The sequence below is a fragment of the Neobacillus sp. GCM10027624 genome (genome assembly GCF_042675345.1).
In the GTDB taxonomy this organism is placed as follows: domain Bacteria; phylum Bacillota; class Bacilli; order Bacillales; family Cytobacillaceae; genus Neobacillus; species Neobacillus cucumis_D.
The window spans coordinates 1-57,671 of record NZ_JBHTHD010000008.1 but is presented as its reverse complement, the minus strand read 5'-3'; the positions used below and the strand labels follow the sequence as shown (position 1 = coordinate 57,671).

46 protein-coding genes and 1 pseudogene are annotated in these 57,671 nt (G+C 39.9%); 35 read left to right on the top strand and 12 right to left on the bottom strand.

The annotated features are described in order from the left end of the window. Positions 1 to 85: 85 nt before the first annotated feature. The 7 genes from ACFQZ9_RS11595 (at position 86) to ACFQZ9_RS11565 (ending at position 8,504) form a co-directional block, all read left to right on the top strand. Positions 86 to 2,053 (top strand): transporter substrate-binding domain-containing protein, encoded by a 1,968-nt coding sequence (locus ACFQZ9_RS11595; RefSeq protein WP_498943892.1) that lies wholly within the window; start codon positions 86 to 88, stop codon positions 2,051 to 2,053. Continuing rightward, the gene (locus ACFQZ9_RS11590) at positions 2,028 to 3,416 is read left to right on the top strand and encodes a sigma-54-dependent transcriptional regulator (protein ID WP_498943891.1); all 1,389 of its coding nucleotides are present in this window, start codon (positions 2,028 to 2,030) and stop codon (positions 3,414 to 3,416) included. Before ACFQZ9_RS11595 ends, ACFQZ9_RS11590 begins: the two co-directional genes overlap by 26 nt. A 156-nt stretch (positions 3,417 to 3,572) precedes the next feature. Then, entirely contained in the window at positions 3,573 to 4,550 is a 978-nt protein-coding gene (locus ACFQZ9_RS11585; protein ID WP_498943890.1) for a TAXI family TRAP transporter solute-binding subunit, read from the top strand. 36 nt (positions 4,551 to 4,586) lie between these two features. Next, positions 4,587 to 5,681 carry an ABC transporter substrate-binding protein gene (locus ACFQZ9_RS11580; RefSeq protein ID WP_198312543.1) on the top strand — a complete coding sequence of 365 codons (1,095 nt, stop codon included), beginning with the start codon at positions 4,587 to 4,589 and terminating at the stop codon, positions 5,679 to 5,681. A gap of 17 nt (positions 5,682 to 5,698) precedes the next feature. Then, complete coding sequence (locus ACFQZ9_RS11575) at positions 5,699 to 6,796, top strand: ABC transporter ATP-binding protein (protein ID WP_198312544.1); 1,098 nt, start codon at positions 5,699 to 5,701, stop codon at positions 6,794 to 6,796. Next, positions 6,760 to 7,707, top strand: coding sequence for an ABC transporter permease (locus tag ACFQZ9_RS11570; RefSeq protein ID WP_198312545.1), 948 nt, complete (start codon positions 6,760 to 6,762; stop codon positions 7,705 to 7,707). The genes ACFQZ9_RS11575 and ACFQZ9_RS11570 overlap by 37 nt, the downstream gene beginning before the upstream one ends. After that, positions 7,707 to 8,504, top strand: a complete 798-nt coding sequence (locus ACFQZ9_RS11565) for an ABC transporter permease (protein ID WP_198312623.1) — start codon at positions 7,707 to 7,709, stop codon at positions 8,502 to 8,504. Before ACFQZ9_RS11570 ends, ACFQZ9_RS11565 begins: the two co-directional genes overlap by 1 nt. A 66-nt stretch (positions 8,505 to 8,570) precedes the next feature. Here the strand turns inward: ACFQZ9_RS11565 and ACFQZ9_RS11560 are convergent, their stop codons facing one another. Continuing rightward, positions 8,571 to 9,212: a hypothetical protein gene (locus ACFQZ9_RS11560; RefSeq protein ID WP_498943889.1), complete on the bottom strand. Its 642-nt coding sequence runs from the start codon at positions 9,210 to 9,212 to the stop codon at positions 8,571 to 8,573. 102 nt (positions 9,213 to 9,314) lie between these two features. Between ACFQZ9_RS11560 and ACFQZ9_RS11555 the strand changes: the two genes are divergently transcribed. From ACFQZ9_RS11555 to ACFQZ9_RS11545, 3 genes are read left to right on the top strand one after another with little or no spacing between them, the layout of a single operon-like run. Then, entirely contained in the window at positions 9,315 to 10,727 is a 1,413-nt protein-coding gene (locus ACFQZ9_RS11555; RefSeq protein ID WP_498943888.1) for an FAD-binding oxidoreductase, read from the top strand. Continuing rightward, the gene (locus ACFQZ9_RS11550; protein WP_498943887.1) at positions 10,720 to 11,994 is read left to right on the top strand and encodes a (Fe-S)-binding protein; all 1,275 of its coding nucleotides are present in this window, start codon (positions 10,720 to 10,722) and stop codon (positions 11,992 to 11,994) included. Before ACFQZ9_RS11555 ends, ACFQZ9_RS11550 begins: the two co-directional genes overlap by 8 nt. Positions 11,995 to 12,010: 16 nt before the next feature. After that, positions 12,011 to 12,796, top strand: a complete 786-nt coding sequence (locus ACFQZ9_RS11545; protein ID WP_498943886.1) for an SDR family oxidoreductase — start codon at positions 12,011 to 12,013, stop codon at positions 12,794 to 12,796. Between the two features lie 805 nt (positions 12,797 to 13,601). Here ACFQZ9_RS11545 and ACFQZ9_RS11540 read toward each other — a convergent pair. Continuing rightward, positions 13,602 to 14,069, bottom strand: coding sequence for a DUF8821 family protein (locus tag ACFQZ9_RS11540; RefSeq protein WP_498943885.1), 468 nt, complete (start codon positions 14,067 to 14,069; stop codon positions 13,602 to 13,604). A 458-nt stretch (positions 14,070 to 14,527) separates the two neighbouring features. Between ACFQZ9_RS11540 and ACFQZ9_RS11535 the strand changes: the two genes are divergently transcribed. The 4 genes and pseudogenes from ACFQZ9_RS11535 (at position 14,528) to ACFQZ9_RS11520 (ending at position 19,935) form a co-directional block, all read left to right on the top strand. Next, positions 14,528 to 15,601, top strand: coding sequence for a hypothetical protein (locus ACFQZ9_RS11535; protein WP_498943884.1), 1,074 nt, complete (start codon positions 14,528 to 14,530; stop codon positions 15,599 to 15,601). 27 nt (positions 15,602 to 15,628) lie between these two features. Beyond that, complete coding sequence (locus ACFQZ9_RS11530) at positions 15,629 to 16,633, top strand: glycoside hydrolase family 25 domain-containing protein (protein WP_498943883.1); 1,005 nt, start codon at positions 15,629 to 15,631, stop codon at positions 16,631 to 16,633. A 335-nt stretch (positions 16,634 to 16,968) separates the two neighbouring features. Next, entirely contained in the window at positions 16,969 to 17,676 is a 708-nt protein-coding gene (locus tag ACFQZ9_RS11525) for a DNA alkylation repair protein (RefSeq protein WP_498943882.1), read from the top strand. Positions 17,677 to 18,203: 527 nt separating this feature from the next. Then, positions 18,204 to 19,935: pseudogene (locus ACFQZ9_RS11520) on the top strand (multicopper oxidase family protein). Between the two features lie 17 nt (positions 19,936 to 19,952). Here ACFQZ9_RS11520 and ACFQZ9_RS11515 read toward each other — a convergent pair. The 3 genes from ACFQZ9_RS11515 to ACFQZ9_RS11505 form a co-directional block, all read right to left on the bottom strand. Then, entirely contained in the window at positions 19,953 to 20,213 is a 261-nt protein-coding gene (locus ACFQZ9_RS11515; RefSeq protein WP_498943881.1) for a hypothetical protein, read from the bottom strand. Between the two features lie 302 nt (positions 20,214 to 20,515). Then, a complete protein-coding gene (locus tag ACFQZ9_RS11510) occupies positions 20,516 to 21,703 on the bottom strand; it encodes an MFS transporter (RefSeq protein ID WP_498943880.1) in 1,188 nt (395 codons plus the stop codon). A 582-nt stretch (positions 21,704 to 22,285) separates the two neighbouring features. Next, a complete protein-coding gene (locus tag ACFQZ9_RS11505; protein WP_498943879.1) occupies positions 22,286 to 22,543 on the bottom strand; it encodes a hypothetical protein in 258 nt (85 codons plus the stop codon). Between the two features lie 587 nt (positions 22,544 to 23,130). Between ACFQZ9_RS11505 and ACFQZ9_RS11500 the strand changes: the two genes are divergently transcribed. From ACFQZ9_RS11500 to ACFQZ9_RS11485, 4 genes are all read left to right on the top strand, one after another. Next, positions 23,131 to 23,355 (top strand): hypothetical protein, encoded by a 225-nt coding sequence (locus ACFQZ9_RS11500; RefSeq protein ID WP_498943878.1) that lies wholly within the window; start codon positions 23,131 to 23,133, stop codon positions 23,353 to 23,355. 216 nt (positions 23,356 to 23,571) lie between these two features. Further along, positions 23,572 to 23,823, top strand: coding sequence for a spore germination protein (locus tag ACFQZ9_RS11495; RefSeq protein WP_198312569.1), 252 nt, complete (start codon positions 23,572 to 23,574; stop codon positions 23,821 to 23,823). 7 nt (positions 23,824 to 23,830) lie between these two features. After that, the gene (locus ACFQZ9_RS11490; protein WP_498943877.1) at positions 23,831 to 24,073 is read left to right on the top strand and encodes a spore germination protein; all 243 of its coding nucleotides are present in this window, start codon (positions 23,831 to 23,833) and stop codon (positions 24,071 to 24,073) included. Between the two features lie 264 nt (positions 24,074 to 24,337). Continuing rightward, positions 24,338 to 24,694, top strand: a complete 357-nt coding sequence (locus tag ACFQZ9_RS11485; RefSeq protein ID WP_498943876.1) for a hypothetical protein — start codon at positions 24,338 to 24,340, stop codon at positions 24,692 to 24,694. Between the two features lie 418 nt (positions 24,695 to 25,112). On the opposite strand, the gene ACFQZ9_RS11480 is transcribed toward ACFQZ9_RS11485, so the two are convergent. Next, entirely contained in the window at positions 25,113 to 25,268 is a 156-nt protein-coding gene (locus ACFQZ9_RS11480; protein WP_498943875.1) for a hypothetical protein, read from the bottom strand. A 237-nt stretch (positions 25,269 to 25,505) separates the two neighbouring features. On the opposite strand from ACFQZ9_RS11480, the gene ACFQZ9_RS11475 reads away from it, so the two are divergent. Beyond that, positions 25,506 to 26,594: a patatin-like phospholipase family protein gene (locus tag ACFQZ9_RS11475; RefSeq protein ID WP_498943874.1), complete on the top strand. Its 1,089-nt coding sequence runs from the start codon at positions 25,506 to 25,508 to the stop codon at positions 26,592 to 26,594. Between the two features lie 59 nt (positions 26,595 to 26,653). Here ACFQZ9_RS11475 and ACFQZ9_RS11470 read toward each other — a convergent pair whose 3' ends face one another. Next, the gene (locus ACFQZ9_RS11470) at positions 26,654 to 29,818 is read right to left on the bottom strand and encodes an EAL domain-containing protein (protein WP_498943873.1); all 3,165 of its coding nucleotides are present in this window, start codon (positions 29,816 to 29,818) and stop codon (positions 26,654 to 26,656) included. A gap of 858 nt (positions 29,819 to 30,676) precedes the next feature. On the opposite strand from ACFQZ9_RS11470, the gene ACFQZ9_RS11465 reads away from it, so the two are divergent. The 7 genes from ACFQZ9_RS11465 (at position 30,677) to ACFQZ9_RS11435 (ending at position 38,714) form a co-directional block, all read left to right on the top strand. Next, positions 30,677 to 31,303 (top strand): metal-dependent hydrolase, encoded by a 627-nt coding sequence (locus ACFQZ9_RS11465; protein WP_498943872.1) that lies wholly within the window; start codon positions 30,677 to 30,679, stop codon positions 31,301 to 31,303. Between the two features lie 319 nt (positions 31,304 to 31,622). Further along, a complete protein-coding gene (locus tag ACFQZ9_RS11460) occupies positions 31,623 to 32,015 on the top strand; it encodes a hypothetical protein (protein ID WP_498943871.1) in 393 nt (130 codons plus the stop codon). 131 nt (positions 32,016 to 32,146) lie between these two features. Then, a complete protein-coding gene (locus ACFQZ9_RS11455) occupies positions 32,147 to 32,851 on the top strand; it encodes a hypothetical protein (RefSeq protein ID WP_232490203.1) in 705 nt (234 codons plus the stop codon). A 216-nt stretch (positions 32,852 to 33,067) separates the two neighbouring features. Further along, positions 33,068 to 34,189, top strand: a complete 1,122-nt coding sequence (gene solA, locus ACFQZ9_RS11450; RefSeq protein WP_498943870.1) for an N-methyl-L-tryptophan oxidase — start codon at positions 33,068 to 33,070, stop codon at positions 34,187 to 34,189. Between the two features lie 284 nt (positions 34,190 to 34,473). Next, positions 34,474 to 35,847, top strand: a complete 1,374-nt coding sequence (locus ACFQZ9_RS11445) for an MFS transporter (protein WP_498943869.1) — start codon at positions 34,474 to 34,476, stop codon at positions 35,845 to 35,847. A 36-nt stretch (positions 35,848 to 35,883) separates the two neighbouring features. Beyond that, positions 35,884 to 37,443 carry a histidine ammonia-lyase gene (gene hutH / locus ACFQZ9_RS11440; protein WP_498943868.1) on the top strand — a complete coding sequence of 520 codons (1,560 nt, stop codon included), beginning with the start codon at positions 35,884 to 35,886 and terminating at the stop codon, positions 37,441 to 37,443. Between the two features lie 80 nt (positions 37,444 to 37,523). Further along, positions 37,524 to 38,714: a helix-turn-helix domain-containing protein gene (locus ACFQZ9_RS11435; protein ID WP_498943867.1), complete on the top strand. Its 1,191-nt coding sequence runs from the start codon at positions 37,524 to 37,526 to the stop codon at positions 38,712 to 38,714. A gap of 121 nt (positions 38,715 to 38,835) precedes the next feature. Here ACFQZ9_RS11435 and ACFQZ9_RS11430 read toward each other — a convergent pair whose 3' ends face one another. After that, positions 38,836 to 40,878 carry a sigma 54-interacting transcriptional regulator gene (locus ACFQZ9_RS11430; RefSeq protein ID WP_498943866.1) on the bottom strand — a complete coding sequence of 681 codons (2,043 nt, stop codon included), beginning with the start codon at positions 40,876 to 40,878 and terminating at the stop codon, positions 38,836 to 38,838. A gap of 259 nt (positions 40,879 to 41,137) precedes the next feature. On the opposite strand from ACFQZ9_RS11430, the gene ACFQZ9_RS11425 reads away from it, so the two are divergent. The 9 genes from ACFQZ9_RS11425 to ACFQZ9_RS11385 all read left to right on the top strand — a co-directional run bounded on the left by ACFQZ9_RS11425 (position 41,138) and on the right by ACFQZ9_RS11385 (position 51,386). After that, positions 41,138 to 42,559 (top strand): YfcC family protein, encoded by a 1,422-nt coding sequence (locus tag ACFQZ9_RS11425; RefSeq protein ID WP_498943865.1) that lies wholly within the window; start codon positions 41,138 to 41,140, stop codon positions 42,557 to 42,559. Between the two features lie 32 nt (positions 42,560 to 42,591). Next, on the top strand, positions 42,592 to 43,764 hold the full coding sequence (gene iadA / locus ACFQZ9_RS11420) for a beta-aspartyl-peptidase (protein ID WP_498943864.1): 1,173 nt from the start codon (positions 42,592 to 42,594) through the stop codon (positions 43,762 to 43,764). A 354-nt stretch (positions 43,765 to 44,118) separates the two neighbouring features. Beyond that, complete coding sequence (locus tag ACFQZ9_RS11415) at positions 44,119 to 44,262, top strand: YjcZ family sporulation protein (protein ID WP_198312605.1); 144 nt, start codon at positions 44,119 to 44,121, stop codon at positions 44,260 to 44,262. Positions 44,263 to 44,493: 231 nt separating this feature from the next. After that, positions 44,494 to 44,625, top strand: a complete 132-nt coding sequence (locus ACFQZ9_RS11410; protein ID WP_498943863.1) for a hypothetical protein — start codon at positions 44,494 to 44,496, stop codon at positions 44,623 to 44,625. 330 nt (positions 44,626 to 44,955) lie between these two features. After that, positions 44,956 to 46,197 (top strand): ROK family transcriptional regulator, encoded by a 1,242-nt coding sequence (locus tag ACFQZ9_RS11405; protein ID WP_498943862.1) that lies wholly within the window; start codon positions 44,956 to 44,958, stop codon positions 46,195 to 46,197. Between the two features lie 318 nt (positions 46,198 to 46,515). Beyond that, the gene (locus tag ACFQZ9_RS11400; RefSeq protein WP_498943861.1) at positions 46,516 to 47,784 is read left to right on the top strand and encodes an ABC transporter substrate-binding protein; all 1,269 of its coding nucleotides are present in this window, start codon (positions 46,516 to 46,518) and stop codon (positions 47,782 to 47,784) included. A gap of 96 nt (positions 47,785 to 47,880) precedes the next feature. Then, the gene (locus ACFQZ9_RS11395) at positions 47,881 to 48,771 is read left to right on the top strand and encodes a carbohydrate ABC transporter permease (RefSeq protein WP_198312609.1); all 891 of its coding nucleotides are present in this window, start codon (positions 47,881 to 47,883) and stop codon (positions 48,769 to 48,771) included. A 7-nt stretch (positions 48,772 to 48,778) separates the two neighbouring features. Then, positions 48,779 to 49,612: a carbohydrate ABC transporter permease gene (locus tag ACFQZ9_RS11390; RefSeq protein ID WP_198312610.1), complete on the top strand. Its 834-nt coding sequence runs from the start codon at positions 48,779 to 48,781 to the stop codon at positions 49,610 to 49,612. 16 nt (positions 49,613 to 49,628) lie between these two features. Further along, complete coding sequence (locus ACFQZ9_RS11385) at positions 49,629 to 51,386, top strand: glycoside hydrolase family 2 protein (RefSeq protein ID WP_498943860.1); 1,758 nt, start codon at positions 49,629 to 49,631, stop codon at positions 51,384 to 51,386. Positions 51,387 to 51,837: 451 nt separating this feature from the next. Here the strand turns inward: ACFQZ9_RS11385 and ACFQZ9_RS11380 are convergent, their stop codons facing one another. The 4 genes from ACFQZ9_RS11380 to ACFQZ9_RS11365 form a co-directional block, all read right to left on the bottom strand. Beyond that, positions 51,838 to 52,527, bottom strand: coding sequence for a TetR/AcrR family transcriptional regulator (locus ACFQZ9_RS11380; protein ID WP_498943858.1), 690 nt, complete (start codon positions 52,525 to 52,527; stop codon positions 51,838 to 51,840). A gap of 346 nt (positions 52,528 to 52,873) precedes the next feature. Next, on the bottom strand, positions 52,874 to 54,175 hold the full coding sequence (locus tag ACFQZ9_RS11375) for an MFS transporter (protein WP_198312613.1): 1,302 nt from the start codon (positions 54,173 to 54,175) through the stop codon (positions 52,874 to 52,876). Between the two features lie 130 nt (positions 54,176 to 54,305). Beyond that, positions 54,306 to 56,351 carry a CocE/NonD family hydrolase gene (locus ACFQZ9_RS11370; RefSeq protein ID WP_498943856.1) on the bottom strand — a complete coding sequence of 682 codons (2,046 nt, stop codon included), beginning with the start codon at positions 56,349 to 56,351 and terminating at the stop codon, positions 54,306 to 54,308. Between the two features lie 313 nt (positions 56,352 to 56,664). Continuing rightward, positions 56,665 to 57,039 carry a nucleotide excision repair endonuclease gene (locus ACFQZ9_RS11365; RefSeq protein ID WP_198312615.1) on the bottom strand — a complete coding sequence of 125 codons (375 nt, stop codon included), beginning with the start codon at positions 57,037 to 57,039 and terminating at the stop codon, positions 56,665 to 56,667. Positions 57,040 to 57,671: the final 632 nt, after the last annotated feature.

The following is a 57,671-nucleotide window of genomic DNA, read 5'->3' as shown; positions in this document are numbered from 1 at the left end:
GAATTTTGAATCCGTATGCAAAGGAGGTCGTGTTATCCGAGAACTGGCAAGAAGACTTTTTACTATCATTAGTCTCCTTTTATTTATGACATTATCCCAACATATCGTATTTGCTGAAAATAAAACCTATAAAATCGCCGGGGAATGGGATCTTCCTCCTTTTTCTTATAAAGATCAGCAAGGGGCACTGACAGGCATAAATATTGAATTAATGGAAAAAATCGCAAAAGAAAATGGACTTAAATTTGAGTACATCCCAATGGAGATGCATGAAGCGGAACAGGCCTTACGAGATGGTAAAGTAGATGCGATCGCGGGGGTAACCTATACCACCGAAAAGGATAAAGTATTCGATTTTTCTCAATCCTACTTTACGATGTCCGATTCGCTCATTATCCCCAAAAAAAGTAAAGACAAAATTAAGAGTATTGAAGATCTAAGGGACAGGCATATTGTTCTGCAAGATCATACTCCTGTTCTAAGCACATTATTAAACTTAAGAAATACGAATCTTACCTTGGTGTCCAATGAATACTCTGGTCTATTGACGCTTCTAAATGGCCGGGCGGACGTTTTTATTGGGAATGAATTTACCGCTTCCTTCTTTTTAAAAGAGTTTGGTCAAGAAGACAATTTCCTTATTCTTGATGAAGTAATTAATCCGGCTGATTATGCGATTGCCGTAAAGGAGGGGAATGAGGACTTTCTTTCGCTCATTAATCAAACGCTTACAAAATTAAAGGCTAAGGGAGAAGTAAGTAAATTAGTAGATAAATGGGTTAGCCCGGAAACGGAAGCGAAAATTGCCCGTTTGGAAAATTTTATCTTCTATTTATCTATCTTTCTTTTGATTGGTGCCCTGATCCTCATTGTGATCTATGTGTGGAATCAGCGGTTAAAAGCAGCTGTGAATCTTCATACAAAGGACCTCCGACTATTAAATGAGGATTTACAGATGCAAAAGCAGCGAACGGCTGATAGCAATGCATTTAAAGATCAAATTTTAAATAATATCGATACGGGCATCGTCACGTTCGATATCGATTTTAAGATCACAAGCTGTAATAAGCGGGCATTGGAAATTCTTGAACTTCCCACCCATACGAAGTTTAACCTTCAGCATTCACCCATCTTTTTGAAGCTGTTTGAGCATGATCGTTCTGGACAAGCTTTGCAACAAGAGGGGGCTGACTATTATCGCTTTTTAGAAATAAATGAGAACGGAGAACGGAAGGTCATCTATTATTCTCTCAATAAGATGTTTAACTCACTTGAAAACCAGGCGGGCTATTTGCTCTCTATGAACGACGAAACAGAAAAAAAGAAACTCGAGCAAAAGCTGATTACGCAAGAGAAGCTCCATGCGCTTGGCCAGTTAGTAGCGGGTGTGGCTCATGAAATTCGCAACCCGTTAACATCGATTAAAACGTTCATCGACCTGATTCCAAAGAAATACGATCAACCGAAATTTCAAAAGGTCCTGATGGAGCATTTGCCGGAGGAAGTGAACAGACTTAATCGGATTGTAACCGACCTAATTGATTATGCTCGTCCCAGCTTACCGAATATTCAACCCTGCACGGCTCAACAGCTGACATCCTTACTCGCTATCCTAAAAGTGACCATGGATAAAAACAGGATTGAATTTGAACAATGCATAGAACCTGACCTTGTTTTTCATATTGATCCGCAGCAAATTCGTCAGGTCCTTCTGAATCTATTATTAAATGCCGTTCATGCAGTGGAAGAAACAGACGTGAGGAAGATTACCATCTTCATGGAGAAGGAGGATTCTGAGAAGGGGAGGATTAGGATTCGAGATACGGGTAAAGGAATGGAGCAAGGGGTACTCAACCATATCTTTGAACCATTTTTTACGACAAAGGGAAAAGGCGTCGGGTTGGGGTTGACCTTATCTTACAATTTAATCAAAGAAAACCATGGAGATATTCAAGTAAATAGTATTCCTGATAAAGGAACAACATTCACGATTTTATTGCCTTTATACACAAAGGAGGAGATTCGGATTGAAGCCAAGAGTATTGGTTATTGACGATGAACAAGCGATTTGTGCTTCACTTAGCTTTGCTCTTGAGGATGATTATTTTATGATGACCACAACGGATCCGGAGGAAGGCCTACGCATCGTGGAAAAAGAACGGGTAGATATTATTCTGCTGGATCTTCGTATTGGGCGTTACAATGGGATGGATGTTTTGCAAAGAATTAAACAAAAAGACCCGTCCGTGACGGTCATCATGATGACTGCTTATGCTTCAATAGAAACATCCATCGAAGCAATCAAAATGGGTGCCTATTATTATATTGAAAAACCGATTAATATCGAAAACCTATCCTTGCTCTTATTAAGGGCCTCTGAGTTTAAACAAATCTCGAACATGCTAGAAACTCTCCATGAAGAGCTGGAGGAAAAGAAGGGCTTTAAAGACTTCTTAGGAAATAGTAAAGCGATGAAATATGTATTTTCGATGATTGATCGGATTAAGGATATTGATTCTTGCGTGTTAATTACAGGAGAAAGTGGAACGGGGAAAGAACTTGTGGCAAAAAGGATTCATTTTTCAGGGAAACGCAAGGATGGACCATTAGAAATTTTGAATTGCGCGGCCATTCCTGAAACCTTACTTGAATCTGAATTATTCGGCTATGAAAAGGGAGCTTTTACAGGGGCAACACAGTCAAAGGAAGGAAAGTGGGTCGCAGCAAATGGGGGAACTTTATTTCTGGATGAAATTAGTGAGATGCCCCTGCCCCTTCAAGCGAAATTATTGCGGGTCATTCAAGAACGTGAAGTGACACCTCTAGGATCGAATAAGAAAATTTCATTAGATGTTCGGATTTTATGTGCCGCGAATAAAGATATTGCACAGATGGTCCAAGAAGGGAAGTTCCGGGAGGATTTGTATTTCAGACTGAACGTGATTCCGATTAAAACGCCGCCATTACGAGAGCGAAAAGAGGATCTGCCGCTGTTGATTGATTATTTTTTGCAAAAGTATTGTAAAGAAATGAACAGAGAAAAGAGATCTCTTTCTGCTGCTGCCCGCAGACTTTTACTTGACTATCACTATCCGGGAAATGTTCGGGAACTTGGAAATATCATTGAATACGCAGTAGCACTTTCCATTGATACCGTCATTAATGAGGGGGATTTGCCTTATTACATGCTCGAGCAAAAGAATGAGGATGGTGGTATATCGAATGAGGATGAAAATAGTATCGTCATTCCGATCGGTCTATCCATGAAGGAAATTGAGAAAAAGGTCATTTCTGGGACGTTAAAACATTGTGGAAAACACCGGCAACGGACTGCCGAGACCTTACAGATTTCGGAAAGAAGTCTCCGGGATAAAATAAAACTATATGAAATTGAAAAACAGCTAATGAACGAATAAATAGGGTTATCGGCAAATTCTGCCGAAAATAGCGGCAGAATTTGCCGCTTTTCTTTTTAGAAAAGGAACCCTTATTTATGAAAACGCTTTTAAATTCAATAATCTGAAAATTGGCACGGTAATTGCAAGTATTATGGATGTAAAGGAGGACCGTCATTGAAAACAGGGACACTTTTAAAAATCTTAGTCCTTTTACTCTTTCTTTTGATTGGGTGTATAACCATTAGTCGGGAATTATTTTCAACCGGGGTTCAAGCCGTTCCTCCCCCTTCAGAGGAACTCACAGGGAGTCAATCTCCATTGGTGATTGCAACAGGTGATATGTCGGGTGTCTATTTTCCTTTGGGACAAGCGATGGCTGACTTATTTCGAAAGTACAATGGAAAAGCAGCTGGAACACAAGTGACCCACGCTTCGATTCAGAATACAAAGCTAGTGAGTCAGAAACAAGCGGAATTAGGATTTAGTACGGTGGATGCCCTTGCATTGCCAGAAACGAAAAAAAGGAAGATTCTCGCCCTTACTGGACTTTACTCGAATTATATCCAGATTGTCACGACCAAAAGTGATATTCACACGTTAGAGGATTTACGAGGGAAAAGAGTCAGTATTGGAACTGACGGGAGCGGAACCAAGCTGATGGCTGAAAGGATCCTAAAGGCTGCTAATCTAGCAAGCGATGAAATGGATGTATCGACTCTTTCCTTCACACAATCAGCGGATGCATTAAGAAATAGAACGATTGATGTTGCGTTCTTTTCTTCTGGTTTACCGAATCCAGTGATTTCGGAACTTGCTTCAGAGATGAAAATCTCACTTGTTCCGATTCCAAAACAAATGGCTGAAGACCTTCATGAGAAGTATGAATTTTACACACTGGATGAAATTAGCGGTCAAACTTACGCTGGGATCGAGCGTACACCTACATTAGCGGTAAAAAATGTACTTTTTACATACCCGGATTTGCCTAAAAAAGAAGCTTATCAAATGGTCAAAACGTTATATGAACATTTACAGGAAACGCAAAACGCTCGCCCAGAAGCAATGGAAATCCATTTATCTGAAGCAACTGCAGGGATTCCAATCGATTTCCATCCTGGCGCAAAACAATTTTTCAATGAAATCATCCATTAAAATACCACTACAAATAAAAATAGGGGGCAAATGAATATGAAAAAGATCCTTTCCTTAATTTCAATCGCTTTACTAATTGTTTTATCAGCCTGTGGCGCTCCTAATCCACAAAAGGCCGGGGGGACTGCGAAAGCGGGTAAAGATGGAGAAAAATCTATTACCATTGCAGGAAATGGCGGGGTTATTGAAAAAACCATTCGTGACGTGATTGCTCCGAAATTCAAAAAGGAAACAGGTATCACGGTGAACTTTATTCCAGGTCTTTCTGGAGAAATTTTATCGAAGGTAGAATTACAAAAAAATGCTCCACAAATTGATATTGCGATCTTTGTACCGACAGATGTACAGCGCGCAAATGATAAGGGGCTTATCGATAAAATAGATGAATCAAATGCTCCTAATATGAGTCATGTGGATCCGAAGTTTGTAGCCGTTGAGGGTGCAGGCGCTCCAATATTTGGATTAGCCATTGCCCCAGCCTATAATACAAAATCGTTTAAAGAGAAGGGCTTGAAACCAATCGAATCATGGAACGACTTAGCATCTGGCCAATATGAAGGAAAAACAGCGTTTGTGGATATTACAAATGACTGGGGCTTTAACACATTGAACGCACTGGCAATGGCGAACGGCGGCGGTACAGATAATGTTGAACCAGGGATCAAAAAAGCAAAAGAGCTAGCCGGTTACTCCACGACTTTTTATAAAAATTCAACCCAAGTAATGCCAGCACTTCAGCAAGGTGCTGCAGACGTAACCGTAATGGGAAGCTATGCGATTGGTGATTTAGCGGTTCAAGGCGTTCCACTTAAAATGGTTGTACCAAAAGAAGGGGTACCGGTCCAAGCCTTTAGTGGAACCCTTGTGAAAAATACTCCTCACGAGAAGGAAGCACTTGAATTCCTCAACTATGTAGTAAGTGATGAATCACAGGCTTTAATTGCAGAACAAGGATTTTATCCAGTTGTTAAAGGTGTTGAGTTTCCAGAGAAATACCAAGAATCGATTGGGCTAAAGGATACAGACAAAACCTATAAACCTGATTTTGCTGCATTTGCGAAAATCCGGGCTGAATGGTCTGATCGTTGGACGAAAGAAGTAGTTCCAGAAATCGGTAAAAAATTGAAATAAGAATGGAGGGACGTACCATGAATGCCATTACTTACGATGTAGAGATCAGGGGTGCAAGAAAGCAATTCGGATCAAATGTAGTATTGAATGATATTGACTTAGAAGTAAAACAGGGTGAGTTGTTAACACTGCTCGGACCCTCAGGCTGTGGGAAATCGACTACATTGAATTTAATTGCAGGCTTTCTGGAAGCTGATCAGGGTGATGTTTATATTAAAGGGAAAAAGGTCACGAAAGTCCCCCCTTATAAGCGCGATTTAGGTATGGTGTTTCAAACGTATTCCCTGTTTCCACATATGACGGTGCAAGAAAACCTAAGCTTTGGTTTGAACCTAAGAAAAGTGGCTAAATCGGAACAAAAAAAGAAAATCGATCGAGTTCTTGAACTGGTGAAGATGTCTGGGCTTGAACACCGTTATCCACGGGAATTATCGGGAGGTCAAAGGCAGCGTGTCGCAATCGCCAGAGCGCTTGTCGTGGAACCGGAATTACTGCTGCTCGATGAACCACTATCCAATCTGGATGCAAAATTACGGCATGAACTACGCGCAGAAATTAAGCGTTTACAAAAAGAAATAGGGGTAACCACGATTTTTGTTACCCATGATCAAGAGGAAGCTTTATCGATGTCTGACCGGGTAGTGGTGATGAACGCAGGAAAAATTGAACAGATCAGTACACCGACCGCAATCTACAATCATCCTGACACTGAATTTGTCTTTCAATTCATTGGAAAGTCGAATTCGTTTGAAGGAGAGGTTGTGGAAACCGATGGCAGGAAAATTTCGGTGAAGGTAGGTAAGGAGATCATTCATGTCGATTCGGCCAATATGATTGGCGAGAATCGTTCAGTGAGAGCAGGGGATGAGGTGAAACTTTATATCCGCCCTGAGAATGTTCACATTTCCTCGACGAGGGAAACCTCATCAACATTGGAACTTCAGCCTGCTAAAATCATGCAGCTTAATTACCTTGGTACTTCATGGGAAGTGGATGTTTCCCTGCAAGGGAAAACGCTTCAATTATTAACCAGTTCCTATGACTCTACTTGGCAAAATGGGAGTGAGGTGTATGTTGGATGGAACCCATCAGAAATTATGCTGATCAAGAAGTAAGTAAGCAAGGAGAGGTAAAGGCGGAACCGCAAAAAAAGACGAAAGTGAAAAAAAGAAGAAGTTATATTGCCGGGCTTCTTCTTTTAATCCCGATCCTCTTATTCATCTTTGGATTTTTTGTTGTTCCGATGCTGTATATTTTGTATTTAAGTTTTATTTCTACTGAAAATTTGAATGGTGCGGATGCCGTTTTTAGCCTACAAAACTATATCACGTTATTTACCGACAGCTATTACTTATCTTCGATGTGGCTGACAGTGAAAATTAGTTTATATTCTGTGCTTGTTTCCCTTATCCTAGGATATCCAATCGCGTTAACGATGGCGAAAAGCTCCGTTAAGGTTCGGGGATATATTACGTTATTAATTGCTTCCCCACTTTTGGTCAGCATTGTCGTACGTAATTTTGGCTGGTACTTATTATTATTGCCGAACGGTACAATCAACTCACTTTTAATGAATATGGGCCTTATTCATAAGCCGCTCAATCTATTATTCTCTGAAATTGGTGTTGTCATCGGGCTCTCAAACGCCTATTTGCCTTTCATGGTATTAGCGATTGTGACGAGCTTGTATAATATTGACCCTTCATTAGAGAAAGCGGGAGCCATTCTTGGTGCTAGTCCACTACGGAGCTTTTTTTCGATTACTCTTCCGCTTAGCTTGCCTGGGATCGTATCAGGCTGTGTGCTTGTGTTTAGTTTATCGATGAGTGCCTATGTCACTCCTTCTTTAATGGGAGGCGCGAATGTTCCGATGATGCCAGTGGTTGTATACGATCAAATTAACAACCTTCTGAAATGGACGTTTGGTTCAGCATTATCGTACGTACTCCTATTCATTACGCTCCTTTCCGTATTCATCTTTACACGAGCATTTGAAAAAAGTAAGTTTCGGGAGGTGTTCCGTTGATGAAATTACTTGGAAAGTTCCGGGTGATCCTGGCTGCAATCGGGATCATCTATATCTTACTTCCATTAGTTGTGGTCATCCCTGCATCTTTTACAAGTGCAGCGTATCCAAGCTTTCCACCGAAAGGTTTTTCGCTGCAATGGTATACAAAGATTTTAGAACGGACTGAATTCGTCGAAGCCTTCTATAATAGTTTGCTCTTTGCATCCTTAGCCGCCTTTTTTGCGGTTGTATTCGGGACGCTTGGGGCACTTGCGATTGCGAAGTATGATATTCCAGGAAAGCACTATATTACATCCATCTTGACAGCGCCGTTAAGTGTACCCCAACTCGTACTAGGGATTGCTCTGTTGATCTATTTCACGCCGATGATGCTTGCCGGTACATCAACAGGATTTTTGATTGCCCATACGATCATTTGTATCCCGTATGTGATTCGCTTGGTCTTAACGGGGTTAAGCGGATTTGATTACAATTTGGAAAAAGCAGCAGCGATTCTTGGGGCAAATCCATTTATCGTATTTTGGAAGGTGACCCTGCCGCTCATCAGACCGGCTATGATCTCCGGGGGATTATTCGCATTCTTGACCTCTTTTGATAATGTCACCGTCTCATTGTTTATGATTTCGCCAGATATGCGAACACTTCCAATCGAGATTTTCTCAACGATGCAGGATGCGTATAATCCAATTGTCGCTTCTGTTTCAAGTGTGGTTATTTTCATTTCTGTCATCTTAATCGTAATCCTTGAAAAGATTCATGGGGTTGGAAAGTTATTCGGTGGCACCCATCATTAGGAATTATGAGGAAAAAGAAAAGCCGGCCGTTTGCTAGTTATAGTAAAACAGCCGGCTGTTTTAAGTTCAATAAGGATGATTTTTTAAATAGTTTATACATCGATTCACCGTTGCTTGTGGAGCCGTGAGAATCGGAACAGAGGTCTGAACCTGATCGGCAATATGAGCCATACTGTACTGAGAAAGGACGATGACATCCACTCTCCCGTCCATTTGCTGAATCATGTTGCGTACCTTTTCGTCATGTTCATCGATCCTTCCCTGAAAAAGAAGATGGATGATTCCTGGGTCGACTAGAGATTCAATGCTACAATCCGGTTTTTTGTCTCGTAAGTAACTCATTAAGGCAAGAGGTGTTTCTTTAACGGTGGAAATGAGGCCAATCCGTTCATAGGCAAGTGCTTCATCCAACATGGCTTCATCTGACCGAAAGAGTTTAACATCATGCATGGGCTGCAATATGGATGTGATGTTATTAAAGGCGGAACAAGTCAATTGAATGCAATTTGCTTCCGATTCAGCAGCAAGGTTGACCAATGCCGAAAATCTGCGAATGATTTCTGGGGTTAAGCCCCCGGATTTTTCCATCATGGAAAGCAGATGGGTGTCCATAAAATGGAGCAGCTCCATTTCAGGGGCTGCTTTCTGAAAGGCTTTTTCAATCGGCTGTAAGGCTGTGGTCGTTGCATGGATCAAGGCTACTTTCAAAATTTGTCATCCTCTTTCATTCTCATTTTGTTCATTATAACTATATTTCTATTACTATTGAATATTCTGTCTATATATTTTTTAGAAAGGGAGGTTGGGGTTGTGATACATGCAGAAATCGAAAAGGAAATCCGCCAAGTGGTCCAGGACAAACGTCGAGTCCTTACGAATGAAGCGGATCTTGCCAGTTATTCCTATGATGCCTCTTTCGGCGTTTTTCCCCCGGATGTTGTGGTGCAGCCCACTGCTACGAATGAAGTGGTCGGAATTGTTAAAGTAGCCAATAAACATAAAACGCCAATTTATCCAAGGGGAAAGGGAACAAGCTTAAGCGGGGGCCCATTACCGGTTCATGGAGGGATTGTCCTTGATTTTTCTAAATGGACAGATACGTTAATAATCGAACCAGATGATTTAGTTGCCATTGTTTCCCCGGGAGTCATCACGGCAGATATTAATAAAATGGCGAATTCATTTGGTCTGATGTATCCTCCTGATCCGAGCAGTTCCCATGTGTCAACCATTGGCGGGAATTTAGCGGAAAACGCCGGCGGCCCGCGCGGCCTTAAATATGGGGTGACGAAAGACTATGTGCTCGGTCTTGAAGTGGTGACGGCTGACGGTGAAGTCATCCAAACAGGGGGAAGAACGGTAAAAAATGTAACAGGCTATGACTTAACCAAATTAATTGTTGGTTCTGAAGGGACGTTAGCGATTATCACCAAAGCGATACTACAGTTAATCCCTAAACCACAATCTACCGGAACGTTAATGGTCCTTTTTGATGACCTCGTCATTGCCGGAAAAGCGATTTCCAGCATCCTGACAGGCGGGATTTTACCATCAAAATTAGAAATTATGGATCAAGCATCTGTTATTGCAGTAGAACAATTTGAACCATCCGGGTTCCCTGTCGATATCGAAGCGCTTTTATTAATCGAATTGGACGGACATCCTGCTGCCATCGAAGCAGAAGCTAAAAGGGTGAAGGAAATTTGTTTGGAAATTGGCGCGAGAGAAGTGAAAATAGCAGAAACAAAGGAAGAAGAAGCTGAACTTTGGAAGGCGCGAAAACTCGTTTCTCCCGCCATCGTTCGAAAAAAGCCAACGAAGATTTCAGAAGATGCTACCGTTCCGCGCAGTCGGATTCCAGACATGTTTCAGCGATTAAAGGAAATAAGAGAGAAGTATAACATCGATTTAGTTGTATTTGGCCATGCTGGAGATGGGAATTTGCATCCGAATATCATAGCGGATAAACGTGATACCGAAGAAATGAAAACAGTTGAAAAAGCAGTCGAGGAGATTTTTAAAGCTGCCGTGGAAATGGGCGGCACATTATCAGGAGAACATGGGATTGGAACGATGAAGGCCCCGTTTATGGAAATGGAGTTGGGTACATCCGGTTTATCGATGATGAAACGGATGAAAGAAGCCTGGGATCCTCACAATCTCTTAAATCCAGGAAAAATATTTCCTGAGCCTGGACAAAGGTTTGTGTTAACAGATGAGTAGAAGCGGTGTATTAGCCTATGAAGAAACCTTTGCCTGTGTCCAATGTGGTTATTGTTTGCCAAAATGTCCAACCTACGAGACGACCGGTGTGGAAACCCAGTCACCGCGGGGGCGAATCAATTTAGTGAAATTATTAGCAGAAGAAAAAATTTCGATCGAGTCTGCAGCTTCTTCGATTGAATTATGTTTAGGCTGCAGAGCCTGCGAAACCGCATGTCCGACCAATGTTCAATATGGAACCATTTTACAATCCGCGAAGGAATTCATCGCGAACGAGAAGCCTGCTTCCAAAATGGAAATGCTGCTCCTTGAAAAAGGATTACCAAATAAAAAATGGCAAAAGGCTGCTGGAAAAGGGTTAGAATTTGCACAAAAAACAGGAATGGTGTCTTTAGCGAGAAAAGCAGGCATCATGAAGGCATTTCCAGAAAGTATTCAGGCAATGGAATCGATTACCCCCATGATCAAGATGCCGGCAAAGAAGGAAAGAGAATATCGAGTATTACCTCCGATTGGGAAGAAGACCTATAGGGTTGGATTTTTTGTGGGCTGTATTATGGACGTGATGTTTTCAAAAATCAATGATGACAGTATGAAATTGCTGCAGCTTGCTGGCTGTGAAGTAACCTTGATCGAAGAACAAACCTGCTGTGGAGCGCTTTTACATCATAGTGGGAAAAAAGAAGAGACCATCGCCCTTGCTAAAAAAAATATAGAAGCATTTGAACACTATGATTTTGATTTTATTGTCAACAGTATCGGTGGCTGTGGTGCGATGTTAGTGGAGTATCCAGAATTGTTTGAGGCAAACTCTGAATGGCATTCTCGTGGAGAGAAATTTGCCGCACGGTGTAAGGACATTAGCGTTTTATTGGCCGAGAGTTCGCTGCCATTTACTAAAGAAATTCGAAAAGTCGCAGCCTACCAACCTTCGTGTCATTTACAGCATGTTCAAAAAGTGGTGCATGAGCCGCATCAATTAATCAAGAAGATTCCCGGGATTGATTATCGTATGTTTGAAAAACAGGACATGTGCTGCGGATCTGCAGGTATCTATAATGTCGTCCACTACCATGAAGCGATGGAAGTGTTGGATCAAAAGATGAATCATATTGAAAAAGTGGAGCCGGATCTCATCGTCACAAGTAATCCTGGCTGCCATTTACAGATGAAATTAGGTGTTCGGCGCGAAGGGAAAGAAGAAAAAATCAGAGTGGTTCACATTGTTGAACTGCTGGCCGAAGCCTGTGAGATCGATAAAATTTGATATGGGGGAGAAAAAAATGGACTTACATTTAGCAGGAAAGACAGCGATTGTGGTGGCATCTAGCCAAGGATTGGGAAAAGCGATTGCGGCCCAACTCGTCATGGAGGGCGCTAACGTCATGTTAACCAGCCGAAATGAAGAAAAACTGAAGGAAGTTCAAGAAGAGCTTCAGTCGTTGGGAGAAGGAAAAGTCGCCTATTTTCCCGCGGATATTACGAAAGCGGAAGAAATTGAAGCATTAGTCCAGCATACGAGGGAAACCTTGGGGAACATTCAGATTTTAATTAATAACTCTGGAGGACCAAAGGGGGGAGGTTTTGAAGATTTTCAAGATCAAGATTGGTATCAAGCCTTCGAATTGAATCTATTAAGCTATGTGCGATTGGTACGGGAAGTTCTGCCAGATTTAAAGAAGGAAGGCGGCAGAATCATTAATATTGGTTCATCTTCTATTAAACAACCGATACCTGGCTTAATTTTATCGAATACCTTTCGTTTAGGCGTTCTCGGGCTTGGGAAAAGTCTTGCTGAAGAACTGGCTCCGTACAATATTTTAGTCAATACGGTATCACCTGGCAGGATTGCAACAGACCGAGTTGCCTTTTTGGACCAGCTTAAGGCAGATAAGTTAGGAGTTTCTCCCGGTGAGGTGGAGGCGGCTGCCAAAAAGAATATTCCTCTTGGCAGGTATGGTAAACCCGAGGAGTTTGCAAAGGTTGTCACTTTTTTAGCTTCGGATGCGAATACATACGTTACAGGAAGTTCGTTGCTTGTGGACGGTGGGATGGTGAAATCGGTTTAAGAACCCAGTTACATTTCGGGCAGGCTTTGTTTCTATATGAAGCTTGCCCTTTTTATTATGGAGGGTAAATGGCCAGAAGTGGAGGGTATAGAGCTAAAACCGGTGGGTAAACGAAATTAGGTTGAAAAAGAGGCCTGTTCTAGGGTTGGGATTTTACTGAAGATGGTAATTTCCCTCTTAACAAGGTAATTTTTAAAGAAAGATACCTGACTTTCAGAAGCTAAAATGAGAAGTGGAGGGTAAAAGGGGAGAACTGGAATGTAAACGCCCCATAGTGGTGGGTAAAGAGCTAAAACTGGTGGGTAAACGAAATTAGGTTGAAAAAGAGGCCTGTTCTAGGGTTGGGATTTTACTGAAAATGGTAATTCCCCTCTTAACAAGGTAATTTTTAAAGAAAGATACCTGACTTTCAGAAGCTAAAATGAGAAGTGGAGGGTAAAAGGGGAGAACTGGAATGTAAACGCCCCATAGTGGTGGGTAAAGAGCTAAAACCGGTGGGTAAACGAAATTAGGTTGAAAAGGAGACCCGATCCAGGGTTGGGGATTTATTGAAAATGGTAATTTTCCTGTTAAAAAGGTAATTTTTAAAGAAGGATACCTGATCTTCAGAAGCTAGGATGCCTTGTCCGAATGATGCGGTGATTAGGGGAAGCCGGCTAAATTTGTGATAAACGAAATGCTGTTTTTAAGATATCGACACTTTTTTCGCTGGATATCAACACAAAATTAGATTTTATCGACAATTTTGGGGACACAGGGACCGTTCTCATGGACAAAAAAGCAGCGAGAACAGTCCCTATTGAATTTAATATTCTCCTTTAATTACAAAATACGATCCCCGAATGGTTCCAGCTAGTTTAGACTTCTGCCTAGCAAACTTAAACCTCTCTTCTAACTCCTTTGGTACCTCCATCCCCTCAGAAAGCTTAAAACCGACGGCCCGCTTCGGCTTAGGGCCATCAAGCGTATATAGGACGTTAACCGAAAGACCATCCTCATAAAAGACGTAAGTCCAATTGATATTTTCCACTTGAAAACGCGATGTTTCTAAAGGTTTGGCCGCAAACTCAATATCACGTTCTTCTTTCAAAATTCGGTTCACATAATCAAGAGTCTCCCCGCTTTCGCTAGCTGGGACAACCGTAAATTCATGCTTGTATTTGTTCATAAAGTAACGGGCTTCATTCGCACGTAAACCAGCAAGCGCATCTGCTACAGGTGAAGACTCTAAACCAATCGTAGACACATTTTTAAAATCAACGACATAGGACATTTCCATTCCTCCTCTTACATCTAAAGGACAAATCCTTACCTTTCCATTATGGTCAGTTTTTTGAAAATTTAATAGATGTGTCCATAGATTTATTCTATCTTCAAATATAGTACTTCACCGGAAGCTAACCAGCCAGTACAAAAAAGAAGTTCCTCCTTATGAAAAATATCTCACAGCGCTTTCCATTTTCGGCTCTCTCCTTCCATTCTATTAAAAAAGACCGACTTCACGAAGAATCCGGTCTCTTTGTTGCTTAAACAAGCTCATAATCAATTTGCTAAACAAATAGTGTTAGAACTTATGAGTAAAACATCATTTGTTCAAGGAAATTCGACTTATCCCTTTTCGATCCAGCCTAGGTTAAAAGGACTCTTTCTTTGTAAAAAGAACGAACAACCGACAAAAATTTAATGACATTGTCGAATGCTGTCGGTGGAAGTTTGAAAGGAGGTGAAATCATGCAAATCCGGAATTTTATTCTAATAGGGGTAATTTTAGGGGCGGCGGCTTTCTTGCCCAATCATGCATTTGCAGTGGAAAAGGGAGCTGCCGTTCCATCGAAATCTCAAAACACGAAAGTACATACTCTTGTTTCAGAGAACAGCGAAAATCCAATGGCTTCGGAAAAAGAATCTCCTGTAACACCTGAAAATATAAATAAAAGTCAAGGTGGGGCAGTTCAAAAACCAGTGACGAATCCTAATGCCCAGCAGCAAACCACACCAAATAAACCTGTTCCAACGTCACCGAACAAGACCGATAGGAGTATTAAAAAGGTAGTACCTTCTTTAGAAAAGAATAGGAAGGCTAGTGAATCTCCGAAATCGGCTCCTGCAAAGGTGAAAGAAACAGGACAAACAGCAAAACCGGCTGCTGTAAAGGTGAAAGAAACAGGACAAACAGTAAAACCGGCTGCTGTAAAGGTGAAAGAAACAGGACAAACAGCAAAACCAGCTGCTGCAAAGGTGAAGGATACAGGACAAACAGCAAAACCGGCTGCTGCAAAGGTGAAGGATACAGGACAAACAGGACGAGTAAAGCCCAATGCTGTCACGAACAAGCTTCCGGAGGTCCCTAAGTCACCCTCCTCAAATCAAACAAAATCTGAGGCGGAAACGAACAGCCGGCCTCCCAATTTAAAGGCTAAGTCGGAAGCTTTTACATCAGATCCTGAAACCTCCGTATCAATCAAGACGAGTCGTTCTCTGACCTTGGCGGAGAAACCGTTAGTAGAGGAAGACAATAAGACTCCATCTAAAAGTAGGGAGAATCCTGGGGATATTGAGATCATGAATAACCCTCCACAACGAACGCAATCTTTTGGAGGGCAATCAAATGAGCTGTTCAGCCCTGGGGCAGGCTCGATCGGCTTTAGTGCAAATCGGTTTGACTGGGATGAATATTTTGGTTTGAATCTTAGCCACATCTATACTTCTCGTCAGGCTAAGTACTGTCATCAATGGATCAATGCTCCACCATCACCGCCGCCAAAAGCAGCTCCTTTTTTCTTAACGTTATTTAACTACATGTAACGATCATTAAAAAGGAGCAAAATTGGAATGAAAAAATACCGTAACACAGTGAGAATTATAAAATCTTTGGTATTCACTACAGTATTGTCTTTTGGACTTATATCAGAAGCCCATTTGAGTGAAGCAGCTGGACTTGATAAAACAAAAATGGAGCCTGTAAAAGCTGTTCAAGCAAACAGTTCCCAACCTATACATGCCAGCAAAAAGGCAACTCCTGCAAAGCCTAAAGCAAAAATAAAAGTGAAGGTTCAACATAAGAAAAAGAGCAAAATTGTAAAATCACAGGCAAGTTTACATGCCAGCGAAACAGCAAGAATGCATGCTGCACCAAACTCAGCAATCTTTGCCAAAAAAACAACGGCAGAATCGAATGGAACTGAGGCTACACTGGAATATCTATTCGGGTCCGATTCCGCTTCATCAGCAAACCCTGAAGGGGAAGATTTTTACCTTGGGAAGTTAGGTTATGGCAGCACTATGCAATTTGATGCAAGCACGGGCAATGGAATTTATTTTAGTCGTGCAAGAGCAAAGAATGCTAGCTATGTTTATGGTTATTGGTTTTTATCCGGTATACAAAAGGCGCCAACAGGAACTTCTGCAAGCGATTGGGGGAAGAGGCAGGCAAAATTAGCACTAAAAACCTACGAATCTATGAAGAGTGTATATGGTTCGAAAGTTAGACCTGTTATCTTTATTGATGTCGAATCAGCCTCAACTGGTATGAAAGACAATGACTATGCAAATAATCGTTCGATTTATAACGCATTTGTAAGTTATCTTAATCAATATGGACAAGGTGTAAAACCTGGTACCTATTCGTCTACAGGGAACTGGAAACTTACTATGGGGGACTTTTCACCAAGTACACCGGGGGCGTATTGGCTAGCTCATTACCCTGGTGACATTCCTTCAGATCTGACAACAAGCAATTCTTATTGGGGCAATTTCCCTGGAACAAACGAAAAAGCAGAAATTTGGCAGTACTATGGTGGTAGCAATGACTATGATGTAGCTTGGAAACTTCCGTAACGGGTAAGTTAAGAGTTTAATAGATTTTTTATCAGTTCGCTATTTTTCCGCAGTGTCCCGCGTGTTTCAGCAAAATACAGATGGTGTGACACTAGATGAAGTTAAAGAAATTCTTGGAACGAATGCTAAATTGGAATAAGGGAGAAGTGTTACCAGCACTTCTCTTTTTTAGTATATATCCATTTAAAACAAAAAAATTTCATTATAAAAGTAAAAAAACATCGGAAACCTGAAACAAAAGGGTAGCTCCAGAGACCATGGGGACGCTTTTGGTACAAACAAGAAAACCGCCCTATGAAATCTGGGTATAATGATAAAGGAAGGAAGTGTAAACGATGAATTTTGAAACGGTTATGCAAGAACTAGAAGCGCTTAGCAAAGAACGAACGAAAAAGACTTACATAAGCAATGGTGCACACGAGCCCCTTTTTGGCGTGGCTACCGGTGCCATGAAGCCGCTGGCAAAGAAAATCAAGAAAGATCAGCCTTTGGCCGAGGAGCTTTACGCTACTGGAAACTACGATGCTATGTATTTTGCCGGCATCATTGCAGATCCTATGATAATGACAGAGGCGGACTTTGAGCGTTGGATCGATGCAGCGTATTTTTATATGTTGTCCGATTATGTTGTTGCAGTAACATTGGCTGAAACCGATATTGCGCAAGCAGTTGCCGATAAATGGATTGCAAGCGGAGAAGAACTTAGAATGTCGGCCGGCTGGAGTTGTTACTGCTGGCTTTTGGGTAATCGCCCGGACAGTGAATTTAGCGAAAGCAAGCTTGCGGGTATGCTTGATCAGGTGGAAAATACGATTCACGATGCTCCGGATCGAACGAAATCCGCTATGAATAATTTTATGTACACCGTCGGAGTTTCCTATTTGCCGCTCCATGATAAGGCGCTTGAAACCGCAAAGGCAGTAGGGCCAGTCGAAATCAGGCGGGACAAGAAAAAAAGCAGTATTCTGCTTGCTTCCGAAAATATCCAAAAGGATTTAGATCGAGGGAGACTTGGTTTCAAACGTAAATATGTCAGGTGTTAAGTGATCATGGGGACGGTTCTGGCGGACTTTTGGATTCGGGAAATGAATAAAATAGACCAAGAGAACCGTCCATGTGGAATTCCGAATCTTGCCTCTAAATAGAGATAGCCGGTGTTTCAGTATATCAACACATTTTCAAAGGATATCAACACAAATTTGGGTTATATCAACACTTTTTAGGAGGATATCGACACAAATTTCGATTATATCAACACTTTTTCGGTTTTATCGACAATTCTATTAGAAATCGAAACCCCGCTTTTTTCCCTTTTAACAGAAAAACCAGCTCCGCCGGTCAATGCCACCCTTGCATTTAAGTAACATTCACAATCTAGTATTTAGATGATCGCATGCTATTCTTAGATTTTTTTATTCCTTTGTACTTTTATCTCTAACTTTTCCCTTATTTACAGCATAGACTGCTAGTACGCAAAAATCGTACTGATCCCCTATATTTTCCGATAATTCATTATAATATCCCTTTTAACTAAGGCGCGAATTCTTAAAAAATAAGGAGGAGTTAAATATTGTCGTTTTTAACGAAGTTTGTTGATGCTTTGCCTCTGCCTTCAGTGATACAACCTGTTGGTCATCGAGATGGGATTCCCTACTATGAGGTAACGATGAAGCAAGTTAAGCAAAAGTTACACAGAGACTTACCCATTACTACAGTATGGGGTTATAACGGAATGTATCCTGGTCCCACATTTGAAGTTCGCAGGAATCAGCCTATTCTAGTCAAGTGGGAAAACCAATTGCCATATGAACATCTTCTGCCTGTGGATAGAACGGTTCATGGCGCAGAACCTAATGAACCCTCTGTTAGAACGGTTGTTCATTTACATGGAGGACGTGTACGACCAGAAAACGACGGGTATCCTGAAGCCTGGTTTACGCGAAAGTTTGAAAATTTTGGAAGTAAATTTGTGCATGAAGTATACTGCTATCCGAATTGTCAGCGTCCAACAACACTCTGGTATCATGACCATGCACTAGGGATTACCAGATTAAATGTTTATGCAGGGCTTGCCGGCTTTTATCTTATTCGAGATAAGAAAGAGGAGAAACTAAATCTCCCACGGGGAAAATATGAAATACCGTTAGTGATTCAAGATCGTTCATTCTATCCTAATGGTGAACTTTTCTATCCATCGCAGCCTGGCCATCAACCGCCACCAGCACAACAGCCGCCTCTCCAGTTTGATGAAGAAGTACTGCCGAATCCATCTGTCGTTCCTGAGTTCTTTGGTAATACGGCTTTAGTTAATGGAAAAGTATGGCCCTATCTTGAAGTCGAACCGCGAAAATACCGTTTCCGTATCCTCAATGGCTCCAATGCCCGATTTTACCGATTAAGGCTAAGCTCCGGACAGGATTTTATTCAAATAGGAACGGATGGCGGCTTTCTTGAGAAGCCTGTTATAGTTTCCAATGACAAGGGACTTTTACTTGCTCCAGCGGAACGTGCAGATGTTATTGTCGATTTTTCAAAACATGCGGGTCAAAAAATCATCCTAACAAACGACGCACCCGCACCATTCCCTAACGGTGCCCCTGATACTCCCGTCCTTCCGCAAATTATGGAATTTCGTGTCAGTAAAAAACGCTCTGAATCAGATAGAAGTCAAATTCCCCAAACATTAAGCTGCATAGAGAGGCTCAAACCAACTGGTGTGACGGTTAGACGGAACTTCTTAATGGAAATGGATGATCCGGAATTCCCTGCCCGTTTGAAACTTTTACTGAACGGCATGGAGTGGAATGAATTGCCGATTACTGAAACCCCGTATAATGGGACCGTAGAAGTATGGGAACTGTACAACTTGACGGGTGACACCCATCCAATTCACTTGCACCTCGTTCAATTCCAGATCCTTAATCGTGAATCCATCACGGTGGATGAAAACGGAAATGCAACTAGTATAGGTCCGGCACGTGAGCCAGATCCTAATGAAAGAGGTTGGAAAGATACCGTTCGGGCCAATCCTAATGAAGTCACTCGAATTATTGCCCGCTTTGGACCATTTACAGGAATCTATCCTTGGCACTGTCATATCCTTGAACATGAGGATCACGACATGATGCGCCCGTATGAAGTACTACAAAATCCTAATTTAGATCCGTGCATTTCTGATTCCGGAAGAGTGTCCGGATGATTCGTTAACTCAATGCTGTCATGAGGACAACGAACATTGTGGGTGTAAGGAAGACCATGACCATGATGAGTCAAGTTCCCATGATGAATCCAGTTCTCATTAAGATCATGGGGACGGTTCTCACGGCTTTTGGGGGCCATGAGAGCCGTCCCTGTGACGTTCGTGGTCATTATCCAAGGCGAACCAAAAAATAAATATTGATATCATTCCTAATCCGATACTCGCTATTTTACTGATATTGGTTATAACCATAATGACATCAATAAACAATGAAATCATTACGAGCAGGATTGTTCGTGCATTCTTTTGTACTCTAAATAATGAAGATTCCTTTTTGACCTTCGTAATTATTGGCAACGGTTTCAAATGATGATGCTCCATCCTATTCATCTCCATTCGAGTATTTTTAAAAATTATACAAATAAATAATTGCCGTTACTATCTACTGGGGAAAATGTTTACATTATTTATAAAAAGTTAACAAACAAAGGTGACCATGGGGACGGTTCTTGGGGCATGGTTGAACCCTGAGAACCGTCCCTGCTTATTTCTTTCGGAAAAACGTTCTAGAAAACAAGAAAACCACCCAACGCCGGTGCAAGCAAAAGGGTGGTTCTCGGAACATGAAATCAACCATAATTTCATTGCAAGGCCCCAAGGACAGTGGAACCATCCGTGGAACCTTAAATGCGCAAGATCATCATCAATAATGCAGCAATTACAGCAATCACACTACTCGTACCGAAAGCAGCTATTGGTCCAAATGCCTGCCATAAAAATCCCGCTAGGATACTTGCCGGCAATGCTGCCAAACCGGTCATCGCGTTGAAGGTACCCATCGCTGTGCCTCTTTGTCCTTCAGGTACAATATCTGCAATATAAGCTTTTTGTATCCCTTCGGTAAAAGCATAGTAAAACCCATAAAAAACAAACAATACCCAAATCCAAGGGACGCTTTTGACTATGCCAAATCCAAAGTAAATCACAGCAAAAATCAGCAGCCCAAATATAAGGACGGGACGGCGGCCAATACGATCGGATAGCATTCCGATCGGCATCGAAAAGATACTGCTGCTCAGATTCAAAGCGAAAAAGGCAAGTGGGATGAGAGCTGGTAGCATTCCTGCGTCCTGAGCGCGTAATGCTAGAAATGCATCAGAAAAATTGCCGACCGTAAAAAACGTGAAAATCAAAGAAAACCAAATAAAGCGACGATCTAGATTTTTAAACCCTATTTTCGGAAGGCTTGCTTGTTTAACCTTTTCTTTCCGCTCCTTTTCTTTCAAAAAAAGGATGATAAGAATAATGGCCAGCACTCCAGGAATAACCGATAACCAGAATACGAGACGATAATTACCTGCATAAATAGCTAAAATTCCAAAGGCTGCCAAGGGTCCTAAGGCTGCACCTAAAGCATCCATAGAGCGGCGAAAACCGAATGCTTTCCCACGCTCTTCTTTTGTTGTGGTATCTGCAACAAGCGCATCACGAGGCGAGGTTCTTATTCCTTTTCCAAATCGATCGGAAAAACGAATGATAAGGACCTGACTCCAAGAGGAGCTTAACGCAAAAAGTGGTTTAGTCAAATTGGATAGCCCATAGCCAATTAACATGAGCAGCTTATGTTTCCCTATGCGGTCCGATATCCAGCCGGAAAACAACTTCAAAATACTTGCAGTACTTTCGGCTATTCCTTCAATAATACCAATGGATCCTACCTGTACATGTAACACGGATGTAAGATATAAGGGCAGAATGGGGACAATCATATTACTGGATAAGTCTGTAAATAAGCTGACAAGGCCAAGTACAAGAATGACGGGATTTATGGCCAATCGTCCTTTTTTGTTGGGTTTAGGCGAAGAATTCATTTTATCACCTTTCCTTTCAATCTATGTTCCACCATCGATCACAAGAATATGTTTTCAATTACAACTAAGCCACGGAGATGGTTCTTGTGGCATCTTTGAACCTTGAGAACCGTCCCTGAAGCTTTTTCGACAAAAAATAAAGTGCAAGGTATTCTCTTTGGAAGAATACCTTGCACTTTTAATAGAAGGGGTTTGATTAAGCATTTGCTTTGTCCTAGCAAAAACTATTTTAGAAAAGATAAATGAACAAATTATGAACAAACAATTATGATACTATTAATTTTAAATTTTTAAAGTACAAGGAACGATTCCAGATAAAACACCCTAAACAATTTCAAGAGTTGGCACAGATCATTGAGAGATTGAATATTACAATAAATCAAGTTGAGTTACAAGTAGATGGAGTGGTACAATCTGCTATTAACCTAGTAACCCAATTATTGATGAGATACTAATTATTTCTATAAAAAACGGTTATCCCCTAATTTGGGGATAGCCGTTTTTTTACCATAGGGTCGTTCTGTCGGCCTTTTTGGCCCAAGAAATGAATAGAATAGGCCACGGGAACCGTACCTGTGGAACTTACTTGTTAGGGGTTATGGTCAAATGGGGCTTACTAAAATGACTTGTTCCCCCGCTACCTACTAGTACGTAACCATTCTTCGGAAAAATTACAAGTCTTCTTGAGTTATCAGAAAGTAAAATTTCTACTTTTGCATGATCTTTTAATGCAATATATTTGACGTAACCTGTTGGGGTAATCGTAGTCTCCCAGTTATTGTCAAACTCTGCCCTTAATACACGGTTTGAATATGTTTGACTTGATTTTGTTTTATTCATTTTTATCAACCCTCCTATGCTGGAACTAAGCATGAAGATGCTCTTATTATTTTATTCGATCGTGAAAAATTGGTATGGACAAACTTACCATCCTGTCCAATCATTTATTTAGTCGGACGGCATATCCTATTGAAACTTGCTTGTTCATTCAACTAGACCATGGGGACGCTTCCATGTTTGTGTAGGGGCCCTATTTGGAAGAACTAGAATGTCTTGCTGGCATAAGACATTTTTTGAGAGTTTAGTAGATAAATCGGGAAAGTTGAATTGGATTTATCGACAAAAAATTTCCGGGGAAACTGAACAATGTTCGTTTTCCAAAAGGCTTTATATCGGTTTTAATCAAACGTTTGATTGAAAAAATACAGGTCGGACCTTGTCGATTTGTAATCGTTTTTTGTACTAGTTTCAAGTGTTTACCATCTGATTTTAGAATACATAGAAGAGGACTTACTCCGTTGTATCCTTTATCTAACTCTAGTGATAAGAATTTCTAGGATTTTAGACAAGCTCATGATGTTTGCCCTTGCAAGAAGGTAAATCTATCATACCTTATAGTAAGTCCACTATTGAAAGGAGGGACTTCAATGCAATTAAATTATGAAGCCGCCCGTCACTTAGAGGGCGAATTGGTTCGTTTTAAGAAAGAAAATGGAGAATGGGCAGTAGGGAGAGTCGTAGAAGTAAGAAAGGATGGATTGGAAATTGTTGAATTCAATCCTTCTTATAAAAATGAAGGTTATGGATATGGATTTTGGGGAGCATGTTTCATTCCATTTTGCTGGCCAATATTTCCATTTTGCTGGTTTTAATTTCTATATGAAAGTGACCCAAGAGGGCGTTGAATGACAACCCATTTGGGTCCGTTTTTTTTTACGGGGTGGGGAACAACGGGACGGTTCTATCGGCTTTTTTTACCGAACAAATGGATTAAATAGAACCAGTCCCTGTGGAAAATGTAAGTTTTAATAACGGATAGGCGGGTGTTTGCATATGATGGGTTAACTCATGCAAAGGATGTGTGACAGATGCAGACTGTCATCAATATTTTCAGCTTTAAAATTAACAGTGTATCGAACAATGGATCTGTAAACATCGGTGATGCTCTTCATAATGCACATACAGCCAATACAAAGTCTCAAGGTCAGAATGCTTCTTATGGTGATTTTGCACCGCCAAGTGCAGCGATGGAAAATGTGTTTATTGACCCGGACATGAATGATATGGGAGATATTGCAGATCCATCCAACGTCATTACAAATCCGATCATAAAGGAATGAAAGGTAAATGCCTTATCAAATTAATATTTTTAACATAAAAGCAAACGGCATCAATAACAACGCCAACATGGACATTGGACAAAACATCCAAAACAGTCATACGGCTAATTCCAAGTTTGTCGGAGCCACTTTCGCCTTTGGAGATCTATCTCCTACAGGATCTATTTCCGTTAACGGATTTGGGGACCCGGATGTGACGGATCAGGGACAAATGGGAAATACTGCCGTTCCGATTTCAGGCCAATTTTAGTATAGAAAGAAATAATGTGATTGAACTTGTCGGGCGTACTGTAATTTGGTAACGTCATTTTTTTTGCATGATTTCAGTTACACCCAATATGATGAAAAGAGGGAGAAACTTAAGGGATGGTCAAACGGTTTAACTCAGGTCGTGCAACTTGGTTTTTTATAAGAATGAATAACCGTTACGATTCATCCAGATTCGAGGGCTGTGATGAGGTTCCTTTTTCGCTATTTCACATCATCCAAGGTGTTTAACAGAGAGCTGAAAAGGTTGGAAAAAAAGATCGATGATCTGGAAGCAACCATACGGGATTTAAAGAAACCATCTGAAAATGATTCCCCGCCGGCTGTGCCCAAAGGTGAAGAAAATCAGCCAAACATAAAAATTGAACATTTACGAGTGGAGAAAATTATTATCAATCATATGGAATATGCCAATAATTTTGGGCAGGTAGGGATTAAAGACTTGTCTGGAAAACTAAATATCGGTACAAGTTACGAAGGAGATCTCTCCAAACAAATTGAAGAAAAGGTGGAGGAAAAGTTGAAACAGGTAAAGGTGAAAATGAAGGGAAGAGATGAACGTGGGGACGGTTCTGGCGGCTTTTTTAATCCGAAAAATGGATAAAATGGCCTTGAGAACCGTCCTTGTGAATTTACGCCTGTATATCCAATTAAAAATAAGGATATTTTAAGGATAGACAATCTAGAGGGAAACAGTTGGTTTCGAGAGAGTAGTGGTTAATATGTGGTATGCCTATACAATTATTGCGGTTTTTCTGTTGATTTTGATATTTATGCCAAAAAAGCTGACATTAAGAGAGATGTATTATAGTACAGGAATTCTTGGGTTTGGCACCTGGCTTGGAGATGCGTTAGTTGGAGATGTTTTTAAATCATTTCGAATCGGGCCTAGCTAGTGAGAAATGAAAAGGAAAAATAGAGAAATTGGCAAAACAATGATGTTTTGCCTTTTTTGTACATATGGTTTTTAAGTTGGCTTGAAAATTGCAAAGAGAAATTTGATGGAAAAACTTAAAAGTACCTTAGAGTTTTGCACTCTTTAGCGTTTTTAATTCCATTAACCTTTCTTGGATAAACTCAATTTGATCTTGGGTAATAATAAAATCGTTCAGACGATCCTCAAAATGAGCAATTCGTTCATCTAACTCCTCTATCGTAATGCTATCAGGATTCCTCATAAACCTACCACTCCTTATTATTTTTATGAAAAATATGGTCATTTTTTAAAGTAATTTTCGATTGCGATTAAACTATTTAAATATTACTATAAATTTCACGCAGAAAAAATTGATAAAATTCCAAAAAATTCGACATTATCGCTAATGGTGTCGAAAAGTAAAATGATAAAATCTAGTTGTTAATAGATGTTATCACTTACAATTAAAGGTAAATGAACAAGAAGGAGAACAAAATATATGGAAAAAAAGAAGATTCTCTTAGCCTTACAGGGTGGAGGGGCGCATGGAGCTTTTACATGGGGAGTTCTCGATCGATTGCTTGAAGAAGAAAACTTAGAAATTGCCGCTGTATCCGGGACGAGTGCGGGGGCGGTTAACGCAACCGTATTGGCCTATGGATTGACGATTGGAAACAGACAAACAGCACGGGAAATGCTTGACTTATTTTGGCGTAAAAATGCTGAATCAGGAATGCTTTCTCCGATTCAACCGACATGGTTCGATCGGATGGTGAGTCCTGGTAATATGGATTTCAACCCGCTCTATCAATCATGGGGAATCATTACATCATTTCTCTCCCCTTATCAGCTTAATCCTTTCGATTTTAACCCGCTTAAGAATACACTGAATGAAATGATTGATTTTGAGAAGGTCCGTAACAATCAGAAAATAAAGCTTTTCTTATCTGCTACGAATGTGAGGACCTCACAAGTTAAAGTGTTTGATACCGATGAAATTACAGTCGATTCCGTCTTAGCCTCAGCGTGCTTGCCGCAAGTCTTTAAAGCGGTTGAAATCGACGGAGAGCATTATTGGGACGGTGGTTATGTAGGGAATCCTGCTCTTTACCCACTGTTATGGGACCATGATTGTAATGATTTAATGGTTGTTCAAATTAACCCGACCAATTTCCCCAAGCTGCCAACAACGGCTCATGATATTGTTGATCGTGCAACCGACATCGGTTTTAATGCTAGTTTAATGCGTGAAATACGCTTCATCAATGGGTTAAATCGTCTTGTCGATCATGGATTTGATTACGATGGTGAATTGGAGAAAGTATATATTCATTTTATTAATACAGGTGAAGGGTTGAACCATTTAAATGGTTCAAGTAAATTGAATGTTTCGTGGGATTATCTCACATACTTGCGTGACTTCGGCCGAAAAAATGCGGATTCATGGATCAAGGAAAATTACGATAAGATCGGCGTCGAGTCAACCTTTGATGTTGAAAAGGTTTTTGGTTCGGACTCCCCTGAGGTCCAAACTTTACTCCTTCCCGGCAGGAAAAAAGCCCGACCGTTTGATTGCTTTTTCCAATAAGTGGACCATAGGGACGGTTCTGATGGCATTTTTGAACCAAGAGAACCGTCCCTGTGGCTTTACCCTAAAGAAAGTGGCACCCTAATATTTACTGTTGTACCGAGATTTTCGATACTTTCGAACGTGATCGTTCCTTTATGCTGTCTGATAATCCTCATACATAGCATTAAGCCTAATCCCGTTCCTTTTTCTTTGTTACTGTAGAAGGGTTCTCCTAATCTCTTGATCCGTTCTTCGCTGATTCCCACTCCATTATCACGAACCTGAATCAGAAGATTTTCTCCATTCTCGATTCGAACGGTGATGGTGATCATCCCTCTTCTGTTGAAATCTAATGCTTCAATACTATTTTTACAAAGATTAAGTAAGACTTGTTTGATTTGATTTGCGTCACACATGATGGAAGGGAGATCCGGTACCATTTCGGTGAAAAATTGGATTCCTTTCAGATGGGCTTCCGATTCTAGTAAGGTTTCTACTTCTTTTATCAAGGTAGAGATATTTACTTCCTTAAGCTGAATTTCCTGCGGTTTTGCAAGGGAAAGAAATTCCTTGATAATATCCTCGATTCGATTAAATTCCGAAAGAATCACTTTATAGTATTCTTCTTTTAATGGACCCTGTTGGAATAGTTGAATAAACCCTTTTATCGAGGTAAGCGGATTTCTAATTTCATGTGCGACTCCGGCAGCTAACTCCCCAACTAAAGATAATTTCTCGGAGTTCCATAGGAGTTCTTCTGCTTTTCTTTTTTCTGTAATATCTTTTCCTACTACCATGATGTGCTCTACTACCCCATTCTCAACCATTACGGGGGTTCCTGTTAATTCAAATAATCTCCATTCGCCATTGGCATGTAAAAGCCTAGCCTCCGCCTTGGAAAAAGATTGGGTCTTGATCACATCATCAAATTGCCTTTGGATCATGAGAGAATCTTCGGGATGAACCAGTTGAAGGGTATTGTTCCCTTCAAAAAACTCTGGAGAATACCCTAATACGGTTGAATGGGAAGGGGATGCATAGATCCCGTTTCCATTCAGATCAAATAAAATAAGTAAATCCGACATGTTTTCGGCTATCAAACGGTAGTTCTTTTCACTTTCCAGCAGCGCTCTTTCTGTATTCTTTCGATCTGTAATATCGATACAGGAGGCAATTACCTCCACCACTTCTCCGCCGCGTTTAATCGGGCTTAATACAGCAAGATAGGAAACGTCATTCACCTCTGTTTCATAGGTAACACGTTCTTCTCCATTCCAGGCCCGCTCGTAATAACATTCCTTTTCTTTCGCAATCTCTTCGGGATAAAACTCGATTAATTGCTTCCCTACGACAAGGTTAGGAATAAGGCCTAAACGATACAATAATTCACCGTCACATAAGGTGTGAATAAAATGACCATTTATTTTTTTGAATTTAAAAATCATTCCTTGTTGTAAACGGATCGTTTCGTTTAATTCTTTTTTCGCCTGACGCACTAATTCTTCGGACCACTTACGTTCATTGATATCTTGAGAAATTCCGGAATCTTTCACTACTTTTTCAATTTCAGTAAGGGAACCCTCTAATTCCTGTGCTGATAATGGTTTCGTAAAGAGGAACCCTTGTCCTTCATCACAGAGATGCTGCTGTAAAAAGATTAGTTGTTCTTTTGTTTCAATTCCTTCCGCGACCACACTTAAATTTAAGTTATGTGCCATGGAAATGATGGTTTTTACAATCGTTTCGTCATTCGGGTTGTTTTGCAGACTACGAACAAACGATTGATCAATCTTCAAGGTATTCACCGGAAACTTTTGCAAATAATTCAATGAACTAAAGCCAGTTCCAAAATCATCAATACTAATATGGACCCCAAGCTTCTTTAGTTTGTGTAAGGTGTTAATCGTACGTTCGATATTTGCCGTCATACTCTCGGTAATTTCTAATTCTAAATAGTTTGGTTCCAACTTCGTTTGAAGAAGAATCTTCGCAACCGTTTCCTCCAAATTGGATTGAGTAAACTGCTTAGCCGATAGATTAACCGATACGGTTGTTACGAATCCTTTCTGCTGCCATTCCTTATTCTGTTTACAAGCTGTATAGAGTGCCCACTCGCCAATCGGAATAATTAACCCCGTTTCTTCGGCAACTGGAATAAAGGTATTTGGCGCGACCATCCCTAGTTCTGGATGGTTCCAACGGATTAAGGCCTCAACTCCAACGATTTTCCCTGTTTTTAAACTGATCTTCGGTTGATAGTGAAGAAGTAACTCTTCCTGTTGGATTGCTTTATGAAGGTACATTTCTAATTTCAACGGATTTATATCCGTTTCGCGGCTATTCATGGAATAAAATTTAAAATTATGTTTTCCATCCTTTTTGGCTTGGTACATCGCAAAATCAGCATGGTTGATTAGGCTTTCTACTGACTCACCGTCTTCGGGGAATAAGCTGATTCCGATGCTGGGACTCGTAAAAATATCGTAATTTTGTATTTTAAAGGGAGAAGCTAGAGCATCTAGTATCCTTTTACTAACTTTTGCTGCCACGTCTCGATCCGCGTTATATAAAAGGACAATAAATTCATCGCCGCCTTGTCTGAAAACGATGTCTTTATCCTCAACAGTTGACTTTACACGTGCAGCTACTGCTTTTAATAATTGGTCCCCTGTATGATGACCAAGGGTATCATTGATCATTTTGAATCGATCAAGATCCATAAATAATACGGCAATATTTTGTTTCTTTTCTGCGGCTAGGATCAATTCATTTGAGAGAGTTGAGTTTAATTTATTTAGGTTTGGCAGGCCTGTTAAGTAATCATGATAGGCCATATGTTTATAGTTTTTTTCTATTTCTACTTGATTGGTAATATCCTGTGAGATTCCAAAAACACCATTGATTTGTTCCTCTTCGATAATGGGGACGAAGGTAACCTGTAAATGAAGCTTTGATCCGTTCTTATGTAGGATCGTCGTACGAAAGTTTTGTGGTTCTCCTTTTATACATTGGTCAAAGTGGTGCAGAGCCTGTTCGCGTTGTTCCAGAACGATCAGGTCTCTTATTTTCATCGGCCGTAATAGTTCTTCTTTCCGAAACCCTGTAAGTTTTTCACAAACAGAATTAAAGTGGGAGAAGGTTCCATCTAAATCAAGGGAGAAGACCATGTTGGCATTATGTTCAAAAAGTGATTGGTAATGTTGGTTGTTTAATTCTAATTGTTCAATCATGTCTTTGGCCATCACATAAACTCCTAAACGTAATATTTGAAGATCTAAGTTTAGTAGGTTGAGGTTCTATATTTACTAATTATAAACGTTTTTTCGAAAAATAGATTCAGCTTTCGGTTAAAAAATAGTAGGGGGGAAAGTTAAAAAACTGTGGGCCCATGGATCATCTAGGTTAGGATTTTACTGAAAATGGTAATTTCCTTTTGGGAAGAGACTTATTTTGAGAGAAATACATGGGGGTTTAGCGGTTTTAATAGAAAGTGGAAGGTAAAAGTGCAAAAGTGGAAGATAAATTGTTAAAACTGGAAGGTAAAGTGGCAAAACTGGTGGGTAACGTTAGAATACGTTGAGTTCGTGGACCCTGTGGAGTAGAAATTTACTGAAAATGGTAATTATCTTTTGGAAAGAGACCTATTTTGAGAGAAATACATGGGGGTTTAGTAGTTTTAATAGTGAGTGGAAGATAAAAGAAGGGAAGTGGAAGATAAATTGATAAAACTGGAAGATAAAGTGGCAAAACTGGTGGGTAACGTTAAAATACGTTGAGTCCTTGGATCCTGTGGAGTAGGATTTTACTGAAAATGGTAATTTTAATTTGAAAAGAGCCCTATTTTGAGAGAAATACATAGGTGTTTAGTAGTTTTAATAGAGAGTGGAAGATAAAAGGAGGGAAGTGGAAGGTAAAGGCACAAAAGTGGAAGATAAATTGATAAAACTGGAAGGTAAAGTGGAAAAATTGGTGGGTAAAATTAAAACATATCGGGTCCAATTCATACAGAGTAGAATCCAATCCTGAAATAAAGCTAAACAGAACACCTGTTTTGTAGTAGAATAAATACTAGAAAAATTTAGTAAGAGGTGGATTTTCGATTGAATGGAACAGCACATGCAGCAATTGGGGCAGCGACAGGCTTTGTTGTTGCCAACACTATACATACCTCCCCTTCTACGACTCTATTTTTAATAGGATTGGGTGGGGTTTCGGGATTAGTCCCCGACCTTGACATTGATGGGAAACTTCGTGAAAAAATCACCTTGTCCCATCATGTGATTCAGCTGGTTGCACAGTTGATTGGAATTTTGATGGTCATTTATAGTTTTTTTGAGGGCACAGGAAGAGAAAAATGGATTGGGATTGGAATCGGCATGGTGATGATGGTGGTATCAGCGAAGATCAAGCAAAAGCATATGTTAACCCTTACCGGAATCGGTGTATTAGCGGGGGGATTCTCTTTACAGGAAATGTGGTTGATCCTACTGGGGATTTATATGATAATCGCGTCTTTGGTTCCCCATCGCAGTTATACCCATTCGATATTGGGAGTCATTTTCTTCTGGGTGATCGCTTCAAAATTGGAAGCGTCTCTCGGTATCGACGGTGTTTTTTATACATGCATTCTAGGATACATTAGTCATCTGATTGCAGATTTAAAAATATTGCCATGTAACAAGCGGGGCATTAAATTGTTTTTGCCTCTTTCATCGATAGAATTATAGACTAGGAGAAGTGTTCGCGCACTTCTCTTTTTTACTATTTGGGTTATTTACCATTCGTTTACAAAATGGCGGCAAATGATATCTTCACTAAAACATAACCATTTTATCGACAAAAATTTTTCCTGAAAGCCGGACAATGTTCGTTTTTCAAAAGGCTTTGAGGCGGTTTTAATCAAACGTTTGATTGAAAAAATAAGTGTCAGGATTTGTCGATTTATTAGGATTGAATAGACACTTTTTTAATTTGTAGATTGTCCACACCTTGATTCCAAACCAATCATAATTTATCTAAAAGAATAAGAAAGGAAGAAGAGGGTCATTGCTGGAGAATGAGAATGAACTGAAACAGGAACCAAGTGGAGGAGTGGACCATTTTTCAAGATTCATGTTTGGAAACCATCCTTACAGAGAGCCTTACAAAAAGGGCGAAGATAATTCACAAGAATTTCCGGAGCAAAATATAAAAGCATCTTTAGGTCGTACATCCAATCGAAAGGATGATTGGTTGTTTGGCTTTCGTGAAAAAGGCCTCCCGGCGTCCCCGCACACAAATCTAAATCAGATAGAAAATCTTCTTAACAATATCGATTTGTTTTTGCTTATGGAAACAATCGATATGTTTGTTACTACATCTAAACAATTTAAACCTTTATTAAATGATCTTACTCCATATTTTCAACGACTGGCTAAAAAATTTAAGAAGACTGAGTAATTTATCTTGAAAATAATTCCTTTCCCACACATCTTTCAAACCTGTTGCATTAAATGTTATTGGCAAACAAGAAGAATGCAAAAAACGTTCAACTCAAAGTGTTAAGAAAAATAAAAAAAGGGGAAAAAGACGTGGGTAGTAGAGAAAAACATAAAGGTAACCAAGATAATCGTAGTCCCAGCAGTAAAGAAAAAAATAAAGATACACGCCAAGAAGGCGTTGAGTATGCCTATCCCAGCAGTAAAGAGAAATATAAAGCGAAGCACCAAGAAGTTATTGAGCGTGCCTATCGCATTCCGATATTTTTAAGTACCACCACACATTTAAATGACAATCAAAGCATATTTCTAAACCGTCTAATATTAGAGATTGAGAATGCTTTGCTTTTTCCGCGTACCTTACCGTTAAGTGAAAGTTATCCGGAATCCATTTTAACGGATATTCGCCGGTTGGTTTCATCAAGTTATGGAATGTTGGCCATGAACTTTCGTCGATTTCTCGTTGAGGTTGTTGAAACCAATGAAGGACCATCCCCATCGACCCCTCCGTTCTGGGAAGGATCGGTATATTCACAAGTAGAACCTTCTATGGCTTTTCAATTTGGTCTACCTATATTATTAGTAAGGGAAGATAATACGGACGCCAATAATGGAATTTGGTCAGGTGGAATTGCCCCGCTCAACACATTTATCGTTTGGGATTCTGAAAATCAAACGGTTGATGAATTCTTTAATACCATTGAATGGAGAGAAGCCTTTGCAAACTGGTGTGCAGAGGTAAGAAGTGGTTATTATATTCAGACAGAGCCTAAGTTCAAGTACAGATGTGATCGATAAACTGGTATTTTATATATTAAGCTGAAAATATATAAGATTTTAACAATAAAAATAAGCATCGATTTCGATGCTTATTTTTATTGTTTTAAGATTTTTTTTTCAAAATTCAGCTTTTCCTGTCGATTTATAAGGGAAGGTCATTTCTGATGATATATTATTAATTATATAGGAATTATTTTAAACATGTAGAAGATTACATGGGAGAGGTGAAAACAGATGGGAAGACATTACGATGTGATTATTGTTGGAGCAGGATCTATGGGAATGGCTGCTGGTTATTATTTATCGAAGCTGGGAATCAAAACCTTGCTGCTTGATCGGAACAATCCACCGCATGATCAGGGCAGCCATCATGGGGAAACAAGGATTATCCGTCATGCTTATGGTGAAGGGAAACAATATGTTCCCCTTGTATTACGAGCACAGGAATTATGGGAACAACTTCAGGAGGAATCGAATAAACGGTTATTTCTCCAAACAGGGGTGCTGGGAGTTGGAGCACCGGGGTCTCCTTTTATAAAAGGAGCAATCAACAGCGGCAGGGAATATTCTTTGCCTTTTGAGGTCTTATCTAGTGAGGAGATGGCGTATCGATGGCCAGGGGTTACCTTCCCAGAAGGATTTACCGGATGCTTTGAAACAAGGTCAGGAGTACTGTACAGTGAACAATGCATACAGGTTTTTCGGGACCTAGGTATTGAAAATGGTATGACGCTACTTCCGTTTACACAGGCTGAAAAGATTGAAGTTGATTCAAATGGAGCAACCATTACAACTGCGAGTGACACCTATTATTCAGATTTTGTCGTGGTAAGTGCTGGTGCATGGTCGGGGAAACTGTTAAAGGGTTTAGGAGTGGATCTCTCGCTTCAACCCACCAGGAAAACCGTTTCATGGTTGGAATGTGATCAGGAATTATATGATTCTAGCATATTTCCCGCCTTTACAGTTGATTTACTGAATGACCATTATTATGGGTTTCCGAGTATTGGTGGAAGTGGAGTGAAAATCGGCCGCCATGATGGGGGAGTACCGGTGGATCCGGATGAAACGGTAAACCCGTATGGAGCGGATGATGAACAGGAGATACGTACGTTTTTAGAAAAATATATGCCGGGAGCGAATGGCCCTTTGGTAAAAGGAAGTACTTGCTTCTATACGTTAACGCCGGATGAAGATTTTATTTTGGACAAGCATCCTGAGTATCCGCATCTGTTTATTGCTGCTGGGTTTTCGGGACATGGATTTAAATTTTCAAGCGTGATTGGTGAAGTCATCAGCCAGGTTGTTACAAAGGGGAAAGCGGATTACGATTTGAGTAGATTTTCAATAAGGTGATAATGTCCATGGGGACGGTTCTTCTGACTTTTTGAACCAGGAGAACCGTCCCTATGTTTTTTTTAAAATAGCAATATTGTGCTAATATTTCGAAATATCCTCTAGAGTCAAATAATTTAAAAATAGATATAATCGCTTTATCACACTAATTGATTAATTATTTACCAGTTTATTAATCAATTGAAAACGCTTTAATCACTAGATATTGAGGAGGAATGAGGGAAACGTTTATTTTTTTGGATTTGAATATCTGAAAAATCAAAAATTAGAGAGGGGAATTTCCAGTGAACAAACAAACCTATAGGATGGATGACGCTCCGCTAAATAAGTTTCATATAAAAATTACTGCGCTGACCTTTGGTTCCAATTTTTCGGATGGATATGCTCTTGGGATTATTGGAATGGCGCTTAGTCTACTAAGCCCGCAAATGCATCTTGGCCCTTTGTGGAATGGATTAATTGGAAGCTCAGCCTTAATCGGATTATTCTTTGGAAGTCTTTTGCTTGGCGGACTTTCTGATAAAATTGGCAGACAGAAAATCTTCTTATCCAATTTTGTCATTATTACCGTAGCTTCTGCTTTACAATTTTTTGTAAATGATCCCGTCACCCTTTTCATACTAAGGATTTTAATCGGTATTGCTCTTGGCGGGGATTATGCAGTAGGTTCTACATTACTTGCGGAATTTGCACCGAGAAAGTACAGAGGTCTTCTATTATCATCGTTAAATGTTTTATGGACCGTTGGTTATGTGCTTTCCAATGTTGTAGGATATTATCTTGGAAAAATGGGACCGGATTCTTGGCGCTGGATGCTTGTGAGTGCAGTCGTTCCTGCTGTCATTGTTTTAGTGATGCGGATTGGAACTCCTGAATCCCCAAGATGGCTGGTGAAAATGGGCCGAAAAGAAGAGGCAAGAGAAATCGTGAAAAAATATATTGGTCCTCATGCCGTAATGGATGAAACGATTTCGCAAGGTGCTGCTGCTCATTATGGAATGAAGGATCTTTTCAACAAACATCTTTGGAAACGCACGGCTTTTGGCGGTCTATTCTATGTATGTCAGGTCGTTCCGTATTTTGCTATTTATACTTTCCTTCCAACTATTTTAGAAAAGATGGGCTTTGAAGAAACCTTTACGGTTGATATGCTGTTAAATCTATTCCTCCTTGTGGGTGCAATCGCTGGTTTATGGTGTACAGAAAAGCTCTCGCGCCGTGGTTTTACGATTTATACCTTTATTATTCTGACTATTTCCTTATTTGTTTTAAGTATACTGCCAGCAGGATCGCATGGTTTTGCAATTATGGTTTTTGCCATCTTCACCTTTGTCATGTCTGCAGCTTCGAATCTTACCCTTGTCTATCCAGCAGAATTATTCCCAACGGAAATTCGCGGTACAGGCGTTGGGATGGTTACGGCAATCAGCCGAATCGGTTCAGCCATTGGAACATTCCTTTTGCCGATTAGTGTAAGCTCCTTTGGAATGACAACATCTATGATCACCATGTCTGTTATCTTATTGATTGGAACGGTTGTTTCGATTTTCTGGGCACCAGAAACGAAATCACTTGGTTTGAATGAAGCGAGTGATCCAAATCTAGATGTTTCGGTTAGTCTAAATGGAGAGGGAAAGAGTGTTGAAGTAGTCAAATAACATTCATTTCTTGGTCATGAAAGGGGGAAGTAAGGGATGATTACTACGGTTGCAAACACCCGCCCAAAGGAAATAAAAAAAGTTACTTTGGGTGGTGGAGATGTTTCCATAAATGAAATCATTGCTGTGGCTAGATATGATGCAGAGGTTTTATTCTCACAAGATTACTGTGACCGGGTCAATCTTTCGCGATCCGTTATTGAAAAGTTTTTGGAAGAAGAGCGGGTCATTTACGGGGTCACAACGGGATTTGGCAGTAATGTAACTAAGAATATCTCCGCTGAAGATGCCGAGACCCTTCAAAAAAATATTATTCGTTCTCATGCCGTTTCGGTTGGTGCTTCGTTGGAAAAAGAAGTGGTAAGAGCCATCCAATTCATGATTCTCGTGAATTTAGGGAATGGATTATCTGGTGTAAAGTTAGAGACCTTAGAACTTTTAAGGTCGCTGCTCAATCACCAAATTACTCCTTTTGCCCCTGGGGAAGGATCGGTCGGGTATTTATCTCCAGAAGCCCATATGGCCTTAGTGTTAATAGGGGAAGGAAAAGCCTGGTATAATGGTGAGCTGATTCCCGGGAGTGAAGCTTTAGAAAAAGCTGGTTTACAGCCAGTTTCATTAGGCTGTAAGGAAGGATTAGCCCTTACAAGTGGAACGACCTCGGTCACTGCTTTCGCATCATTAGCTCTCTATAACAGTATTCAGGTGACAAAAACAGCGGATATTGCTGGTGCGTTGTCTTTAGAAGCGTTAAAGGGAACCATTAAAGCCTTTGATCCACGAACCCATGAGGTTAAGAGACATGTTGAACAAGCTGGCACAGCTCGAAACCTTGTAAAAATACTGCAAGGCAGTGAGATTGCTGAAAAATATCAGGATTACCGATTACAGGATGCCCTTAGCCTGAGATGTATTCCTCAGGCCCATGGAGCCGTAAAAAAGGTTTTAAAAGATGCGGAATTTACCATATGTAATGAGATAAACTCATCAAGTGATAATCCACTGATTATTACAGAGAATCAGGGAGATGCCCTTATGGGAGGGAATTTCGATGGAACGTTCGTCGGTATCTATGCGGATACGATGGCGATCGCAATGGCCAATCTAGCAAAGATTTCAGAGAGAAGACTAGATCGTCTCGTTAACTATCATGTAAGTGAACTTCCGAATTTTCTCGTAGCTAAACCTGGCTTAAATAGCGGTTACATGATTCCACAGTATACGGCAGCAGGGCTGCTGAATGAAATAAGGGTTCTTGCACATCCGGCAACGGTTGATAATACACCAACCTGTGCCAATCAGGAGGATGTTGTCAGTTTTGCTTATTTTGCCGCTAAAAAAGCCTATCAAATCGCTAAAAAGCTGGAGTATATTTTAGGACTTGAACTGATGGCTGCTGTCCAAGCGTTGGATTTTCATCAACCTCTAAAACCTTCACCCGTCAGCCAAAAGGTTTATGAGCTCATCAGAAGCGAGGTTCCAACGGTAGAAGAAGATCGATATTTCTATCCTGATATAGAATTTATTACCAACCTTATAAGTGAAGGAGAAATTCTAAACGCTGTCGAATTGATAATGGGTAAACTAGATTGGTAGGAATGTCTAGAATAATGGAAGCTTTTTTACTCATCTTCATTCGAGTAGAATAGCTTCTATTCTTTTTGGGGGCTTAGAATATGGTCGAAGAACTGACACAAATATCTTTTGCACAGCTGCTGCTTTCAGGAACCTTTGTACACGTGGCACCTTTTGAAGTTTTGCAAGAAAAGTACGGCGTGAATATTCAGCCTAATGTAGTTGTTTTGGTTTCGATGGATCGTTATCCGGATTTAGCTGACGGAAAACCGGTTGAATGGAAAATAAATGTTGGGCGGAAGCTTGTGGAAGAATTAGACATCCTCTTACCTGTTCCATTTTTGTGGGCATGGACAGAAGAGGGGGTTCTGGCGCTCTTACTGGATTTCCATGAGGTACATACACATGATAGAAAAAGGGAAATTCTTTTACTGGCTGAAGAGATTCAAAAGGGATCCGATCAAATTGGCATACATGTATCGATTGGGATAGGAAATTTTTATGATGACCCAGCTTCCCTGATTTGTTCATTTGAAGAGGCAAAGAAATCAATGTCCGGAAGGTTTTTTCAAGGGAATAAATTAATTTTTCACACAGATATGAGAAAAAACATGGTGGAATCCTTAAAGATTCCTTTAACGAAAGAAAAGTCAGAACTATTTTCTATTGTTAGAATTGGGCATACAGAAGGGGTTGTGACCCAAATGAAAGGAATCATGGAGAGGGTTGCTAAGATTTATAACTATAATGAAGAGGTCTTTAAATCTGAGGTCATTGATCTGCTCATGATGATGTCTAGAATTGTTTTAGAAGCTGGGGTAAGTCCTGTCTCGATTTTGACCAATACGGCAAATGTGATTCAAGATCTCTATCATACGATCCGATATGACAAATTTGTTATGAAGGTTTGTAAGTATGCAGAATGGTTAACCGAACAAGTAGAAAATATCAATATTGGTGATGTTTCGCCCAATATTAAACAGGCGATTCGGTATATGAAAGAGAATCATCAAAAAGATGTTTCTTTAGAAGATATCGCTCATTATTGTCACTTAAGCAGATATCATTTTAGCCATCTTTTCAAAAAAGAAGTGGGAACCAGTGTCATGGATTTTTTTAATAAGCTCCGAATTGAGAAATCCTTATTCTATTTAGAAAAAACCGACTCATCCGTGCAGGAAATTGCGAATCAAGTGGGTTTCGAGGATTCCAATTACTTTAGCCGATTATTTAAAAAATATATCCATTCGAGCCCAACCGAATATAGGCGATTAATGAGTAATCGTTTTTGAGGGCTCTTGGCGGTATGTAAAGAGCAGGTGATTGTTTCCAAGTATTTTTGGATGGATTAACCACCTTCTCTAGTCGTACCAAGGGCACAATTTTAAAAACTAAATACAGGAATAGTTTCTATCAATTCACAGAATGCTTTGTCTTAAGAAAATATAAATACTCTATTCCGTCAGCGGTGATCTTCGTTCCGGCCCTGCCTCTGCCTTTGACGACAAATCCTTCGGTTTCTAAAATATCCAACCGGCGACGGATCTGCTGAGGGGACAAGGCAAAGTCCGTTTCTTTGCTTTGACGTGAAATCAGTTCTCTGCTTGCCGCTTTTCCTTTTTCGTTGTATTGCTTGATTACTTCCAATATGAAAGCGTGCTCCTGCATTTCCAGCATACTTTCACATGCGAAATATTCGGATTTTATACTGTCTCCAGCTTGCCCCAGAAAGGAAGGAAGGTCTCTTTTCGTTACCACATTTCCCTCACAAACCGTCAGCATATAATCAATTGTACTTTTCAGTTCCCGTATGTTTCCAGGCCATTCATATTGCATGAAATACTCCAGAACATCTTGCTCTAACTTTACCCACTTTCCGCTCTTTGTGATGAGATGCTTAATCAAAAGTGGAATATCCGCTCTTCTCTCATTGAGTGGTGGAATACTGAGATTAAGTACATTCAGCCTGTAAAACAAGTCTGATCTAAATGAGCCTTCCCGTATCTTTCCTTGAAGATCTTTATTCGTTGCGGTAATCACTCGAACATTAATAGGGATAATTCTTCCACCTCCGATTCTGCGAATTTCTCCCTCCTGTAGAACGCGCAGCAGATGTGATTGAACAGTGAGACTTATGTCTCCTATTTCATCCAAAAAGATAGTCCCGTTATCCGCCAATTCAAACAGACCTTTCTTGCCTCCCCTTTGGGCTCCTGTAAATGTCCCTTCTTCGTAGCCGAATAATTCGCTTTCCAGTATGGTTTCTGTTAATGCGCTGCAGTTCACAGCCAGAAACGGCCCGTTTTTCCGCATTGAATGCTCATGAATAGCATGCGCAAATAGTTCTTTTCCTGTTCCTGTCTTACCCTGAATCAAAATCGGATGTTCCGACAAGGCGAACTTCCTGGCGATCTGCTTACATTCTTTCATTCCAACATGCTCGCCAATAATATCATGAAAGCTGTATTTCGTATAAAACCGTTTATCTTGCATTTCTCTTTGTGCAGTCTTTTCAATTTCAAAGGCTTGATGTACACTTTTAAAGGTTGCGACAATGGTATTTTCCCCCACTATTTGAGATCGGAAAATTACGACATCCACGCCGTTTATGTCGAAGAATTTGCTATCATCCTTGCCGTTCATGATGAACTCGATCATATCCCGGCGATTCATCACATGTTCTATATACTTATTAACCACATCTTGAGCAATAACATGAAACAATGCCGCAAGACTATGATTGAATACCGTAATTCGTCCCTCCTGGTTAACGACCAAAATTCCATCATCGACAGTTCCCAACACATTTTGGATGTGCTCGCTCATCTGCTTGGCATTCCGCTCTGCAACTAAAAGCTTACGTTGTAATTCAATGATATTGCGAATATACCTTTCTGAAATCTTCGAGGATATATCCTTGTTTAAACCGCAGCGTTCTACAACTTCTAGAATGGTTGTCATATCAAAAAGGCGCACGCCTATATCGATTACTTCCTTTATGTAAGAGGGGCACAGATGTGTTTCTCCTGGTGAAACGGCAATTTGAACATTCTTATAAAACAATCTGCCTTTTTGAAAAGGGATAAATTGAATATGGTCGACACCAAGCTGATATAAGGATTCAATAAGACTTATCGTTGCATCATGATCATCATTCACCAGCAGAACTGCTGAGCCTTCAGGTATTCTTAAAAGTTTGTCAATGTATTCATGATGAACGGTTCTCTTTCCCACAATTATTTTCTCAGCATTTACGCTATACATACCATTTGTTCGATTATAAGCAGCATCTGATGAGCACAAGATAATGGTATCTTCCAGAGACCGCGGTATTCCCTCATCTGCAGCATGACTTTTAATTTGAACATAGTCTCCGAGCAGTTGTTCCAGCTGTTCATGCAAAGCTTGCTTTGTTTTTACACTTCCCGTTATAAGTGTAAGAGTGGATTTCGACATAAGATACCTTCCTGTTTTTGAATTGGCTCTATTATATCACCAAAAAAGACCAATAAAACCCTAAAGAATGATTCTATGCATAAAATCTCCTTGAAAATCAATCTACCCATTTTGGCACAGATTTTGCATATATAAATCGATGTAGTGCCAGAGGATTGGAAAAGGAGGTTGAAAGATAAAAAAGATAGGCTATAAGTAAAATTCATTTGTAAGCGTTTTAGTAGTATTCATTTATTTTAAATTCAAAGGAGATATGTGTATGGGTCAACCACAAGAAAAAGCTGTTTCACTCGGAACAGCAGGGAAAAGTGAGAGGAAAATCAATATTTTTGTATTGCTATTCAGCATTCTTGCTATTGCAACTCTATTAACCTATGTCTTGCCTGCTGGGGAATATGCTCGGATAGAAGCGAATGGACGGACAACGGTAGACCCCCACTCTTTTAAGTGGTTAAGATCGGCACCAGTAGGATTGTTCGATATGATAAAAGCTGTTCCTACAGGAATGGTAGAAGCAGGCAATATTATCTTTTTCTTGTTAATTATTGGGGGATTTTTCGGTGTTTTAAGAGCAACAGGTACGGTTGACGTACTTATTGCAACGATGGCTCGGAAGTTGGCAAGGCGTGAAAAGTTATTAATTCCTGTCGTGATGCTGGTTTTCGCTGCGGGAGGCTCCTTAATGGGGATGGCGGAAGAAACGCTGGCTTATGTGCCTCTTGTCATTCCACTAGCGTTGGCTCTTGGATTCGATGCAATTACAGGAACAGCCATTGTCATAATAGGAGCATTGTCAGGGTTTACAACAGCAATCATGAATCCCTTCACAGTAGGGATCGCGCAAGGCATCGCAGAATTGCCGATGTTCTCAGGTATAGGATACCGCCTAGTTTTATTTGTTATAGTCTACCTTGTTTCTGTTCTTTTTATCTATCGTTACGCAATGAAGGTAAAGAAAAACCCTTCTATAGGCGTCTACGGAAAATATACAAAGGAAGAAGCGAACCATTTACTTCAATCCGATGCGAAGTTAACAGCGAGGCATAAGTTTATCTTAGGTGCTTTTTTAATTAACTATATCGTCTTAGCTTTAGGTGTCATCAAGTTCCAATGGTACATTACAGAAATCGCCGCCTTATTCATTGTATTGACAATCGTAATTGGAATCATCGGAAACATGTCTGCTGATCATATAGTTAACTCCTTTACCAAAGGTGCTGCTTCCTTAATGGGCGGAGCTTTAATCATCGGCGTTTCACGTGCCATTCTTGTTGTATTAAGTGAGGGACATATCGTCGATCCTCTCTTGCATCTAGTGTCTGAATCCATTAAGCATTTTCCTGGCTATTTAAGCGTTGCCGGTATGTATAGCTTCCAAACTCTTATTCACTTTGTTCTAGCGTCTGGAAGCGGACATGCGATGCTGACAATGCCGATTATGGCGCCGCTCGCGGACTTATTGCATATTACACGCCAAACTGCGGTCTTGTCTTTCTCTTTTGCAGATGGAATCGGAAATATGATTTTTCCGACTGCCACCACCTTAATGGCGAGTTTGGCCATTGCCGGAATTTCCTGGACAAAATGGGCGAAGTGGATTCTGCCGCTGGTGCTCATTCAATATCTCATCGGATTAATAGCTGTCATCATAGCTCACTTTATCGGATATGGTCCATTTTAAGGACAAGAATTATTAACAGGAGGAGAAAAAAATTGCTTACCTTAATCAAAAATGGCGAAGTATACGCACCCAATTACCTAGGACGGAAAGACATATTGATAGCAGACGATAAAATAGCATTTATCGATAACAGAATTGCGATTCCTGACAACTTTGCTCCTATTAAAATCATTAATGCGGCAAATCTTTTAGTTGTTCCGGGATTTATAGATTCACATGTTCACATTATTGGTGGAGGCGGCGAGGGCGGATTCAAAACCCGCACTCCCGAGCTTATGCTCACTGATATTACAACCGCAGGTATTACAACACTAGTCGGCTTACTTGGTACGGACGGGACAACGCGAAAAATGGAGAGTCTGCTTGCCAAGGCACGGGCGCTTGAAGAAGAGGGTGTTACCTGCTTCATTCATACAGGCTCCTATCATGTGCCAGTAAAAACACTAACAGACACAATCGAAGACGATATTATTTTAATCGACAAAATTATCGGTGTTGGAGAGATTGCCATTTCTGACCATCGATCATCAGAACCCACATTTGAGGAACTGGCTAAAGTCGCTGCTGCAGCACGAAATGGTGGGATCCTTTCAGGGAAAGCCGGCATAATAGAAATTCATGTAGGTGACGGGGAGGGGAAGCTTTCATTGCTGCATGAAATTGCAGATCAAACTAACATTCCGATTCGGCATCTCCATCCGACACATATCAACCGAAATGAAGAATTATTCAAGGCGGGAATTGATTACGCAAAGCGAGGGGGATATGTTGACTTTACTACAAGTACCATTCCTCAGTTTTTGGAGGAAGGCGAAGTGAAGTGCAGCAAGGCATTGCGCAGGATGCTTGAAGAAGGGATTCCAGTCAGACACATCACCTTCTCTTCAGACGGGCAGGCTAGCCTTCCCTTCTTTGACAGTGATGGAGAGTATGTAGGCCTTCAAGTAGGGAAAGTATCGTCGTTATATCACGAGGTACGTGATGCTGTTTTAGAGGAAGGCATCCCGTTGGAAACGGCATTGGAGGTCATCACCACGAATCCCGCACAAGTGTTAAGACTTTCAAGCAAGGGCAGCCTCCAAACCGGAAAGGATGCTGATATCGTATTGTTGCAAAAGGAAACATTAACAATTGACACTGTAGTGGCAAGAGGACAGGTTATGGTTGAAAAGGGGGTTCCGCTGATAAAGGGGACATTCGAATAAAAAATGGGAATTTACGAAAAAAAGGAGCCGTGTACGGACAGACAAGATTTTTTAGGAGAAAAGCAAGTTCTGGGCGATGCCTAATACAAGAAAAGGGCTATAAACAGTTCAAATTCGAATTACGAATTTATCGACAAAAAACTTCCTCGGAAACTAGAGGATGTTCGTTTTCCAAAAGGCAAAGGTGACTAACTACTTCTTAGTCATCTTATTTAGATAATTTTAAATTCCCTGCAAAGCTCAGATTTTGTAATAAATTACTGGGTGTATCCTAAAAAAAATTAGTGAAAACGCCCTTACCTCCATAACTTATCAACATATTTTATAAGGAATAAAAAAGAGGAGGGCTACAAAATGGATGGATATGGCTACGGCGGATTTGGTGGCTGCGGTTGCGGCGGTTTTGGTTACGGAGGTTTCGGCTACGGCGGTGGTTTTGCATTAATTGTTGTATTGTTTATCTTGTTAATTATCGTTGGTGCAGTAATGTTTTATTAAGTAAGAACAATAAAAAAGCCCTTTAAGGGCTTTTTTGCTTGAGATTACTCTTTATATGACCTATATGCACACAAGGGGTAATGAGGGATAGTGGTAACGGCTACACTCTAGAGTATGCATATGGCTAGGCAAAATAATCAAATGGTTAAGCCTGATTTTTGGGGATTTTAATTTATCGTAAAGGAATTATTTTAATCATGTAGAAAATTACAAGGGAGGGAGGGATAATAGATGATAAAAACCTTGAATTCTCAAGGAACACATATGAACAATAAAGCAGAAACGAATAAAAAAGGGGCTACTTTAATTGGACTTGGGGACTGTTCGCTGTCGGCTTTTTTTGTCAGAGAGCTGAAAAAATAGACCAAGAGAACCGTCCCTGTGGACCTCTTTAGAGAACCATCGGAACTGCCCCTATGTATTCAAAACGCATTGCTTTAAGTCTTCGCGCATAAGAGCTGCTTCAATGGTTGCTTCGAGATACCCACTGCTTAATGTTAGGTTTCCTAAAAAATAATGAAATGTTTTTTTGAAAAAATGGTGGCATAATTGAAGGTTAATTAAGAAATCAAGGTTGAAAATGGAGATAAGTTATAATAAGATATAAACATTAATTAAATTAATTAATATTCATATTTTAAAATACTAATTAAACATTTTTAAAGATTGTAAGTAAAAAGGTGGTGATAGGTTTTGACTTATGTTCCGAGGAAAGGTAGCTTTGAAGGCATGAAGTTACTTAATCAATCAACGGTTTTAAATTTAATTCGTTTAAAAGAACCAATTTCAAGAGCGGAAATTGCAAAAATAACCCAATTAACGCCTCCTACAGTAGGATCCTTGGTAAATGAATTGATTGAGAAAAACCTTATTATTGAAGAACAATCCACTAGCTCAAAAGCTGGGGGCAGAAGGCCGATCATGCTTAGAATTAATTATAGCGCCCATTATATCATTGGGGTTTATGCTGCCTCAGAGGTTATTCGTATTATTTTAACAACCATGGATGGAAAAATTGTTTTCGATTATGTTAACAAGATTTCCGAACTTCCTTCAAAAGATAAATTTCTTAAGATATTGAAAGACGGTATTCATTATGTGCTAAATGAAACGGTGATAGAACGGGATTTAATTATAGGGATTGGGGTTGCAATGCATGGTCTTGTTGACCCAAATCGGGGTGTTGCGATATTTTCTCCTCATCTGCATCTTGAAAATATACCTATTAAGGAAAGCTTAGAAAAGGAATTTAATTTGCATGTAATGGTTGAAAATGATGTTCGTGCTTTGGCATTAGCAGAAAGTTGGTTTGGACAAGGACAGGGTGTCCCTGATTTTATCTGCATAAGTGTTGGCAGGGGGATAGGTTCAGGTATCTTTATCAATAATGATATTTATAAGAGTTCTTTTAATACTTCAGGAGAAATCGGTCATACAATTGTTGATATACATGGACCGCGATGTGAGTGTGGAAACAATGGGTGTTTAGAAGCAATTGCTTCAGAATCCGCGATTCTGAATAAAGTAAAGAAAGAACTAAAATTAAATAAAGATACGATCATCCAAGAGTGGATTAAGGATGGGGAGGATGAGCTATCCATTAAGATGGTGTTTAAAGCGGCAAAGGAAGGGGATCAATTGGCAAGGCTCATTTTAGAAGAAAGCGGCAAATCGCTCGGAATAGCTTCAGCCAATTTGATTAATATTCTTAAACCATCCAAAGTTATATTTGAGGGCTGTATTTTTGAAGAGGGAGAGATTGTTTTCTCGACTGTGAAGGATATGATCGAAAGGTATACCTTAAGAATCGCAAACGAGGAAGTTTCTATTGTTTGTTCTGAATTTGGAAAAAAAGGGATGGTTTTAGGAGCGGTAACATTAATTTTACGATTGCTGTTCAGCGATACAGAAGAATCAGCCTTCCATATAATTTAAATATACCGACAAGATAAAGTTTTAATAATATGTATTAATATGAAAAAGATTAAAGAATCCATTCCTCAGATGGATTTTTTTATTTTTAGAGCCTATTGGTTTCAGTAAATTAAATTATTTAATTAATGGTATATATTATTTATGATTGCAAACATTACTTGTGTTAGCAAAATATAAGTAAAATCTATTATGTAAACGTTGACAAACTATAATAGTATGATTATTATAAATTCATAAAGTAAATTAAATTAATTAACTTTTAAATCCGCTAGAAATTCAAACCTAAATTTAATCAAATCCTATCAAGGAGGATCTAACATGAAGAAGAAAAGATTCCTAGGTATTGCATTAACTGCTGCCCTGGCTCTTGGTTCACTCGCTGGATGCGCAAGTAAAAGTGAGGATTCAGCTGGCACTGCAGGTAAAGGGGAGAAAATAACGTTCTGGGCGCCCTTCTCTGGTGCAGACGGCCCTCGGATGAAAAACATTGTAGCTAACTACAATAAGTCACAATCGAAATATCAAGTAGATATGCAGATTATTCCTCAGAATGACTATTATAAGACGGTAGACCTTTCTTTTTCAGGCCAAAAAAGCGGCCCTGATGTGATGATTATGCACGCAGATCAGCTAACAAATTATGAAAGCAAACATTTGATTAAAGATATTACCGATGTTGCTGAAAAAGCTGGAATTAAAAAAGAGAACTATTCAGAAACTGCTTGGAATGCAGGCGCATTTGACGGAAAACAATATTCAGTTCCATTGGATATCCATCCATTGATTCTCTACTATAACAAAGATTTATTTAAAGCTGCAGGCTTAGATCCAAACAAACCCCCTAAAACTCGTGAGGAATTTGTAGCTGATGCAAAGAAATTAACAGACTCATCCAAAAATCAATGGGGCTTTGTTGTTCCAACATTATGGCCAAACCAATTTATCTACCCAACCGTTTTCTTCCAAAATGGAGGAGAATTGCTGAAAGATGGCAAGCCAAATTACAACAGCCCAGAAGGTGTTGAAGCTTTAACATTCTTATCGGATTTAATTCATAAAGACAAAGTCTCTCCAGAGAATGTTCAACAAGATGGTGAAGTTACTTTATTTCTTCAAGGCAAGAATGCAATGCAGCTGAATGGTCCATGGATGATGGAACAGTGGGATAAAGCAGGTATCCACTACGGTGTAGCACCTGTTCCACAATTAGGGACAAAAACGCAAGCTGTTTATGCGAATGGACATAACTTTGTCATACCTGCTGCAGTGAAAGATCAAAAGAAATTAGATGGAATTACCGATTTCTTAAAATATGTAGGAAATAACGCAATGGAATGGGCAAGATCCGGTCAGGCTCCAGCTTCAAAGGCCATTTATGAGCAAAACGCTGAATTCAAAAAAATGACTCAGCAGCCTCAAGTGGCGAAAGAGTTCACCTATGCTAAATTCGCTCCGCGGATTGCCAACTGGGGACAAATTTCTGATCCGTTATGGGCAGAAGTGAACCTTGCTTTATTAGGTAAAAAAGATCCGAAGCAAGCATTAGATGATGCAACGAAAAAAGCTGAACAAGTCATGTCTAAATAATTTTTGCTAAAGGGAGGCGGACAGGAGAAAGGAAACCTGCCGTCTCTTATTTTTTTAAGTAACGTTTCTAAAAAAGTGTGAAAGGGAGAGAGGCTGATGAATAAAACGAATTGGAAATCACAATTGACTTCAAGCCTTTTCGTTCTGCCGTATTTGGTGTTGTTTATTCTTTTCCTGTTTATCCCGATTATCTATGGGACATGGATGAGTTTGCATAACTGGGATTTGCTTGATCCGGTTCATAAATTTGTAGGATTAGCAAACTATGCTAAAATTTTCGATCCATCTTCTTACCTGAACAATATATTTTTTGATGGTCTTAAAAATACTTTTCAATTTGTCGTGTATAGTGTTCCTCTATTAGTGATAGTGGGACTGGCTCTTGCTCTATTAGTAAATAGTCTTCCTAATAAGTTTAAAGGATTTTTTCGAACTGTTTATTTTATTCCATACTCTGTTTCTGTTTCAGTTGTTGCCATCATCTGGTTGTGGATGTTGGACACAAACAGCGGTCTTATTAATCAGTACTTGCAAAAAATGCATGTAAAAGGAATCCCGTGGCTAACTGATATGCCTTGGGCTTGGGTTTCTATTGTTATCGCCACATTATGGTGGACAATCGGTTTTAATATGGTTATTTTTATCAACGCATTGAACGATGTTTCGGAGGAATTATATGAGGCAGGATCATTGGACGGCGCCAATCGATGGCAGAGATTTATTCATATTACTCTTCCCAGTATTAAACCAACCATGTTATTTGTGCTAATCACCTCAACCATCGCATCGTTTAATATTTATGGACAGCCTTTCTTGATGACACGCGGGGGGCCGGGAACGTCAACCAAAGTTCTTTTGATGAATATTGTTGATGAGGCTTTTAAACAAAGACAATTAGGTACTTCAGCTGCAATGTCTCTGCTAATGGCTTTAATAATTATTATCATCTCTGTCATCCAATTAAAGGTAACCAGTAGAAAGGAGTAGGGTGTCAATGCAAAGTAAGGGATATAAAGCTTTTCTCATCATTATTTCGATTATTGTTGCGTTAATTTTCATTGTTCCGCTTTTCTGGATGCTTGCTACTTCCTTTAAAACAGACCAAGAAGCGTTTACAGCCGGAATTAGATGGCTTCCAAAAGTATTCACTCTAGAAAATTACCAATATAGTTTAAGCGGGCAAAACACAGATACACCAGTTTTAACTTGGATGTCCAATTCACTGTTTGTAGGAATCGCTGGAACACTCATCGTACTGGTTGTTGATACATTGGCGGCTTATGGACTTGCTAGATTAGATGTACCATTTAAAAAGGTTTTAGTGAGCATATTTATTGGATCTTTAACCATTCCGTGGGTTATCACATTCTTACCGTTATACATGGAATTTAATAAAATGGGACTTCTGGACACCTATGCTGTTTTGATTCTTCCTTATTCGTCGAATGCCTTTGGTGTGTTCCTTTTATATCAATATTTTAGAGGTTTCCCAAAGGAATTGGAGGAAGCAGCCAATCTGGATGGTGCAAATAAGTGGCAAGTCTTCCAAAAGGTTGTTTTACCTTCTGCAAAACCGGTTATCTGGACATTGGCCATTTTCACCTTTATGGGAATTTATAACGATTTCTTATGGCCGCTTGTAACAACGAATTCACCTGAGATGCGAACCATCACAACGGGGATTGCGATTATGCAGCAGGGCAGCTTTGTATCATCACCTGGAAAACTTATGGCATTAACATCTTTAGCAACCGTTCCGGCAATCGTACTATTTATAATCGGACAACGTTCATTTATTAAAGGCGTTAACCAATCGGGAATTAAGTAAGGAAGGATTGAAAGAAATGTCAATACCTCGTAATGAATACCCAAGACCGCAGTTTGCCCGGGAAAAATGGGTGAATTTAAATGGACAATGGGATTTTGCTTTTGATGACAAAAATGAAGGGTTAACGCAAAAATGGTATCAGCTATTTCCTGTAAAACAGACAATTACTGTACCATTTGCTTACCAGACAAAGCTAAGCGGGATTCATGATCCCTCATTCCATGATATTGTTTGGTATCACCGTGTTTTTACCATTCCAGAAGATTGGAACGAAAAAGACATCATTGTGCATTTTGGAGCGGTCGATTATCGTTCCTGGGTTTATGTAAATGGTGAATTAGCTATTTTCCATGAGGGAGGAAATACTCCTTTTTCTGCCAATATTACACATCTTTTGAAAAGGGATGCTGAAAACAACTTAACAGTTCGTGTTGAGGATCCATCGGAAGATGTGACCATTCCAAGAGGGAAACAATATTGGCATGAAAAGTCTGAATCCATTTTTTATACAAGGACAACCGGTATATGGCAAACTGTTTGGTTAGAGCCTGTTTCCAAAACAAGGATTGAATCGATCCGTTGGACACCGCAAATTGATCGTGGGGATATTGAACTTGAATTTAAAGTGGAAGAACTAGCTGAGAATCTACAGTTATCGGTAGAAATCTCTTTCAAGGGTCAAAAAATAGTCTCAGATCAAACCGGAGTTTTGGAATTTTACAACAAGCGCAGTTACAATCTTCGAAATCGGTTTACCGACCGCAGCAACATTCATGGTCCTGGATGGTACTGGTCACCGGAGAGCCCGAACCTTTTTGATGTTACCTTAACATTAAAAGCAGGGGATTTAGTTCTTGATAAAATTGATAGTTATTTTGGGATGCGTAAGGTATCTATAGAAAATGGCATTTTTAAGCTAAATAATATGCCTTACTATCAAAAGCTTGTCCTTGACCAAGGTTATTTTCCTGAGGGACTGTTAACGGCACCATCAGAGGATGATTTAAAAAGAGATATAGAATTAGCGAAAGAAATGGGATTCAATGGTGCAAGAAAACATCAAAAAGTCGAAGACCCACGGTTCTTATATTGGGCAGATCAATTAGGTTTTCTGGTTTGGGGCGAAATGGCAAATGCCTCGGAATATAGTGAAGAGGCTGCGTGCCGATTGGCTACTGAGTGGTTTAATGTGGTAAAACGTGACTACAGCCATCCATCCATTATTGTTTGGCTGCCATTAAATGAAAGCTGGGGAATCTCAAGGGTTGCCTATGACAAACAACAACAGGCACATGCAACATCCATGTATTGGCAAACAAAATCAATTGATCAAACTCGTCCAGTTCTTTCAAATGATGGCTGGGAACATACGATTTCGGATATCTGCGGAATTCACAACTACCGCAGTGCTGAAGAAATGGAAAAAGCCTATGAAACGGTAGAAAGTGCTATTACTACTACACCGGCTAATCGTGCTATTTATTGTCAAGGCTTCTCTTATAGAGGTGAACCAATCCTCATTACGGAATATGGCGGTATTGCCTATAAAAAAGATGAAACAGAAGGATGGGGGTATTCAGCAGTAAAATCTGCTGAAGATTTAGTAGAAGAATATCGCAAGGTTACCGGAGCTTTATTGAAAAGCAATGTAGTTCAGGGCTTTTGTTACACACAATTAACGGATGTTGAACAAGAAATTAACGGGTTACTTACGTACGACCGTAAACCAAAATGTGAACTTAGTAGAATAAGAGAAATTAACAACGGAATGTGATAAAAGAAGACCTTGTTTCTGGCGGAGATACAAGGTCTTTTTGAAGTTTATGAGTAAAGCCTATAGCTGAAAAGATTGACTATATAAACATTAAGATAGGAGTCCTAATCATGAGATTACCAAGTCGATTGTAGAAGCACATGGGGGAAGAATCGAGGTCGAGAGCAAGCTGGGGGCCGGGACCGTCTTTCGTGTGTATTTGCCGGTAGGATGAATGTTCTGGTGGCCTTTTATCAAAAAGCTGCTAGGTTCATTCGAGTGGCTTTAGTTTGGCCGATATAATAGTAGAATGACCCATATAAGAGAAGTATTGGCGCATAAATTGGAAAAAATGGAACATAAAATGAAAAATAATTTATAACATTACTGGAAGACTGACCAAGGATCAATCCGGTCTTAGTCAAAAGCCCTGCTCGACAAATAACGAGCAGGGCTTTATACGTTCAACAAGTTATTGCTGATTCGTATGATCATATTTTTTAAAAGAAAAAAGATTCGCGTTGTGAACAATCTCCGTAATATAGTTCATGGTGATTTTCACTGCCTCCTCAAACTCATAGCTTTTGCGATTATTTAGGATATTGGTAAACATCCCCTGCCAGATTAAAATGGTTAGTTCATTAATCTCATCAACGTTTTCCTCTTTAAGATATCCCTCTCTTAGGGCGATTTCTAAAAAGGATCGCCCCCGTTTTGATACATTCCGTTCAAAGAGAATAATCTTTAATTCCTCAGGAATGTTAATCAAATCAGCCGGATAGATTTTATAATATTCTTCAAGCAGCTTCTCGGGTTGATCCCCTAAATCCATAATAAATACCGCATTAAAAATTTGTGGCTGTTTAAAGGAGTGAATACAAAAACATTCCCATGCCAACAAGTACTTTTCAATGGGATCTTTTCCTTTTTCAATATAAACGGCTACTTCATCCGTATAGGTTTTCAAGAATTTCATAGAAGCGAAAAAGATCAGATGGGAGACCTCGGAAAAATAGTTATAAATAGTGGCGCTATTATATCCTGCTTTATCCGCTACTTTTCTGATCGTTACATTCTCTAAACCTTCTTCTTCGATAATTTCAGCCGTAGCATCGACAAAGTATTTCCACATACGGCTCAATTGTATTTCCTTTTTTTTCATTGCTATGCTCCTTACAAATTTTATATCCATATAAGTTATTTCGATCTTAGACGAAGTGACATCTAGTAAAATTATACCAAACTATTGGCTCAGAAGCCGAGGTGAAAATGAACCGAATGGAACAGGTTCAAAAATGAAAAAGCTGGCGAAAAACAAAACGTTCATCGCCAGCTTCTTTTCAAAGGTTAAGAAAGTCTAAAATTTTTGACTTTGAGAATTGTCCAGCTCCAGCGCCTAGCCCCTCGAGGTCACAAGCCAATCCGTCAAGAAGGCTAAAGGACAGCCTTCTCGCCGGCTCGTCTTGTGCTTGTCGGGGCTGAACAAGGCGCTTGCGCTTTTCGTATTGTTAACTTGCTTTTATTTCTTTCATTGCTTTCCTCTGAAGGGCAATCTCTTGTCGTTTTTCTTTCGTGATTCTTTGCCAAATGACAGCGGTAATCAATCCAACGATCGTGAAGCCTAATAAAATGGCGAATAACACCTTATAACCGGTGGTACCACCCCAGTGGTCCAAACAAGCTCCCGCAATAATTGGCATAAAGATTTCTCCGCTATACCCGATAATCATCAACGGCATAGCGACTGTTCCCGTTGTTTCAACTGGATAGTCTCCTTCCACCAAAATCGCAAAGTGCGTCGCCTGTAAGGCATACATGGATACATAAACAATGGCGATAAAGACTAACAGTAATAAGATAAGAGAAGGCTTTCCAGGCAAAAGAATGAGAGCGGCTAAACCGGCTGCCAATAAACCATAGGCAATGATAACCATATTCGAAATCCCAATTCGGTCCCCGATAATTCCTGAGGTGAAACTTCCGACTGGTCGGCAGTATTGTGAAAAGTAACCAAGTGCTGCGGCAATGATGGTGGAAGCACCAAAGGCAGCGTGTGCATAAGGAGTGATATAATAGAAACTATTGATCATTGCATATGATGTTAAAATAAGAACGGCCGCCAGCCAGGTTGTTGGCATTTTGAGAATCTTCCAAAGGATCTCCCAATTAAATTTTGTATGATCTTTTTCGTTAACTTGATCACTGTTGTTGTTTTGTTCAGGTTCCTTATAAAGCAGCATCACCATGATCCCTAATAGAATACACATCACGGAATAGAAAATAATTACCGTGGACAATGCCACCTTGTCACTCAGCTGCTTTGAAACAAAGGCGAAGAGTCCTAATACCAAAGCGGATTCGATCACTTTTGAAGCACCACGTCCTCCTTCAAAAAAGCCGAATGCTTTCCCTTGTTCATTTTCATTTGCTAATGAGCGGACGGCTTTAATTAACGCTACCCAAAAGGTCATGATAGACGTGATTCCCCAAGCTGCATAAATTACGAGCAATACAGAGTAAGGGGGATACAATAGTAAGGTAAAGCCAAGAGCTCCTGTAACGATTAAGGATAATGTCAATAAGTGTTTCGTTTTCCAGCGATCTGCTACATACCCTCCAAAGATATAGGAAATCAAACAAGTAATTCCAAACACACTTCCGAGCGAACCCATTTGTGTATTGGTTAAGTGAAAGTCCTTTAAAAATACATCATAATAATAGTTTCGGAAATAGGGCAATGTATAAATCATTTCACCTGCAATAATTAAAATGATGAGAGTAGATATATTTTTCTTTAGTTTTCCTTCCATCTCTTTTCTCCCCAATCGCTGGCTTTTTTAGTAAGAATGTATAACGTTTTTGACTTTGAGAATTTTCCAGCGCAAGCGCCTAGCCCCTCGAGACATAAGCCTAAGGTTGACCTAGTCGCTTCCGCTTTTCTTATAGTCCTACACGTTTAATCTTTTGGTCCCAATTCTTCTTGAATGCCTGCTGGCCGTTTTCTTTAACATCCATTTCCCCTACGATGATAAAGTTTTCCGCATCCGAAGTTTGCGTAACGGTGATGTCAGCATCAATCCACCAACCCTCGCGGCCTATTTTCATTTTTTGATAAATGGTATATTTCGCGGAAAGAGGATCAGCATTGCTTAATGTCAATTCTCGACTCAAATTGTGTTCAACAGTCACATCAATTTCATCAAAGTGATAAACCCCTTCGCCAAAGACCCCGCCGACACCATCCGTTATGCATGTCCAAGTATCCGTTACGATATCATAAGAAATCGAACGATCGACTTTGCCTTCTGAAAGTAGGGTGATCGGAGTTAGCGGCGCACTTTGTGGACTCATTTTCGGTCCTGCTGTCCGGCTGCCTTTAAAGATTGGTAATGAAAACTTAGCAGTTTCCAAATTCAATGCAAGTGCTGCATCTTCTGGCATGGTCCAAAACATTGGCCAAAAGGTAGTGGCAATTGATAAACGCACCCGGTGCCCGGCTTTAAATTGATGTCCGCAGCAGTCGAGATTTACATATGCATGTACCTTCTCACCAGCGTTCAGCAAGTCTACCCGATCATGTCCATTTAAATGAGTTAAATTCATAACACCATAGGAAACCCGGGTAACGGCTCCGTCTGGCGCCACATCTGATAGCTGCGCAAAGAGCATTGCTTTGGGTTTGTCACTCGATAATTGCACTTCAAATCTTGGATAGCCTACAATTTCCAATGGGTTTTCTAAACGATCACTTTCAAATACCATCGCCATTCCATCATCTAATCGCTGGTCTGACGGACTTTCCCCAAGTACTCCTGCACCCATCCATTCACCTGATAAAAGACCATGATTTAAAGGTGTTTTTAATAACACTTGCTCTTCCTTATCATTTCTTTCTTCCAGTAATTTACCATGAGTCAATTGATATGTTTTCGTGAGAACATCATTTGATGGCCATGAATCAAGTCCGACCCATTCTCCTTTACTAACCGGTTTAATGGAAGAAGGGGGCATGCTTTCCTCAAGCCATACATCAATCATTGGTCCATTGATGCAATCGTTTTCGATTCCTTTTAGCCAATGATCCCACCATTTAACAGCTTCTTGCAAAAAGTCCATCGCCGGACCTGGAACGCCGTCCTGAGGATAAACATGTGCCCAAGGACCGATAATCCCTTTTCTAGGAACCGAAAGCCCTTTCATTAAACTGAATACGGTATTGGTATAAGAGTCTTCCCAGCCATCGATGGCAAGAACGGGTACCTCAATGTCATCGTAGTTTTCACAAACCGAACCATGCTTCCAATATTCATCTCTCGTTTGGTGCTCCATCCACTGCGCCATCCATAACGGCATATTTTCTAGTCGTTCCAGCCATTTTTCACGCCAGCTATCGCCAACAATATGAGGATCGAGTGGACGCGCTTGATAGGCCAGCATAATGTTTCCCCACCAGAAATTATCGTTTAACAGACAGCCGCCTTTATAGTGAATATCATTGTTATACCGGTCATCGGTAAATCCAAGGGTAATAACGGCTTTTAAATTTTTGGGTCTTCTGGCTGCAACTTGGAGGGAATTAAAGCCTCCCCAAGATTTACCCATCATCCCGATGTTTCCATCACACCAGGGTTGATTTGAAATCCATTCAATCACTTCTAGGGCATCATCTTGTTCTTGTTTTAAGTACTCATCCCGTAAGAGACCATCGGATTCCCCTGAACCTCTCATATCCACTCTGACTGCTGCATAACCATGTCCTGCAAAATAGCCATGCATCGGTTCATCTCTTGTCCTTGTACCGTCTGTTTTCCGGTAAGGAATATACTCTAAAATCGCCGGTACTATTTCGCCTTCCGGAACTTCAGGCAACCAGATCCGACTGGAAAGTCTCGTTCCGTCTTTTAATTCAATCCAAGTGTTTTCAATCGTTTGATACGCATAAGGAAAATTGGTGATAATCTCTCTTTCTTTGCATTCTGTTGACATGTTACCATCCCTTTCTTCCTCTTTCGCCGCAAAGAGGTTTAACATAACAAGTATTACTTTAAAGCGCTTTCTAAAGATATAATTGAAGTTAAAAAATAATCAAAACCATTTTATAATCATGATTACTAAATTACTATGATTAGTATAGCACCTGATAATATGATGCACAACTTAAAATTTTTAGAAAAATTAAATTTTATTTTAATTCAGGGGTCCCGCTGCTCGGGTATAAGGTAAAGCGTGAATAGGGGGTTTGAAAAAAGGAAAAAACACCTTGTGCTTATGGCGGAAGGTGTTTTGATGTAGAAGGGATTTATTTATAAAAGACTTTGTCAATATTGTATTTGGCGTGCTGCTTGTTGATGATGTAGGTTTCGTAAATCTCTCTTTCTGTCGGGTCTTCGACGATGGATACGGCAATTTTGTAAACTTCATCGCGGTGCGCTTTAATGGGGGAAACAGTGTCCTCAAAGTGTTTCTTTACCCTTGGACGCAGCTTACGGGCTTTGCCGACAAATAACAGTTCATCCTCTGCATTAAACAATAGGATGATCCCACCTTTATCACGAGGAATTCGATGATAATCAGTAAAACCATATTGGCTGCTAATTACCGCTTCTACTTTTTCACCTAGCTGTTTTTGTTTTGTTAATACAACATCAGGATTTGGTATTTCAATTTTTATCATAAACTTCACTTCCTATTCTGAGGTAAAACGTAATTTTAGCTCTCTTAAAATACATTAGTTAATTGTTATTTTCAAGTTTTTGGATCTCCCTGCACTTAAGGTGTGAAAGTATAATGTCCATTTAATTCTATGCACCTTTCGACAATTTTTTTACTAGAATTTAAAAAATCTTTTTATGAGTTCTAATCATTTTTCGGAATCATGAGGTGCGGTAACTTGATTTAATATGTATATTATCCATACCTTGATTTGAAATTCATCCTAGTCTATCTAAAAGAAGAAGAGGGTCTTGAGTAATTTTAAAAAACTTTCTATTGCAAGTTAACACCCACGGTGTTATATTAATAAAGTCGCTCCCAGAAAGAGTGAATAAGTAAACAAGATTAGTGAAAAATTCCTCTTGTTTTGATAGGCATAACGTGATATGATATAAAAGTTGCTTTTGAAAAGAGTAAGGAAATCAATCGGAATTGGAAATAATTGATGGTTGATAGAATTTAAGGAATTTGATAAATTAATATTCCTGCCACTTTTTAAAAGTGCTATTGTTCTTTGAAAACTAAACAAACAAAAACGTCAACAAACAATAATAATCATGTTTCTTCTATTATATAGAGAACATGAGCCAACGT

Excerpts from the sequence above, each read along its gene's own strand:
- ACFQZ9_RS11595 (WP_498943892.1), top strand. The coding sequence starts at position 86 with ATGACATTATCCCAACATATCGTATTTGCTGAAAATAAAACCTATAAA.
- ACFQZ9_RS11580 (WP_198312543.1), top strand. The coding sequence starts at position 4,587 with ATGAAAAAGATCCTTTCCTTAATTTCAATCGCTTTACTAATTGTTTTA.
- ACFQZ9_RS11575 (WP_198312544.1), top strand. The coding sequence starts at position 5,699 with ATGAATGCCATTACTTACGATGTAGAGATCAGGGGTGCAAGAAAGCAA.
- ACFQZ9_RS11570 (WP_198312545.1), top strand. The coding sequence starts at position 6,760 with ATGGAACCCATCAGAAATTATGCTGATCAAGAAGTAAGTAAGCAAGGA.
- ACFQZ9_RS11565 (WP_198312623.1), top strand. The coding sequence starts at position 7,707 with ATGAAATTACTTGGAAAGTTCCGGGTGATCCTGGCTGCAATCGGGATC.
- ACFQZ9_RS11550 (WP_498943887.1), top strand. The coding sequence starts at position 10,720 with ATGAGTAGAAGCGGTGTATTAGCCTATGAAGAAACCTTTGCCTGTGTC.
- ACFQZ9_RS11545 (WP_498943886.1), top strand. The coding sequence starts at position 12,011 with ATGGACTTACATTTAGCAGGAAAGACAGCGATTGTGGTGGCATCTAGC.
- ACFQZ9_RS11540 (WP_498943885.1), bottom strand. The coding sequence starts at position 14,069 with ATGTCCTATGTCGTTGATTTTAAAAATGTGTCTACGATTGGTTTAGAG.
- ACFQZ9_RS11535 (WP_498943884.1), top strand. The coding sequence starts at position 14,528 with ATGCAAATCCGGAATTTTATTCTAATAGGGGTAATTTTAGGGGCGGCG.
- ACFQZ9_RS11530 (WP_498943883.1), top strand. The coding sequence starts at position 15,629 with ATGAAAAAATACCGTAACACAGTGAGAATTATAAAATCTTTGGTATTC.
- ACFQZ9_RS11525 (WP_498943882.1), top strand. The coding sequence starts at position 16,969 with ATGAATTTTGAAACGGTTATGCAAGAACTAGAAGCGCTTAGCAAAGAA.
- ACFQZ9_RS11515 (WP_498943881.1), bottom strand. The coding sequence starts at position 20,213 with ATGGAGCATCATCATTTGAAACCGTTGCCAATAATTACGAAGGTCAAA.
- ACFQZ9_RS11510 (WP_498943880.1), bottom strand. The coding sequence starts at position 21,703 with ATGAATTCTTCGCCTAAACCCAACAAAAAAGGACGATTGGCCATAAAT.
- ACFQZ9_RS11505 (WP_498943879.1), bottom strand. The coding sequence starts at position 22,543 with ATGAATAAAACAAAATCAAGTCAAACATATTCAAACCGTGTATTAAGG.
- ACFQZ9_RS11500 (WP_498943878.1), top strand. The coding sequence starts at position 23,131 with ATGCAATTAAATTATGAAGCCGCCCGTCACTTAGAGGGCGAATTGGTT.
- ACFQZ9_RS11495 (WP_198312569.1), top strand. The coding sequence starts at position 23,572 with ATGCAGACTGTCATCAATATTTTCAGCTTTAAAATTAACAGTGTATCG.
- ACFQZ9_RS11490 (WP_498943877.1), top strand. The coding sequence starts at position 23,831 with ATGCCTTATCAAATTAATATTTTTAACATAAAAGCAAACGGCATCAAT.
- ACFQZ9_RS11480 (WP_498943875.1), bottom strand. The coding sequence starts at position 25,268 with ATGAGGAATCCTGATAGCATTACGATAGAGGAGTTAGATGAACGAATT.
- ACFQZ9_RS11475 (WP_498943874.1), top strand. The coding sequence starts at position 25,506 with ATGGAAAAAAAGAAGATTCTCTTAGCCTTACAGGGTGGAGGGGCGCAT.
- ACFQZ9_RS11470 (WP_498943873.1), bottom strand. The coding sequence starts at position 29,818 with ATGGCCAAAGACATGATTGAACAATTAGAATTAAACAACCAACATTAC.
- solA (WP_498943870.1), top strand. The coding sequence starts at position 33,068 with ATGGGAAGACATTACGATGTGATTATTGTTGGAGCAGGATCTATGGGA.
- hutH (WP_498943868.1), top strand. The coding sequence starts at position 35,884 with ATGATTACTACGGTTGCAAACACCCGCCCAAAGGAAATAAAAAAAGTT.
- ACFQZ9_RS11435 (WP_498943867.1), top strand. The coding sequence starts at position 37,524 with ATGGTCGAAGAACTGACACAAATATCTTTTGCACAGCTGCTGCTTTCA.
- ACFQZ9_RS11430 (WP_498943866.1), bottom strand. The coding sequence starts at position 40,878 with ATGTCGAAATCCACTCTTACACTTATAACGGGAAGTGTAAAAACAAAG.
- ACFQZ9_RS11425 (WP_498943865.1), top strand. The coding sequence starts at position 41,138 with ATGGGTCAACCACAAGAAAAAGCTGTTTCACTCGGAACAGCAGGGAAA.
- ACFQZ9_RS11415 (WP_198312605.1), top strand. The coding sequence starts at position 44,119 with ATGGATGGATATGGCTACGGCGGATTTGGTGGCTGCGGTTGCGGCGGT.
- ACFQZ9_RS11410 (WP_498943863.1), top strand. The coding sequence starts at position 44,494 with ATGATAAAAACCTTGAATTCTCAAGGAACACATATGAACAATAAAGCA.
- ACFQZ9_RS11400 (WP_498943861.1), top strand. The coding sequence starts at position 46,516 with ATGAAGAAGAAAAGATTCCTAGGTATTGCATTAACTGCTGCCCTGGCT.
- ACFQZ9_RS11395 (WP_198312609.1), top strand. The coding sequence starts at position 47,881 with ATGAATAAAACGAATTGGAAATCACAATTGACTTCAAGCCTTTTCGTT.
- ACFQZ9_RS11390 (WP_198312610.1), top strand. The coding sequence starts at position 48,779 with ATGCAAAGTAAGGGATATAAAGCTTTTCTCATCATTATTTCGATTATT.
- ACFQZ9_RS11385 (WP_498943860.1), top strand. The coding sequence starts at position 49,629 with ATGTCAATACCTCGTAATGAATACCCAAGACCGCAGTTTGCCCGGGAA.
- ACFQZ9_RS11380 (WP_498943858.1), bottom strand. The coding sequence starts at position 52,527 with ATGAAAAAAAAGGAAATACAATTGAGCCGTATGTGGAAATACTTTGTC.
- ACFQZ9_RS11375 (WP_198312613.1), bottom strand. The coding sequence starts at position 54,175 with ATGGAAGGAAAACTAAAGAAAAATATATCTACTCTCATCATTTTAATT.
- ACFQZ9_RS11370 (WP_498943856.1), bottom strand. The coding sequence starts at position 56,351 with ATGTCAACAGAATGCAAAGAAAGAGAGATTATCACCAATTTTCCTTAT.
- ACFQZ9_RS11365 (WP_198312615.1), bottom strand. The coding sequence starts at position 57,039 with ATGATAAAAATTGAAATACCAAATCCTGATGTTGTATTAACAAAACAA.